59 protein-coding genes (2 of these 59 cut by a window edge) are annotated in these 56,393 nt (G+C 72.5%); 47 read left to right on the top strand and 12 right to left on the bottom strand.

What is annotated here, in order from left to right:
* From O7617_RS00980 to O7617_RS00935, 10 genes are all read left to right on the top strand, one after another.
* Positions 1-336 carry the 3' end of an adenosylmethionine--8-amino-7-oxononanoate transaminase gene (locus O7617_RS00980; RefSeq protein WP_282260849.1) on the top strand. The gene continues 939 nt to the left of window position 1, outside the view, so the window shows 336 of its 1,275 coding nt (coding positions 940-1,275); its start codon lies beyond the left edge, outside the window; the stop codon is at positions 334-336.
* 60 nt (positions 337-396) lie between these two features.
* Complete coding sequence (gene pyrF, locus O7617_RS00975; RefSeq protein WP_282260848.1) at positions 397-1,233, top strand: orotidine-5'-phosphate decarboxylase; 837 nt, start codon at positions 397-399, stop codon at positions 1,231-1,233.
* Between the two features lie 178 nt (positions 1,234-1,411).
* A complete protein-coding gene (gene mihF / locus O7617_RS00970; RefSeq protein ID WP_030335662.1) occupies positions 1,412-1,729 on the top strand; it encodes an integration host factor, actinobacterial type in 318 nt (105 codons plus the stop codon).
* A gap of 25 nt (positions 1,730-1,754) precedes the next feature.
* A complete protein-coding gene (locus O7617_RS00965) occupies positions 1,755-2,288 on the top strand; it encodes a guanylate kinase (protein WP_282260847.1) in 534 nt (177 codons plus the stop codon).
* Positions 2,289-2,352: 64 nt separating this feature from the next.
* Positions 2,353-2,616, top strand: a complete 264-nt coding sequence (gene rpoZ, locus O7617_RS00960; protein WP_030335666.1) for a DNA-directed RNA polymerase subunit omega — start codon at positions 2,353-2,355, stop codon at positions 2,614-2,616.
* Between the two features lie 14 nt (positions 2,617-2,630).
* On the top strand, positions 2,631-3,839 hold the full coding sequence (coaBC, locus tag O7617_RS00955) for a bifunctional phosphopantothenoylcysteine decarboxylase/phosphopantothenate--cysteine ligase CoaBC (RefSeq protein WP_282260846.1): 1,209 nt from the start codon (positions 2,631-2,633) through the stop codon (positions 3,837-3,839).
* A gap of 87 nt (positions 3,840-3,926) precedes the next feature.
* Positions 3,927-5,120, top strand: a complete 1,194-nt coding sequence (gene metK, locus O7617_RS00950; RefSeq protein WP_204944578.1) for a methionine adenosyltransferase — start codon at positions 3,927-3,929, stop codon at positions 5,118-5,120.
* A gap of 59 nt (positions 5,121-5,179) precedes the next feature.
* Positions 5,180-7,096: a primosomal protein N' gene (locus O7617_RS00945; RefSeq protein WP_348774163.1), complete on the top strand. Its 1,917-nt coding sequence runs from the start codon at positions 5,180-5,182 to the stop codon at positions 7,094-7,096.
* A gap of 253 nt (positions 7,097-7,349) precedes the next feature.
* The gene (locus tag O7617_RS00940; protein WP_282260845.1) at positions 7,350-8,333 is read left to right on the top strand and encodes an AAA family ATPase; all 984 of its coding nucleotides are present in this window, start codon (positions 7,350-7,352) and stop codon (positions 8,331-8,333) included.
* A gap of 205 nt (positions 8,334-8,538) precedes the next feature.
* Positions 8,539-9,816 carry a cytochrome P450 gene (locus tag O7617_RS00935; RefSeq protein ID WP_282260844.1) on the top strand — a complete coding sequence of 426 codons (1,278 nt, stop codon included), beginning with the start codon at positions 8,539-8,541 and terminating at the stop codon, positions 9,814-9,816.
* Positions 9,817-9,902: 86 nt separating this feature from the next.
* Here O7617_RS00935 and O7617_RS00930 read toward each other — a convergent pair whose 3' ends face one another.
* Positions 9,903-11,210: a hypothetical protein gene (locus tag O7617_RS00930; protein WP_282260843.1), complete on the bottom strand. Its 1,308-nt coding sequence runs from the start codon at positions 11,208-11,210 to the stop codon at positions 9,903-9,905.
* Between the two features lie 241 nt (positions 11,211-11,451).
* Between O7617_RS00930 and O7617_RS00925 the strand changes: the two genes are divergently transcribed.
* From O7617_RS00925 to O7617_RS00910, 4 genes are all read left to right on the top strand, one after another.
* A complete protein-coding gene (locus O7617_RS00925; RefSeq protein WP_282260842.1) occupies positions 11,452-13,947 on the top strand; it encodes a helix-turn-helix domain-containing protein in 2,496 nt (831 codons plus the stop codon).
* Positions 13,948-14,057: 110 nt separating this feature from the next.
* On the top strand, positions 14,058-14,618 hold the full coding sequence (gene def, locus O7617_RS00920; protein ID WP_282260841.1) for a peptide deformylase: 561 nt from the start codon (positions 14,058-14,060) through the stop codon (positions 14,616-14,618).
* 5 nt (positions 14,619-14,623) lie between these two features.
* Positions 14,624-15,550, top strand: coding sequence for a methionyl-tRNA formyltransferase (fmt, locus tag O7617_RS00915; RefSeq protein ID WP_282260839.1), 927 nt, complete (start codon positions 14,624-14,626; stop codon positions 15,548-15,550).
* Positions 15,547-16,983: a transcription antitermination factor NusB gene (locus tag O7617_RS00910; RefSeq protein WP_282260838.1), complete on the top strand. Its 1,437-nt coding sequence runs from the start codon at positions 15,547-15,549 to the stop codon at positions 16,981-16,983. The genes fmt and O7617_RS00910 overlap by 4 nt, the downstream gene beginning before the upstream one ends.
* Positions 16,984-17,029: 46 nt before the next feature.
* Here O7617_RS00910 and O7617_RS00905 read toward each other — a convergent pair whose 3' ends face one another.
* On the bottom strand, positions 17,030-17,914 hold the full coding sequence (locus O7617_RS00905) for a septum formation family protein (RefSeq protein ID WP_282260837.1): 885 nt from the start codon (positions 17,912-17,914) through the stop codon (positions 17,030-17,032).
* 84 nt (positions 17,915-17,998) lie between these two features.
* Positions 17,999-18,889: a septum formation family protein gene (locus tag O7617_RS00900; RefSeq protein ID WP_282260835.1), complete on the bottom strand. Its 891-nt coding sequence runs from the start codon at positions 18,887-18,889 to the stop codon at positions 17,999-18,001.
* A gap of 255 nt (positions 18,890-19,144) precedes the next feature.
* Here O7617_RS00900 and rpe point away from each other — a divergent pair, with 255 nt between their 5' ends.
* From rpe to ribH, 7 genes are all read left to right on the top strand, one after another.
* Complete coding sequence (gene rpe, locus O7617_RS00895; RefSeq protein WP_282260834.1) at positions 19,145-19,825, top strand: ribulose-phosphate 3-epimerase; 681 nt, start codon at positions 19,145-19,147, stop codon at positions 19,823-19,825.
* Between the two features lies 1 nt (position 19,826).
* Positions 19,827-20,783 (top strand): response regulator, encoded by a 957-nt coding sequence (locus O7617_RS00890; RefSeq protein WP_282260833.1) that lies wholly within the window; start codon positions 19,827-19,829, stop codon positions 20,781-20,783.
* Positions 20,784-21,198: 415 nt separating this feature from the next.
* Complete coding sequence (gene ribD, locus O7617_RS00885; RefSeq protein WP_282260832.1) at positions 21,199-22,260, top strand: bifunctional diaminohydroxyphosphoribosylaminopyrimidine deaminase/5-amino-6-(5-phosphoribosylamino)uracil reductase RibD; 1,062 nt, start codon at positions 21,199-21,201, stop codon at positions 22,258-22,260.
* A 1-nt stretch (position 22,261) separates the two neighbouring features.
* Entirely contained in the window at positions 22,262-22,906 is a 645-nt protein-coding gene (locus O7617_RS00880; protein WP_282260829.1) for a riboflavin synthase, read from the top strand.
* Positions 22,906-23,592 carry a nicotinamide riboside transporter PnuC gene (pnuC, locus tag O7617_RS00875; protein WP_282260828.1) on the top strand — a complete coding sequence of 229 codons (687 nt, stop codon included), beginning with the start codon at positions 22,906-22,908 and terminating at the stop codon, positions 23,590-23,592. The genes O7617_RS00880 and pnuC overlap by 1 nt, the downstream gene beginning before the upstream one ends.
* Positions 23,589-24,854 (top strand): bifunctional 3,4-dihydroxy-2-butanone-4-phosphate synthase/GTP cyclohydrolase II, encoded by a 1,266-nt coding sequence (locus tag O7617_RS00870; RefSeq protein WP_282260827.1) that lies wholly within the window; start codon positions 23,589-23,591, stop codon positions 24,852-24,854. The genes pnuC and O7617_RS00870 overlap by 4 nt, the downstream gene beginning before the upstream one ends.
* A 2-nt stretch (positions 24,855-24,856) precedes the next feature.
* Positions 24,857-25,357 (top strand): 6,7-dimethyl-8-ribityllumazine synthase, encoded by a 501-nt coding sequence (gene ribH / locus O7617_RS00865; protein WP_282264595.1) that lies wholly within the window; start codon positions 24,857-24,859, stop codon positions 25,355-25,357.
* Positions 25,358-25,376: 19 nt separating this feature from the next.
* On the opposite strand, the gene O7617_RS00860 is transcribed toward ribH, so the two are convergent.
* From O7617_RS00860 to O7617_RS00850, 3 genes are read right to left on the bottom strand one after another with little or no spacing between them, the layout of a single operon-like run.
* Positions 25,377-26,120 carry an amino acid ABC transporter ATP-binding protein gene (locus O7617_RS00860; RefSeq protein WP_282260826.1) on the bottom strand — a complete coding sequence of 248 codons (744 nt, stop codon included), beginning with the start codon at positions 26,118-26,120 and terminating at the stop codon, positions 25,377-25,379.
* A 2-nt stretch (positions 26,121-26,122) separates the two neighbouring features.
* The gene (locus O7617_RS00855; protein ID WP_282260825.1) at positions 26,123-26,968 is read right to left on the bottom strand and encodes an amino acid ABC transporter permease; all 846 of its coding nucleotides are present in this window, start codon (positions 26,966-26,968) and stop codon (positions 26,123-26,125) included.
* Complete coding sequence (locus O7617_RS00850) at positions 26,965-27,828, bottom strand: ABC transporter substrate-binding protein (protein ID WP_282260823.1); 864 nt, start codon at positions 27,826-27,828, stop codon at positions 26,965-26,967. The genes O7617_RS00855 and O7617_RS00850 overlap by 4 nt, the downstream gene beginning before the upstream one ends.
* Positions 27,829-27,962: 134 nt before the next feature.
* Here O7617_RS00850 and O7617_RS00845 point away from each other — a divergent pair, with 134 nt between their 5' ends.
* From O7617_RS00845 to pheT, 9 genes are all read left to right on the top strand, one after another.
* Positions 27,963-28,226, top strand: a complete 264-nt coding sequence (locus tag O7617_RS00845; protein WP_030335709.1) for a phosphoribosyl-ATP diphosphatase — start codon at positions 27,963-27,965, stop codon at positions 28,224-28,226.
* Positions 28,227-28,273: 47 nt separating this feature from the next.
* Positions 28,274-29,119 (top strand): ATP phosphoribosyltransferase, encoded by an 846-nt coding sequence (hisG, locus tag O7617_RS00840; protein ID WP_282260821.1) that lies wholly within the window; start codon positions 28,274-28,276, stop codon positions 29,117-29,119.
* 426 nt (positions 29,120-29,545) lie between these two features.
* The gene (locus O7617_RS00835) at positions 29,546-30,019 is read left to right on the top strand and encodes a PH domain-containing protein (RefSeq protein WP_282260820.1); all 474 of its coding nucleotides are present in this window, start codon (positions 29,546-29,548) and stop codon (positions 30,017-30,019) included.
* Between the two features lie 593 nt (positions 30,020-30,612).
* On the top strand, positions 30,613-31,263 hold the full coding sequence (gene infC, locus O7617_RS00830; RefSeq protein ID WP_282260818.1) for a translation initiation factor IF-3: 651 nt from the start codon (positions 30,613-30,615) through the stop codon (positions 31,261-31,263).
* Between the two features lie 20 nt (positions 31,264-31,283).
* Entirely contained in the window at positions 31,284-31,478 is a 195-nt protein-coding gene (rpmI, locus tag O7617_RS00825; RefSeq protein ID WP_030488428.1) for a 50S ribosomal protein L35, read from the top strand.
* Between the two features lie 32 nt (positions 31,479-31,510).
* Positions 31,511-31,903: a 50S ribosomal protein L20 gene (rplT, locus tag O7617_RS00820; RefSeq protein ID WP_088990288.1), complete on the top strand. Its 393-nt coding sequence runs from the start codon at positions 31,511-31,513 to the stop codon at positions 31,901-31,903.
* An 83-nt stretch (positions 31,904-31,986) separates the two neighbouring features.
* Positions 31,987-32,784, top strand: coding sequence for an RNA methyltransferase (locus O7617_RS00815; protein WP_282260816.1), 798 nt, complete (start codon positions 31,987-31,989; stop codon positions 32,782-32,784).
* A gap of 221 nt (positions 32,785-33,005) precedes the next feature.
* The gene (gene pheS / locus O7617_RS00810; protein WP_282260814.1) at positions 33,006-34,073 is read left to right on the top strand and encodes a phenylalanine--tRNA ligase subunit alpha; all 1,068 of its coding nucleotides are present in this window, start codon (positions 33,006-33,008) and stop codon (positions 34,071-34,073) included.
* Positions 34,074-34,113: 40 nt separating this feature from the next.
* Positions 34,114-36,696 carry a phenylalanine--tRNA ligase subunit beta gene (gene pheT / locus O7617_RS00805; RefSeq protein ID WP_282260812.1) on the top strand — a complete coding sequence of 861 codons (2,583 nt, stop codon included), beginning with the start codon at positions 34,114-34,116 and terminating at the stop codon, positions 36,694-36,696.
* Positions 36,697-36,874: 178 nt separating this feature from the next.
* Here the strand turns inward: pheT and O7617_RS00800 are convergent, their stop codons facing one another.
* Both O7617_RS00800 and O7617_RS00795 read right to left on the bottom strand, forming a co-directional pair.
* Positions 36,875-37,816: a helix-turn-helix domain-containing protein gene (locus tag O7617_RS00800; RefSeq protein WP_282260811.1), complete on the bottom strand. Its 942-nt coding sequence runs from the start codon at positions 37,814-37,816 to the stop codon at positions 36,875-36,877.
* 16 nt (positions 37,817-37,832) lie between these two features.
* A complete protein-coding gene (locus O7617_RS00795) occupies positions 37,833-38,267 on the bottom strand; it encodes a DUF6010 family protein (RefSeq protein ID WP_282260809.1) in 435 nt (144 codons plus the stop codon).
* Between the two features lie 638 nt (positions 38,268-38,905).
* Here O7617_RS00795 and argC point away from each other — a divergent pair.
* Genes argC through argH form a run of 7 tightly spaced genes read left to right on the top strand, consistent with a single transcriptional unit; the run spans position 38,906 to position 46,232 of the window.
* Entirely contained in the window at positions 38,906-39,907 is a 1,002-nt protein-coding gene (gene argC, locus O7617_RS00790; RefSeq protein WP_282260808.1) for an N-acetyl-gamma-glutamyl-phosphate reductase, read from the top strand.
* A 55-nt stretch (positions 39,908-39,962) separates the two neighbouring features.
* Positions 39,963-41,135, top strand: a complete 1,173-nt coding sequence (gene argJ / locus O7617_RS00785) for a bifunctional glutamate N-acetyltransferase/amino-acid acetyltransferase ArgJ (protein WP_282260807.1) — start codon at positions 39,963-39,965, stop codon at positions 41,133-41,135.
* Positions 41,132-42,037 carry an acetylglutamate kinase gene (gene argB / locus O7617_RS00780; RefSeq protein WP_282260806.1) on the top strand — a complete coding sequence of 302 codons (906 nt, stop codon included), beginning with the start codon at positions 41,132-41,134 and terminating at the stop codon, positions 42,035-42,037. The genes argJ and argB overlap by 4 nt, the downstream gene beginning before the upstream one ends.
* Entirely contained in the window at positions 42,034-43,263 is a 1,230-nt protein-coding gene (locus O7617_RS00775; protein ID WP_282260805.1) for an acetylornithine transaminase, read from the top strand. Before argB ends, O7617_RS00775 begins: the two co-directional genes overlap by 4 nt.
* Positions 43,260-44,198: an ornithine carbamoyltransferase gene (argF, locus tag O7617_RS00770; RefSeq protein WP_282260804.1), complete on the top strand. Its 939-nt coding sequence runs from the start codon at positions 43,260-43,262 to the stop codon at positions 44,196-44,198. Before O7617_RS00775 ends, argF begins: the two co-directional genes overlap by 4 nt.
* Entirely contained in the window at positions 44,195-44,710 is a 516-nt protein-coding gene (locus tag O7617_RS00765) for an arginine repressor (protein WP_282260803.1), read from the top strand. Before argF ends, O7617_RS00765 begins: the two co-directional genes overlap by 4 nt.
* A gap of 58 nt (positions 44,711-44,768) precedes the next feature.
* Complete coding sequence (gene argH / locus O7617_RS00760) at positions 44,769-46,232, top strand: argininosuccinate lyase (protein ID WP_282264594.1); 1,464 nt, start codon at positions 44,769-44,771, stop codon at positions 46,230-46,232.
* A gap of 43 nt (positions 46,233-46,275) precedes the next feature.
* On the opposite strand, the gene O7617_RS00755 is transcribed toward argH, so the two are convergent.
* Positions 46,276-46,629 (bottom strand): MmcQ/YjbR family DNA-binding protein, encoded by a 354-nt coding sequence (locus O7617_RS00755; RefSeq protein ID WP_282260802.1) that lies wholly within the window; start codon positions 46,627-46,629, stop codon positions 46,276-46,278.
* A gap of 227 nt (positions 46,630-46,856) precedes the next feature.
* Positions 46,857-47,291, bottom strand: coding sequence for a DNA-binding protein (locus tag O7617_RS00750; RefSeq protein WP_282260801.1), 435 nt, complete (start codon positions 47,289-47,291; stop codon positions 46,857-46,859).
* 131 nt (positions 47,292-47,422) lie between these two features.
* Here O7617_RS00750 and O7617_RS00745 point away from each other — a divergent pair, with 131 nt between their 5' ends.
* From O7617_RS00745 to O7617_RS00720, 6 genes are all read left to right on the top strand, one after another.
* Positions 47,423-48,049 (top strand): DNA-3-methyladenine glycosylase, encoded by a 627-nt coding sequence (locus O7617_RS00745; RefSeq protein WP_282260800.1) that lies wholly within the window; start codon positions 47,423-47,425, stop codon positions 48,047-48,049.
* A gap of 69 nt (positions 48,050-48,118) precedes the next feature.
* Entirely contained in the window at positions 48,119-48,586 is a 468-nt protein-coding gene (locus O7617_RS00740; protein ID WP_282260799.1) for an NUDIX hydrolase, read from the top strand.
* 134 nt (positions 48,587-48,720) lie between these two features.
* Entirely contained in the window at positions 48,721-49,806 is a 1,086-nt protein-coding gene (locus O7617_RS00735) for an exo-alpha-sialidase (RefSeq protein ID WP_282260798.1), read from the top strand.
* Position 49,807: 1 nt separating this feature from the next.
* Positions 49,808-50,083: a ubiquitin-like small modifier protein 1 gene (locus O7617_RS00730; protein ID WP_282260797.1), complete on the top strand. Its 276-nt coding sequence runs from the start codon at positions 49,808-49,810 to the stop codon at positions 50,081-50,083.
* 150 nt (positions 50,084-50,233) lie between these two features.
* Positions 50,234-51,376: an LLM class flavin-dependent oxidoreductase gene (locus tag O7617_RS00725; RefSeq protein WP_282260796.1), complete on the top strand. Its 1,143-nt coding sequence runs from the start codon at positions 50,234-50,236 to the stop codon at positions 51,374-51,376.
* Complete coding sequence (locus O7617_RS00720; RefSeq protein ID WP_282260795.1) at positions 51,373-52,008, top strand: FMN reductase; 636 nt, start codon at positions 51,373-51,375, stop codon at positions 52,006-52,008. Before O7617_RS00725 ends, O7617_RS00720 begins: the two co-directional genes overlap by 4 nt.
* Here O7617_RS00720 and O7617_RS00715 read toward each other — a convergent pair.
* Positions 52,001-52,879, bottom strand: a complete 879-nt coding sequence (locus tag O7617_RS00715; RefSeq protein ID WP_282260794.1) for a universal stress protein — start codon at positions 52,877-52,879, stop codon at positions 52,001-52,003. The two genes, O7617_RS00720 and O7617_RS00715, sit on opposite strands and share 8 nt — an antisense overlap.
* Before the next feature lie 183 nt (positions 52,880-53,062).
* On the opposite strand from O7617_RS00715, the gene O7617_RS00710 reads away from it, so the two are divergent.
* The 3 genes from O7617_RS00710 (at position 53,063) to O7617_RS00700 (ending at position 55,714) form a co-directional block, all read left to right on the top strand.
* Positions 53,063-53,563: a GNAT family N-acetyltransferase gene (locus O7617_RS00710; protein ID WP_282260792.1), complete on the top strand. Its 501-nt coding sequence runs from the start codon at positions 53,063-53,065 to the stop codon at positions 53,561-53,563.
* A gap of 9 nt (positions 53,564-53,572) precedes the next feature.
* Positions 53,573-54,202, top strand: a complete 630-nt coding sequence (locus O7617_RS00705; protein ID WP_282260790.1) for a hypothetical protein — start codon at positions 53,573-53,575, stop codon at positions 54,200-54,202.
* 168 nt (positions 54,203-54,370) lie between these two features.
* A complete protein-coding gene (locus O7617_RS00700; protein WP_282260789.1) occupies positions 54,371-55,714 on the top strand; it encodes a hemolysin family protein in 1,344 nt (447 codons plus the stop codon).
* Between the two features lie 19 nt (positions 55,715-55,733).
* Here the strand turns inward: O7617_RS00700 and O7617_RS00695 are convergent, their stop codons facing one another.
* Positions 55,734-56,117, bottom strand: coding sequence for a PaaI family thioesterase (locus tag O7617_RS00695; RefSeq protein WP_282264593.1), 384 nt, complete (start codon positions 56,115-56,117; stop codon positions 55,734-55,736).
* Positions 56,118-56,223: 106 nt separating this feature from the next.
* Between O7617_RS00695 and tyrS the strand changes: the two genes are divergently transcribed.
* Positions 56,224-56,393, top strand: partial view of a tyrosine--tRNA ligase gene (tyrS, locus tag O7617_RS00690; RefSeq protein ID WP_282260788.1) — the start only. 1,123 nt of this gene lie beyond the right edge of the window; only the first 170 of its 1,293 coding nucleotides appear in the window; it begins with the start codon at positions 56,224-56,226; its stop codon lies beyond the right edge, outside the window.

The raw sequence follows: 56,393 nt of genomic DNA, 5'->3' as shown, positions 1-56,393 counted from the left end.
CCGCTGGCCTGTGCGGTGGCCAACGCCTCCATCGGCCTGTTGCGGGCCGGGGACTGGAAGGGGCAGGTCGCCAGGGTCGGCGCCGGCCTACGTGCCGGCCTGGAGCCGCTGCGCGGTACGCCGGGCGTCGCCGACGTGCGGGTGCTGGGCGCGATCGGGGTGGTCCAGCTCGACCACGAGGTCGACCTCGGGGCGGCCACCGCCGCCGCGGCCGAGCAGGGGGTGTGGCTGCGCCCGTTCCGCGACCTGGTCTACACGATGCCGCCGTACGTCACCGACGACGCCGACCTGGCCCGGATCGCTGCCGGCGTGGCGGCGGCCGTGGCCGCCGGCTGACCACACGGATACCCCGGGAGGCGAGCCGCCGCCCGGACGACAAGAGAGAGGGAGCACCGGATGGAGAGCTTCGGAACCCGGCTGCACCGGGCGATCACCGAGCGGGGGCCGCTCTGTGTGGGCATCGACCCGCATCCCGGTCTGCTGGCCCGTTGGGGCCTCGCCGACGACGTCCAGGGTCTTGACCGCTTCACCCGGACCGTCGTGGAAGCCCTCGGTGACCGGGTTGCGGTGGTCAAGCCTCAGTCGGCCTTTTTCGAGCGTTTCGGGTCCCAGGGCGTGGCCATTCTTGAGTCAACTATCCGACAGTTACGAGATGCCGGCTCGCTCGTTCTCCTCGACGTCAAACGTGGCGACATCGGTTCGACGGTGAGCGCGTACGCCTCCGCGTACCTTGATCCATCCAGCCCGATGTATGTCGACGCGGTGACCGCGAGCCCCTACCTCGGCGTCGGTTCGCTGGCGCCGATGTTCGAACTGGCTGCCGAGCACGGCGGCGGCGTGTTCGTGCTGGCGCTCACCTCCAACCCCGAGGGCGCGGCCGTGCAGCAGGCCCGTACGGCCGACGGCCGCACCGTGGCGCAAACCGTGATCGACGAGATTTCCCAGCTCAACAGGGGTTCGACCCCGCTCGGGAGCTTCGGTCTGGTGGTCGGGGCGACGATCGGTGACACCGGTCACGACCTCTCCGGTGTCGGGGGTCCACTGCTCGCACCGGGCCTCGGCGCGCAGGGTGCCGGGGCTGCCGATCTGCGGACCGTCTTCGGTTCCAGCCTCGCCTCGGTGCTCCCGTCGTACTCCCGGGAGGTGCTCTCGGCGGGCCCCGACGTCGCTGCCCTGCGGGCCGCCGCGGACCGGGTGTCGGCCGACTGCCGGGCCGTCCTGCCTGCCATCTGACTGACTGACGGGTCGGTCACTTTCCGTTGATCATGGGCCCCCCACGTTGCCGAAAGCTCCGTTGACCGCTAGTTTTCCCCGCGCTGGGAACCACGGACCCCTTGGTTCACAGCGACACCACGTTTCACAGATGCGGTGGTGCGCCCCGCCCGCCGCGATAGGGACCTGAGGAGAACTGGTGCCGCTCCCGTCACTGACCCCCGAACAACGCGCTGCCGCGCTCGAGAAGGCCGCGGAGATCCGCAAGGCCCGTGCTCAGCTGAAGGAGCAGCTCAAGCAGGGCAAGACCACCCTCGGTGCTGTCCTTGAGCGCGCCGAGAGCGACGACGTCGTCGGCAAGCTCAAGGTTTCGGCCGTCCTGCAGGCCATGCCGGGCATCGGCAAGATCCGGGCGACCCAGATCATGGAGAAGCTCAAGATCGCCGACAGCCGTCGCCTGCGTGGCCTCGGCGAGCAGCAGCGCAAGGCACTGCTTGGAGAGTTCGCCGCCAACTGAACCTGGCAGCGTGTAGAAACAAGCAGTGAGCACGGATGACGAGGCGCGCCCGGCGGCTCGGCTCACTGTCCTGGCTGGACCTTCGGGTTCCGGCAGGGAGAGTGTCGTCGAGCTCGTCCGGGCGCGTTCTCCGTCCGTGTGGTTGCCCGTACCGGCGACCACGCGGCCGCGCCGCGAGTCGGAGATCGACGGGGTTGACCGCGTCTTCCTCGCCCCGGCCGAGTTCGAACGCCTGCTCGCCGCCGGCGAGCTGCTGGAGTGGTCCCGGATCGGCTCGTACCGCCGGGGCACCCCGTATCCACCGCTGCGCGCCCGCCTCGACGCCGGGCAGCCGGTGTTGCTCCCGCTCGACCTACCCGGCGCTCCGCTGGTGCGCGCGCGTCTGCCGGACTCCCGGCTGGTGCTGCTGAGCCCACCCGGATACCGCCCCGACGCCCAGGTGGCGGCGGTCTTCGAGCACACGCTGACCCACGACCTCACCGAGCGGGTCGTGGACGAGCTGGTAGGCTTACTCGGTTCTTCTTATCCGGATCCGACCTGGTCGCGCGTGCGTGGCTGACGGTCGGCCGCCGTTGAGACTCAGCACCGCGTCCGCGCGGCTCGAAAGACGCAGAGGTTAATTCGTGGGATCCATCGCCAACCCCGAAGGCATCACCAACCCGCCGATCGACGAGCTCCTCGAGAAGACGACGTCGAAGTACGCGCTGGTCATCTTCGCCGCCAAGCGCGCGCGCCAGGTCAACGCCTACTACAGCCAGCTCGGTGAGGGTCTGCTGGAGTACGTCGGCCCGCTCGTGGAGACCACTCCGCAGGAGAAGCCCCTCTCCATCGCCATGCGCGAGATCAACTCGGGCCTGCTCACCGCCGAGCCGACCGACCAGCCGTAAGCACTCGCCGGCCGATGTCCGCCTCGATCGTCCTCGGGGTCGGCGGCGGCATCGCCGCCTACAAGGCGTGCGAGCTGCTGCGACTCTTCACCGAATCCGGTCACCGGGTTCGGGTCGTGCCGACCGCGTCGGCGCTCCGGTTCGTCGGGGCGCCGACCTGGGCGGCGCTCTCCGGGCAGCCGGTCGCCGACGACGTCTGGACCGACGTCCACGAGGTGCCGCACGTCCGCCTCGGTAAGCAGGCCGATCTGGTGGTGGTCGCACCGACCACCACCGACCTGCTCGCGAAGGCCGCGCACGGGCTGGCCGACGACCTGTTGACCAACACCCTGCTGACCGCCCGCTGCCCGGTGCTGTTGGCCCCGGCCATGCACACCGAGATGTGGGAGCACCCCGCCACCGTGGCCAACGTCGCCACGCTGCGCGCCCGGGGCGTGCGGGTCATCGAGCCCGCCGTCGGTCGGCTCACCGGCGCCGACACCGGCAAGGGGCGGCTGCCCGACCCGGCGGAGATCTTCGCCGTCGCCCGTCGGCTGCTGGCTCGGGGCGACTCCGCCCCCGCGGACCTGGCCGGCCGCCGGGTCGTCGTCACCGCGGGCGGCACCCGGGAGCCGCTGGACCCGGTCCGCTTCCTGGGCAACCGTTCCTCCGGCAAGCAGGGGTACGCGTTCGCCCGCGCCGCCGTCGCCCGGGGCGCCCAGGTGACTCTGATCGCGGCCAACGTGTCCCTTCCCGACCCCGCCGGCGTCGACCTGGTGCGGGTCGGCACCACTGCCGAGTTGCGGGAGGCGACGGTGAAGGCCGCCGTCGAGGCCGACGCGGTGGTGATGGCGGCGGCTCCGGCCGATTTCCGGCCGGCCACGTACGCGCCTGGCAAAATCAAGAAGTCGGACGATGGTGTCGCGCCCACCATCGACCTCGTCACGAACCCCGACATCGCGGCGGAGCTCGGCCAGCGCAAGCGACCGGAGCAACTGCTCGTGGTGTTCGCCGCCGAGACCGGCGACGCCGAGGCCAACGGCCGGGCGAAACTGGCCCGGAAGCGGGCCGACCTGATCGTGATCAACGAGGTCGGTCCGGACCTGGTCTTCGGCACCGACACCAACACGGTGACGGTCATCGGCGCGGACGGCTCGGTCGTCCGTCTGCCCGAGCAGGCCAAGGAGTCCGTCGCCGACGCGGTGTGGGATCTCGTCGTGGCGCGGCTACCCGGCAGTTCCTGACGGGTGGTAATGGGCGCGACCGATCCCGACACCGGCCGCAGTGGTGATTAGACTGCCGCGGAACGACCTCACACGCTTAGGAGTGCCGTGACACGCCGTCTCTTCACGTCCGAATCGGTCACGGAAGGCCACCCGGACAAGATCGCCGACCAGATCAGCGATGGCATCCTCGACGCGCTGCTGGCCGAGGATCCGCACAGCCGGGTGGCGGTGGAGACCATGATCACCACCGGCCAGGTGCACATCGCCGGTGAGGTGACCACCAAGGCGTACGCCGACATCCCGACGATCGTCCGCCGGACCATCCTCGACATCGGGTACGACTCGTCGAAGAAGGGCTTCGACGGCGCCTCCTGCGGCGTCAGCGTCTCCATCGGCGCGCAGTCCGAGGACATCGCGCAGGGCGTGGACAACGCCTTCGAGCTGCGTACCGGGGCGTCGGAGAGCGCGCTGGACGCGCAGGGCGCCGGCGACCAGGGCATGATGTTCGGCTTCGCCTGCTCGGAGACGCCCGAGCTGATGCCGCTGCCGATCGCCCTCGCGCACCGACTGGCCCGCCGGCTCGCCGCGGTCCGCAAGGACGGCACGATCCCCTACCTGCGTCCGGACGGCAAGACCCAGGTCACCATCGAGTACGAGGGGCTGCGCCCGGTTCGGCTGAACACCGTCGTCGTGTCCAGCCAGCACGCCGCGGACATCTCCCTGGACTCGCTGCTCACCCCGGACGTGCGTGACCACGTCATCGCCCCGGAGCTGGAGAGCCTCGGTCTGGACACCGACGGTTACCGGCTGCTGGTCAACCCGACCGGCCGGTTCGAGATCGGCGGCCCGATGGGCGACGCCGGGCTGACCGGCCGCAAGATCATCGTCGACACCTACGGCGGGTACGCCCGCCACGGCGGTGGCGCGTTCTCCGGCAAGGACCCGTCGAAGGTGGACCGGTCGGCGGCGTACGCCATGCGCTGGGTCGCCAAGAACGTGGTCGCCGCCGGCCTGGCCGAGCGGTGCGAGGCGCAGGTCGCCTACGCCATCGGCAAGGCCCACCCGGTCAGCCTGTTCATCGAGACGTTCGGCACCGAGACCGTGCCGGTCTCCTCGATCGAGAAGGCCGTCACCGAGGTGTTCGACCTGCGCCCGGCCGCGATCATCCGGGACCTCAACCTGCTCCGCCCGATCTACCAGCAGACCGCCGCGTACGGCCACTTCGGCCGCGAGTTGCCGGACCTGACCTGGGAGAGCACCGACCGGGCCGCCGACCTCAAGTCGGCCGCGGGAGCCTGACCGCCACCAGGCGTAGCGACCGGCGACCCGCGGACGGGTCGCCGGTCGCGCGCGTCTGCGTGGATGTTCCGCTGGCGCACCTGGACCGGCCGTTCGACTACCTGGTGCCCGCCGAGCTGGACGAGGTGGCGGTGCCCGGCACCCGGGTGAAGGTGCGCTTCGCCGGGCAGCTCGTCGACGGGTGGTTGCTGTCCCGCGCCGACGACTCCGGGCACACCGGCCGCCTCGCGTACCTGGAGAAGGTGGTCTCCCCGGAGCCGGTGCTGGCGCCCGAGGTCGCCCGGCTGGCCCGTGCGGTCGCCGACCGGTACGCGGGCAACCTCGCCGACGTGCTCCGGCTCGCCGTGCCGCCCCGGCACGCGCGGGTGGAGAAGGAACCCCGCGACGACCAGCCCGCGGCGACCGCGGCCGCCGAGGACGCGCCGCTCGACCCGCGCGGATGGCGGGACTACCCGACCGGCCCGGCGCTGCTGCGGGCGCTCACCGACGGGCGGGCTCCCCGTGCGGTCTGGTCGGCGCTGCCGGGGGAGGACTGGGCGGCCCGTTACGCCGACGCGGTGGCCGCCACCGTGGCCGGGGGGCGCGGCGCGGTCGTCGTGGTGCCCGACGCCCGCGACCTCGACCGGCTGGACGCCGCGCTCACCGCCGTCCTCGGGCCGGGACGGCACGTCAGCCTCACGGCCGCGCTCGGGCCGGCGCGCCGCTACCGCGCGTTCCTCGCCGCCCGCCGGGGGCGGGTGCCGGTGGTGATCGGCACCCGGGCGGCGATGTTCGCCCCGGTGGACCGCCTCGGTCTGGTCGCCGTCTGGGACGACGGCGACGACCTGCACTCCGAGCCCCGGGCGCCCTATCCGCACGCCCGCGACGTGCTGCTCACCCGCGCCCAACTCGCCGAGGCCGGTGCGCTGGTCGGCGGTCACGCCCGCAGCGCCGAGGCGCAGCTGCTGCTGGAGACCGGCTGGGCGCGCGAGGTGGTCGCCGACCGGGCGACGGTGCGGGCCCGCATCCCGGCCATCGCGCCGACCGGCGACGACCCCCAACTGGCCCGCGACCCCGGGGCCGCCACCGCCCGGCTGCCCAGCCTGGCCTGGACGGCCGCCCGCGACGCCCTCCGGCAGGACCTGCCGGTGCTGGTGCAGGTGCCCCGGCGCGGCTACCTGCCGTCGATCTCCTGCGCCGACTGCCGCACCCCGGCCCGCTGCGCGCACTGCGCCGGCCCGCTCGCGCTGCCCTCGGCCGGTGGCACCCCGGCCTGCCGGTGGTGCGCCCGGGTGGCCGCCGCGTACGCCTGCCCGCAGTGCGGTGGGCGGCGGCTGCGGGCCGCGGTGACCGGTGCCCGGCGGACCGCCGAGGAGTTGGGCCGGGCGTTCGCCGGTGTGCCGGTACGCACCTCGGGGCGCGAGGAGGTGCTGACCGACGTTCCGGGCGGCGCGGCCCTGGTGGTGGCCACCCCCGGTGCCGAGCCGGTCGCCGAGGGCGGCTACGGAGCGGTGCTGCTGCTCGACTCGTGGGCCCTGCTGACCCGGGCCGACCTGCGGGCCGGTGAGGAGGCGCTGCGTCGCTGGCTGGCTGCGGCGGCGTTGGCCCGACCGGCTCCGGCCGGGCGGGTGGTGGTGGTCGCCGACGGCGCGCTCGCACCGGTGCAGGCGTTGCTGCGCTGGGACGCCGCCTGGTTCGCCGGGCGGGAGCTGGCCGAGCGCCGGGAGTTGGGCTTCCCACCGGCCGTGCGGATGGCGAGCGTCACCGGAGCGGCCGAGGCGGTGGCGGACCTGCTCACCGCCGCCCGGCTGCCGGAGGACGCCGAGGTGCTCGGGCCGGTGCCGGCCGAGGAGGGGCGGGAGCGGATGCTGGTCCGGGTGCCCCGCGCCCGGGCTGCCGCGCTCGCCGAGGCGCTGCACTCGGCGGCAGGTGCTCGCGCCGCCCGTAAGGCCACCGACCCGGTCCGTCTCCAGGTCGACCCGCTGAGCCTGTTCTGAGGAGTTTCGGCTGGTGCCGGCGACAGCCGCCCCCGCCGTCGGGTGGGTCCTCGCACACCGCGTCCGGCGGGACGCTGCCGCCGGAGTGGTAGCATCGCCCGTCATGCCGAGGCGTACGGCGGCTCCAGGTCGCGACGGAGCGTCAGACGCGCTCAGTCGGGCCGCCGCGGGCAGTCACGACGATGGCGGGAACGCGTCGGTCGGACGCGGTGTCGATGATGTCAATGAGCCGGTGATCAGGGGTGGACAAGTCGTGACCGTTGGACAATCGATCGTCTTCAACGGCGACCTCGGCAGCGGCAAGAGCACCGTGTCGGTCGAGATCGCCAAGCGGCTCGGGATGCGCCGGGTCAGCGTGGGGGACCTCTACCGGGAGATGGCGCAGCAGCGGCAGATGACCGCTCTGCAGCTCAATCTGCACGCCGAGCTGGACCAGGCCGTCGACGGCTACGTCGACCAGCTGCAGCGGGACATCGCCGCCTCCGGTGAGCGCCTCATCATGGACTCCCGGCTGGCCTGGCACTTCTTCACCGACGCGCTCAAGGTGCACATGATCACCGAGCCGGGCGAGGCGGCCCGTCGGGTGCTGGCGCGCCCCTCCGGTCCGGCGGAGAGCTACGCCTCACTGGAGGAGGCCAAGGCCAAGCTCCGGGAGCGCAGCGCCAGCGAGCGCAGCCGGTTCATCATCCGGTACGGCGTGGACAAGGCCCGACTGCGCAACTACGACCTGATCTGTGACACCACCCGGGCGACCGCCGCCGAGGTGATCGAGCACATCGTCGCCGCTTACGAGGGGACGCTCGGCGCCGAGGTGCTGCGGGACGCGCCACCGCTGCTGCTGCTGGACCCGGCCCGCGTCTACCCGACCGAGGACCTCGCCACCCTGCGGGGCCTGTGGGACACCGACTTCGTCGGCGACGTGGCCGAGGCCGGCGACGAGGCCCTCGAACCGCTGAAGATCGGGTTCACCGGCGAGTACTTCTTCGTCGTCGACGGTCACCGCCGGCTCAGCGCCGCCCTGCAGAACGGGTTCTCCCTCGTACCGGCCCAGCTGGTCGCCGAGGTCGACGAGCCGGTCGTGGGTGGGATGACGGCGATCGACTACTTCGCCGCCCAGGTCCGTCCCGGCCTGATCTACGACTGGGAGGCGGCCCACAAGATCCAGCTTCCGCTGCCCGAGCCCGCGCTGCTCCGCGGTGACGCGGTGCTCGCCGGGGACCCGAGCGTCGGCGCCTGAGCCCCGGCCGCCGGTGTCGAATCCGGCGGTGCCTGAGCGCTCGGCCGCCGGTGTCGAATCCGGCGGTGCCTGAGCGCGTCGGCGCCGGCCAGTCGCCACACCGGCGGCACCGGCAGCAGCAACCCGACCGCACGACGGCGAGGGCTGCCGGATGTCGGCCGCACCGGGATGATGGAGCCTCCGACGCATCGACGGGGGGCCGGCCATGGAGGCTGCCGAAGCGCTGACACTGCTCATGTCGCCGCAGGGGCGCGTCGACCCGTACCCGACGTACGAGCGGCTGCGCGCCCACGGGCCGGTGGTGCAGGCGATGCCGGGCCTGTACGTGGTGACCGGTTACCCGGAGGCCGACGAGTTGCTGCGCGACCCCCGGCTCGGGGTGCTCGACGACGCGTTGCGTGACCAGGTCTGGCCGAACTGGCGGCAGAGCCCGGCGGTGTCGTCCATCGCCCGGTCCATGCTGCGGACCAACCCACCCGACCACAGCCGGATGCGGCGGCTGGCCGCCGGGGCGTTCAGCCCACGCCGGATCGCCGGGATGCGCGACGTGGTACGCGCGCAGGCCGAGGAGTTGCTCGACGCGATGGTGTCCCGTGCCGCCCGCGGCGCTCCGGTCGACATCCTGGCCGACTTCGCGTACCCGTTGCCGGTCGGGGTGATCTGCGCGCTGCTCGGCGTACCCGCTGCCGACCGGCCGCTGTTCCGCCGCTGGGCCGGTGACCTGACCGGGGTGCTGGAGCCGGAGATGACCCCGGAGGAGTTGACGGTCGCCGACGCGGGGGCCGCCGAGCTGCGCGACTACTTCGTCGAGCTGATCGTCGCCCGGCGGCGGGCACCGGCCGACGACCTGACCACCGCGCTGGTCCAGGTGCACGACGCCGACGGTGACCGGCTCAGCGGCGACGAATTGCTGGCCAACCTGGTGGTGCTGTTGGTGGCCGGGTTCGAGACCACGACCAACCTGCTCGGCAACGGTCTCGTCGTGCTGCTGGGTCACCCGGCCGCCGCCGCCGAGCTGCGCGCCGATCCCGGGCTCGCCGCGGCGTACGTCGAGGAGTTGCTGCGCTACGACTCGCCGGTGCAGTTGACCACCCGGACCAGCACGGCGCCGGTGCGCTGCGGCGGGCTCGACCTTCCGGCCGGCAGCACGGCGCTGCTGCTGCTCGGTGCGGCGAACCGCGACCCGCGCCGGTTTCCCGACCCGCAGCGCTTCGACCCGACGCGGGGCCAGGCGCACCCGCTGTCCTTCGGCGCCGGCCCGCACTACTGCCTCGGCGCCGGCCTGGCCCGGCTGGAGGCGCAGTTGGCCTTCCCGATGCTGCTGCGCCGCCTCCCCGAGCTGGCGCTGGTCGAGCCGCCCCGGCACCGGACCCGGCTGACCCTGCGCGGCTACGAGAGCCTGCTGGTGACGCTGGGCACGCCGGCCGTCGACGAGCGGGATGCGCGGGCCGGCACGCGGCGGGGCAGCGCGGCCGACCGCTGACGTCTGCGCACGGCGAAGGGCCGGGTCGGTACGCGGACTGCGCACCGACCCGGCCACCGGGTCGAACGGCGGGTCGCCGAGCTACCTCAGCCGAGGACGACGCCCGAGGCGCCGACGCCGGCCATGCCCGAGAAGATGTCCTCGTAGTAGAACCGCCAGGCGCAGACCCGCCCGGTGGTGACGTAGCCGGTGCAGGCCGTCGACGTGTTGGTGTCGTCGATGGCGGTGTTGGTGCCGGTCGCCCAGACCTGGAGGGTGTTCGCCGCGTTCACGATCTCCACCGGGCCGCCGCTGTCGCCCTGGCCGACGGCGTTGGTACGGGTGGTGTTCTCCGCCTGGACCTGACCGCAGACCTGGCCGAAGTTGCGAACGTTGATGCACAGGTTGCGGGCCTTCACCTGGATCGAACAGCGGGTGCCGGAGTACGCGCCGGAGGTGCACACCCAGTTGCCGACCTGGCTGGCCGACGCGCCGATCACCTGGTTGCTGAACTCGCTGACCACTCCGCCGGCCGCGTTGGTGCTGTTGTTGAAGACCCGGCCGCCTGAGCTGCCGGACAGCAGCAGGGTGTCGGTGCCGGCGTTGCGGGTGCCGACGATGCCCATCGACTGCCCGGTCGGGTCGGTCGCGGCGTTGTTGATGTTGCCGCAGTGCGCGGCGGAGAGGATCCGCGCGGCCCCGCCCTGGAAGACCCCGAAGCCGGTCGAGCAGCCGCCGCCGGTGGTGGCGTTGCGCCAGGCGGCGCCACCCCACCACGGCGACGTGTCGTCCCACCGGGTGGCGGGCGAGGCGGCGACGCCGGTCTGCACGGTCACCGGTACGCCGGCGAGGGCCGTCGCGCCGAGCAGGCCGTCCTGGGTGCCGACGAGCAGGCCGGCGCCGTCGGCGCGCGGTCCGACAGTGGTGATCTCGTCACCGGCCTTGGCGCGCAGCCGGTCGGCCGCGGCGAGCAGTTCCCGCTGGGAGTACGGCGCGGACAGCACCTGGGTCGCGACGGTGGCCCGGGCGTTGGCCACCAGGTTGGCCGGGGGCTCTCCCTTCCAGTAGACCTGGAGCTGCCGCTTGGTGGGGTCGGCGACGATACCGGCGAAGCCGGAGGTGGCGCTGCGTTCCGCCGCGGTCGTGATCCGGGCGGCGGCGGTGTTCATCCGCTGCTGCAACGTCAGTAGCTCGGCCCAGGAGGCGAATCCACCGGGCACCGGAGTGCTGTCGACGAACGACCCGGCGGTGCGAGCCTTGCCGCCGGGTGCGGCGATGCCGGCCTTGCCGCCGGGCGCGGCGGTGGCCGGTGCGGCGGTCACTCCGGCGACGAGCAGCGTGAGGCCGAACGCGGTGACGGCGACGCGGCGCAGCATCGTCGTGGACCGTCGGACGGTCGGGTGTGGACGGATCATCAGTACCTCTTCCCCCAGGGATCGTGGAGCGGGTCGAACCCGCAGCAGGACGGTGGCACGGGACGTCGGCTCCACGTCGCGCATCCTGGACGGCGCTGGACACCGCCGGACATCATCGGAGGATCAGCGGTCCGAAGTGGAACTGTCAGACATCGGCGGTCGCCTATCGATAGGGGTGGAGGGGGAATTAGCCTGCCCGTGCACATCCGGGGGGCTGGGCGATCGGGGGGTGGGAAGCCGTATGTCCGACCAACGGGTACCTCCCGGCGCGGGGCAGGCGGAGCAGGGGGCGACCGGGGCGTTCGAGGTGGTCCGCCGCGGCGTCGACGTGCAGACGTTGGAGGAACTGGCCGGGCTGTTACGCCAGTTGCGCCGCCGGGAGGCTCGGCAGGAGGGCGAAACCCAACTGACGTACCGGCAGTTGGCGGCGAAGACCGGCTGGTCACGGGGGATCATCGGGGAGTATTTCGCCGGCAACATCCTGCCGCCGCCGGAGCGGTTCGACGTCCTCATCCGGTTGCTCGGGGCGAGCCCCGCCGAGCAGGGGGTGCTGGCCACCGCCCGGGACCGGGTCGAGGAGAGACGTCGACGTCCGCACCGGGACGACGCCACCACCGAGGGATCGAGCGCCGGGCCGGGCCGCGTCCGCAGCGGCGGTCAACGCACCGGTACGACAGTGAACCGGCTGCCCGTCCCCCGCCAACTGCCCCCGGCGCTACCCGGATTCGTCGGACGTGTCGCCCAGCTCGCCCAGCTCGACGCCCAGCTCGTCAGCCCCGCCCCGGCGGAGGACGGCGGCCCGACGCCGGTCACCATCATGACGCTGTCCGGCACGGCCGGCGTCGGCAAGACGACCCTCGCCGTGTACTGGGCGCACCGGGTCGCCGACCGTTTCCCGGACGGCCAGCTCTACGTCGACCTGCGCGGCTTCGACTCCACCGGGACGGAGATGACCGCCGTCGAGGCGGTACGCGGCTTCCTGGAGGCCCTCGAGGTGCCGCCGGAACGCATACCCACCAACCTGAACGCGCAGGTCGGCCTCTACCGCAGCCTGCTCGCCAACCGGCGGATGCTGGTGTTGCTGGACAACGCCCGCGACGTCGACCACGTTCGGCCCCTGCTGGTCGGCAGCCCGAGCTGTCTGGTCCTGGTCACCAGCCGCAGCCGGCTCGCCGGCCTGGTCGCCGCCGAGGGCGCCCGCCCGATCGGCGTCGGCCTGCTCAGCACGGCCGAGGCGTGGCAGCTGTTGGCCCGGCGGCTCGGCGCGCAACGGTTGACCGTCGAGCCGACGGCGGTGGACGAGATCATCGAGCGGTGCGCACGGCTGCCGCTGGCGCTGGCGGTGCTCGCCGCCCGGGGCGCGGCGAATCCGGAGTTCTCCCTGGCCGCCCTCGCCGCCGAGCTGCGCGAGGCGCCGCGTCCGCTGGACTCCTTCGACGGTGGGGACGCCGGCACCGACGTGCAGGCGGTCTTCTCCTGGTCGTACCGGAACCTGACGCCGGCGGCGGCACGTCTGTTCCGGCTGTTCGGTTGCCACCCGGGGCCGGACATCGGGGTGGCCGCGGCGGCCAGCCTGGCCGGGCTGCCCCGGGCCCGGGTGCCCCGACTGTTGGCGGAGTTGGCCCACGCGCACCTGGTCACCGAGCACACCCCCGGCCGGTTCGGCGCGCACGACCTGCTCCGGGCGTACGCGGCCGAGCAGGCCGACCGTCTCGAACCGGCGGAGTCCCGGCGGGCGGCGATCCGACGGGGTCTCGACCACTACCTGCACACCGCGCACGCGGCAGCCCTGCTGTTACAACCCGGCCGGGATCCGGTCGCCCTGGCGGCGGCCGAGCCGGGCGTGGTGCCCGAGGAGATCACCGACCACGGTGCGGCCCTCGCCTGGTTCACCGTCGAGTACCCGGTGCTGCTGGCGGCGGTCGCGTACGCCAGGCGTACCGGCTTCGACGGCCATGCCTGGCAGTTGGCCTGGACGCTGGTGGACTTCCTGCAGCGCCGCGGTCGCTGGCCCGACCTGGTGCTCGCCCAGCGGGCCGCCCTGGCCGGGGCGCGGGAGGTCGGCGACCGGCTCGGGCAGGCGAACGCCCACCGTGACCTCGCCCGGGTGCTGTACCGGCTGGGGCGGGTGGACGAGGCGGCGAGGAACTACCGACAGGCGTTGGTGATCTTCGGGTCGTTGGGGGACCACACCGGGCAGGCGCGGACCCACCGGGCGTTCGGCGCGATGCTCGACGGGTTGGGCCGGTACGCCGAGGCGCTCGACCACGGCGAACGCGCGCTGGCCCTGTACCAGGCCGCCGGCCACCTGGCCGGGGAGGCGAGCGCCCGCAACGCGGTGGGTTGGGCGCACGCCCAGCTCGGTCAGTACGGGCGGGCGCTCACGCACTGCGGGCAGGCGTTGGCGCTGCTGCGCCCGACCGGTGACCGGCACGGCGAGGCGAACACCTGGGACAGCCTGGGCTTCATCCACGCCCGGTTGGGTGACCACCGCGAGGCGATCCGCTGTTACGGGCGGGCCCTACGGCTGTACCGGCGGATCAGCGACCGCTACGACGAGGCGGACACCCTGTGCCGGCTCGGGGTGAGCCGGCAGGCGGCGGGGGACCCGGCGGGTGCGGTGCGTACCTGGCGGCGGGCCCTGGGCATCCTCGACGACCTCGGTCACCCGGACAGCGAGCGGGTGCGCGACCTGCTGGCCGAGGCCGAGGCCCCGGATGGGGGAGCCGACCCGTGACGCTGGGCACACCCGCGGTGGCCGATCGAGGTACGCCGCCCGGCGGGCGGCCGGACACTCCGTAGACTGGTACGGCACCGCTCGTCCGACCCGTGAAGGAGCCACCCCGCGTGACCGTCCAGCCCATCCGTCTGTTTGGGGATCCGGTGCTGCGCACGCCGGCCGATCCGGTGGTCGATTTCGACGTCGAGCTGCGGAGGCTCATCGCCGATCTGACCGACACGATGCGTGAGCAGAGCGGCGCCGGCCTGGCCGCACCGCAGCTCGGTGTGGGCCTGCGGGTGTTCGCCTTCGACGTCGACGACGTGCTCGGGCACCTCGTCAACCCCGTGCTCGAGTTCCCCGACGAGGAGGAGCAGGACGGCCCGGAGGGCTGCCTGTCCATCCCCGGGCTCTACTTCGACACCAAGCGCCGCCAGAACGTCATCGCCAAGGGCTTCAACGGCTACGGCGACCCGCTGCAGATCGTCGGCACCGGCCTGATGGCCCGCTGCGTGCAGCACGAGACCGACCACCTCGACGGTGTGCTCTTCCTGGACCGGCTGGACGTCGCCGGTCGCAAGGAGGCGATGAAGGCGATTCGTCAGGCCGAGTGGTACGACGCGTCCGCCCCGCCCACGGTCAAGGTCAACCCGCACGGCGCGGGCAGCCCCTTCGGCCTGGGGCGGTGACCCGGATGCGCGTGATCTTCGCCGGTACCCCGGCCGTCGCCGTCCCCGCCCTGGCCGCCGTCGCCGCCTCCCGGCACGAGCTGGTCGCGGTCGTGACCCGACCCGACGCGCCCGCGGGACGTGGTCGTGGTCTGTCCCGGTCCCCGGTCGGCGAGTGGGCCGACGAGCACGGCGTGGAGGTGCTCACACCGGCCCGTCCCCGCGAGCCCGAGTTCCTCGACCGGCTCCGCGCGCTCGCACCGGACTGCGTGCCGGTGGTCGCCTACGGCGCGTTGGTGCCACCGGCCGCGCTGGAGATCCCCCGGCACGGTTGGATCAACCTGCACTTCTCGCTGCTGCCCGCGTGGCGTGGGGCCGCGCCTGTGCAGCACGCCGTGCTGCACGGCGACGAGTTCACCGGTGCCAGCGTCTTCCAGTTGGAGGAGGGCCTGGACACCGGCCCGGTCTACGGCACGCTGACCGACGAGATCCGGGCGGCCGACACCTCCGGTGACCTGCTGGGGCGGCTCGCCGACTCCGGCGCCGGGCTGCTGGTGGCGGTGCTCGACGCGATCGCCGACGGCACCGCGCGGGCCGAGCCGCAGCCCGTCGACGGGGTGTCGCTGGCGCCGAAACTGACAGTGGACGACGCCCGGGTGCGCTGGGGCGACCCGGCCTTCGCCGTGGACCGTCGGCTGCGGGCGTGCACCCCGGCCCCGGGCGGCTGGACCACGTTCCGAGGGGAGCGGGTGAAGCTCGGCCCGGTCGTGCCGGTGCCGGACGGCCCGGAGTTGAAGCCGGGCGAGTTGCTGGTGGAGAAGTCCCGGGTGCTCACCGGCACGGCGACCGTGCCGGTGCGTCTCGGTGAGGTCCGTGCCGCGGGTAAGCGGGCGATGGGCGCCACCGACTGGGCGCGTGGCGTCCGGGTGGGCGCCGGCGAGGAGTTCGCGTGACGGCCCCGGAGGGGACGCGCCCCACGCGCTCGGGCCCGCCCTCGGGTCGTGGCGGGGACCGCCGACCGGCCCGTCCGCCACTGGACCGCCCGCGTCGGGCCGCGTACGAGGCGGTGGCCGCGGTGCACCGCGACGACGCGTTCGCCAACCTGGTGCTCCCCACCATCCTGCGGGAGGAGGGGCTGTTCGGCCGGGACGCGGCCTTCGCCACCGAATTGACCTACGGCACCCTGCGCCACCTGGGCACGCTGGACGCGATCCTGACCGACGCGTCCGGTCGGGACGTGGCCCGCATCGACCCACCGGCGCGCGACGCGTTGCGCCTCGGCGCCTACCAGTTGCTGTACACCCGGGTGCCGCCGCACGCCGCGGTCTCGTCGACGGTGGACCTGGTCCGCTCGGTCGCGCCGGGCGCCGCCGGTTTCGCCAACGCGGTGCTGCGCGAGGTGTCCACCCGTGACGTGGACGCCTGGGTGGCGAAGCTCGCCCCGCCGATGGAGACCGACCCGGTCGGGCACCTGGCCCTGGCGTACAGCCATCCGCAGTGGATCGTGCGGGCGTTCTCCGAGGCGCTCGGCGGTGACCTGGGCGAGACGGCCCGCCTGCTGATCGAGGACAACGAGCGGCCGCCGGTGCACCTCTGTGCCCGGCCGGGCCTGATCGACCCGGTCGAGCTGGCCGACCAGGTCGGGGGCGCGCCCGGCGCCTTCTCGCCGTACGCCGTCTATCTGCCCGGTGGCGCCCCCGGCGACGTGCCGGCGGTGGCCGACGGCCGGGCCCACGTGCAGGACGAGGGGTCGCAGTTGGTGGCCGCGGCGCTGGCCGGCGCGCCGCTCGACGGTCCGGACGGGCGCTGGCTGGACCTGTGCGCCGGTCCGGGTGGCAAGGCCGGGCTGCTGGGTGCCCTGGCCGCGCAGCGGGGCGCGCGGGTGACCGCGGTGGAGGTGGCCGAGCACCGGGCCCGGTTGGTGTCCCAGGCGACCCGGGGTCTGCCGGTGGCCGTGCTGGCCACCGACGGCCGGGAGGTCGGCGCGGACCCGAAGCTGCCCGAGGAGCACTTCGACCGGGTGCTCGTGGACGCGCCGTGTACGGGGCTAGGGTCGCTGCGCCGTCGCCCGGAGTCCCGCTGGCGTCGGCAACCGTCGGATCTGCCGCCGCTGACCCGGCTGCAACGGGAGTTGCTCGGTGCGGCGCTGCGGGCGGTCCGCCCGGGTGGCCTGGTCGCCTATGTCACCTGCTCGCCGCACACCGTCGAGACGCACGTGACGGTGACCGAGGCGGCCCGCCGCAGCGGGGTCGCCGTGGACTTCGTGGATGCCCGTCCGCTGTTGCCGGCCGGCATGCCCGGTCTGGGCGACGGGCCGACCGTGCAGCTGTGGCCGCACCGCCACGGCACCGACGCGATGTTCCTCGCCGTCCTGCGGCGAAGCTGATCCGATGTCGCGTCCGGCCGGTCGACCCGGCCGGACGCGGCGGCGCTCAGGTGACCGGGAGGCCCTTGGTGCCCGCGTTCTTCATCGAGCGGGTCAGGTCCCGGTCGGAGATCCAGAGGAAGCACTGCACGCCGCGGTTGCCGTTCTTCCACTCCTCCTCGTACGGCTGGTAGTAGATCGTGCCGGCGCGGAATTCGAGTCGGGAGTCGTCCGGCACCTTCGCGTACTTTGCGATCATCGACTGGCAGGCCCGGTGGGTGCGCTTGGTGGTGCGCGTGAACTCGGCGTAGCTGACGTCCGGCCCCTGCCACACCCCGACGAACTCCGCGTGGTGCTTGGCGGTGCAGGAGACCGGCACCATCTCCTCGATGTCGTCCTTGACCATCTTCGGGTTGAAGCAGCGGTACGCCAGCGGGGCCGCGCCGGACAACGCGCCCCGGAGGCTGCCGGTGCGCAGGTCGACGGTGGTGTCGTCGATGCTGACGATCTCGGTGACGTCGCAGCGGTACCAGCGGGCCCCGCTCGCCCAGGCCTGCGGTGACGGCAGCACGACGGTCAGACCGAGCCGCCCGGAGCGCCAGTCGGCGCCGACCGCCTTGTTGACCTGGGTGTCGCACGCGGCCTGCGCGGCCCGCATGCCCTTCGATCCGGGCAACGGTGTCGTGCCGGGGTCGGCGGCGGGGCCGGTGAGGGTGCCGACGTGCATGGTCTCGACCCGGTGCGCCTCGGTGCACGGCGTCGGGTTGTAGCCGGTCAGGAAGCCGACCTGCTGGGAGGTCTGGTGGCAGACGTCGGCGGCGGGGACGAACTGCTGCGCCGCGACGGGCGCCGGCCAGTCGTCGACGAGGTCACGGTCGAGTCCGGCGGGCGCGTTGCATCCGGCCAGCGCCAGGGCCGCACCTCCGGCGAACGCCGTCAACCACCGTCGCATCCCTGACCTCCCCGCCCCTGGTGGCCGCCGACCGTACCCGGCCGGCCGGTAGGGCCACGGCGCAGCAGCATACGGCACCACTGCTCAGATCGCCGGAAGTCCCTCCGGGCCGACCCCGCGCATCGAACGGGTGAGTTTGCGGTCGTCGCTCCACAGGAAACAGCGCACCCCACGGTCGCCCTCCTCCCACTCCCGTTGCGACGGTGGGTAGTAGATGGACCCGGCCCGGTACGGCAACTCGTCGTTGTCCGGCACGTCCGCGAACGCGGCGATCAGCCCCATGCAACGCTGGTGCGCCTGCGCGGCGGCCTTGCTGAACGCGGCCCAACTCATGTCGCGTTCCTCGTAGACGCCGACGAACTCGGCGCGGTGCGGTTCGGTGCACAGCACCGGTGCCATGTAGTTGAGGTTGTCACCGATCAGCTTCGGGTCGAAGCAGCGGTGGGTGAGCGGGCTGTCGCCGATCAACGCGCCGCGCAGGCTGCCGGTGCGGTTGACCGGGCGGGTGTTGTCGATGCTGCCGGTCTCGCTGAGGTCGCACCGGAACCAGCGCGCGCCGCCGGACCAGGCGGGTGCGGACGGCAACGCGAGGGTCAGCGCGAGGCGGGCGGTGTGCCAGTCGCCGCCGAGCACCTCCCGGGCCCGCTGGTCGCACTCGGCGCGGGCGGTGCGCAGCGCCGACGCGCCGGGCTCGGGCCGGGCCTCGGTCAGCGCGTCGGGCCCGACGAAGGTGCCGACGTGGATGGTCTCGGCCAGGTGGTTACGCGCGCAGTCCACCGTCTCGTACGTGCTGGCCTGCACGACCGGGATGATCCGGGGCAGGCAGGTGTCGGTGGCCGGGCTGAACGGCTTCGGCACCCGCAGCGCCGGCCAGTCGTCGGTGAGGTCACCGTCCGCGCCTCGGGCCGGTGCGCAACCGGCCAGCAGTATCGTCGTGACGCCGGCCAGCACCAGCGCTGGGAGCCACCGTCGCATCGTCCGCCCTTCCCGGGAACTGGCGGCCGGTCGCCGCGCCCCGCGGCGAGACCCCGGCGGGCGTGCAGCCTTTGGCACAGTCCCGGTTGGAGTGTCGTCGCGTTTCCGTCGATCGGCCAGCCATTGCCGTCTGTTCGTCCGGATCCGAGGGTCCGGAGTAACGAATTCTGCACCACTGGTCACTGCTGGGTCACAGCGCGTCCCCGAAGGTGGCGCGATGCGGGTCGCGGGTCGCCACGTTCGTACACTGGCCAGGTGACCGTACCGCCGCCGATCGTCGCGCCGAGCATCCTGGCCGCCGATTTCGCCCGACTCGCCGAAGAGGTCCGTGCCGTCGAGGACGCCGCGGACTGGTTGCACGTCGACGTGATGGACAACCACTTCGTGCCGAACCTGACCATCGGTCTGCCCGTGGTGCAGAGCCTGCGGGCCGTCACCGCGATGCCGTTCGACGTGCACCTGATGATCGAGGATCCGCGGCGGTGGGCCCCCGGCTACGCCGACGCCGGGGCGTACAACGTCACCTTCCACGCCGAGGCCTCCGACGATCCGGTGGCGCTGGCCAAGGACCTGCGGTCGGCTGGAGCGAAGGCCGGGCTGGCCATCGACCGGGACACCCCGATCGAGCCGTACCTGGACCTGCTGCCCAGCTTCGACACCCTCCTGATCATGACGATCAAGGCCGGTTTCGGCGGGCAGCGGTTCATCCCGCAACTGCTCGACAAGGTGCGTACCGCCCGCCGGCACGTCTCCGCCGGGCACCTGGAGCTGCGCATCGAGGTGGACGGGGGGATCGCCGCCGACACCATCGAGCAGGCCGCCGCGGCGGGCGCGGACGCGTTCGTCGCCGGCACCGCCGTGTACGGCGCCGCCGACCCGGCGGAGGCCGTACGGCACCTGCGTTCGCTCGCGGAACGCGCGGCTCCCGGCGCCTGACGTGGAACCCGACGGCGACCGCAAGGACATCATCCTCGTCGTCGACGACGACGAGGACATCGCTCGTTTCGTCGAGTTCAACCTGCGCCTGCACGGCTTCGAGGTGATCCACGCCGTCGACGGCCAGGAGGCCCTCGAGGTCATCGAACGCGAGCGTCCGGACCTCGCGGTGGTCGACCTCATGATGCCCCGGATCGACGGGCTGGAGCTGACCCGCCGGTTGCGCGCCGACCCGATGACCTCCGCCCTGCCGGTGATCATGCTGACCGCCAAGGGGATGACCGTCGACAAGGTGCTCGGGCTCAGCGCCGGCGCCGACGACTACCTGGTCAAGCCCTTCGACACCGCCGAGCTGGTGGCCCGGGTCTCGTCCACGCTGCGCCGCAACAAGGAGTTCCGGGAGGTCTCCCCGCTGACCGGGCTGCCCGGCAACAGCCGGATCCGGCGGGAGATCAGCGACCGGGTGCGGCAGGGCGTGGACTACGCCGTCGGCTACGTCGACATCGACCGGTTCAAGAGCGTCAACGACCGGTACGGCTTCGTCCGGGGCGACGACTTCATCTCCGCGTTGGCCCGCAGCCTGCACCGGGCGGTGGTGGGTGTCGGCCTGCCGCCGGCCTTCCTCGGTCACGTCGGCGGTGACGACTTCGTCATCGTCTGCACCCCGGACCAGGTCCGTCCGCTGACGTCGCAGGCGGTGGTGGACTTCGAGACCGCCGCGGACACGCTCTACGACCCGACCGACCGGGAGCGCGGTTTCGTCGAGCTGAAGGACCGGCGGGGCAACATCCGCCGCGCCGCCCTGGTCACGCTGTCCATCGGGGTGTCCCTCTCCGACGCCGGCAGGCGGTTCACCGACCCCCTCGAGGTGATCGCGGTGGCCTCGGAGATGAAGACGGTCGCCAAGAGCCAACCCGGGTCGTACGTGGCGGTGGATCGGCGTCGTGGCGTCACCTGACGCGTGATCCCGCTGTGAAGTAGCTCGCCTAGGTGGCGGCGAAGGCGAAGAAGCGTGTAAGACTGCCGGTATAACCCACCACGCGCTGGCGGGACTCGGTGAAATTCCGAACCGGCGGTGATCCACGGTGCGACCGTGGTCAGCCCGCGACCCGGACGGCTCTGCCGCCCGGTGGACCTGGTGAGAATCCGGGGCCGACGGTTGGGGGCGGTTCGTCCGCGCCCAGACAGTCCGGATGGGAGACAGCGCGCGGGACGGACGGGTCCGCCCGGCCGCTGGCTTCAGCGTGCCGTGCCCACCCTCCCGGGGCGGCTGTGCCGTTCCCGGATTCCGCCTCCGCCTGCCCGCGGCCCCATGGCCGCAGCCTCCCTGACCGCCAGCGCGCGGACGGCGAGTGAGAGGGCAGGGCAGGGCGATGGCCAGCGTCTCCGTCGACGAGGCGATGCGGCGTGCGATCGAGTTGGCGGCGCGCGGGCTCGGCACGACCAGCCCCAACCCGGTGGTCGGGTGCGTGCTGCTCGACGAGGACGGCCAGGTCGTGGGGGAGGGCTTCCACGCGTACGCCGGCGGGCCGCACGCCGAGATCGTCGCCCTGGCGCAGGCCGGACAGCGGGCCAAGGGCGGCACCGCGGTCGTCACTCTGGAACCGTGCGACCACACCGGTCGCACCGGCCCCTGTAGTTCCGCGCTGGTCCAGGCCGGGGTCGCCCGGGTGGTCATCGCCGTACCCGATCCCAACCCGGTCGCGTCCGGTGGCGCCGCCACCCTGCGCGCCGCCGGGGTCCGCGTCGACCTCGGGGTACGCGGCGAGGAGGCCGAGGCCGGCAACGTCGCGTGGCTGACCTCGATGCGCCGGGGCTGGCCGTACGTCATCTGGAAGTACGCCTCCACGCTCGACGGGCGGGCCGCCGCGTTGGACGGCACCAGCATGTGGATCACCTCGGAGGCGGCCCGGATCGACGTGCACGCGTTGCGGGGCACCGTCGACGCGGTGGTCGCCGGGGTGGGCACCGTGCTCGCCGACGACCCCCGGCTGACCGCTCGCAACCTGCGGGACGGCAGCCTGGCCATCCGGCAGCCGCTGCGGGTGGTGGTGGACAGCTCCGGGCGTACCCCGGCTGACGCCCGGGTCCGCGACGGCGCCGCGCGGACGTGGATCGCGACCGCCGACGAGGTCGGCGCCGGCCCGGACGGCCGGGTCGACCTACCGGCGCTGCTCGCTGCCCTGCACGAGCGGGGGGTCCGCTCGCTGCTGCTGGAAGGCGGCCCCCGGCTGGCCGGGGCGTTCCTGCACGCCGGCCTGGTCGACAAGGTCATCGGGTACGTCGCGCCCCGGCTGCTCGGCGCCGGACCGACCGCTCTGGTCGACGCGGGAGTGAGCACCATCGCCGAGGCAATCGATCTGGAGCTCGTCGACGTTACGCAGATCGGTCCGGATCTGCGGATCACCGCTTTGCCCCGCAAAAGGGAGGGCTGAGATGTTCACCGGCATTATCGAAGAGTTGGGGGAGATCGTCCGGGTCACGGCGACGGCGGGCGATTCCGCGCTGATCGGCGTCCGTGGTCCGTTGGTCACCTCGGACGCCCGGCACGGCGACTCCATCGCGGTCAACGGCGTCTGCCTGACCGTGGTGGACGTGGCCGACGGGGTCTTCACCGCCGACGTGATGGGCGAGACGCTGCGCCGCTCCGCGCTGGGTGCGCTGAGCGTCGGTGACCCGGTCAACCTGGAGCGGGCCGCCGCGCTCGGCAGCCGGCTCGGTGGGCACCTGGTGCAGGGCCACGTGGACGGGGTCGGCGAGGTGATCTCCCGGGAGCCGGCCGAGCACTGGGAGACGGTCCGGTTCCGGCTGCCCGCCGGCCTGTCCCGGTACGTGGTGGAGAAGGGCTCGATCACCATCGACGGTGTTTCGCTGACCGTGGCCGAGGTGGGCGCGGACGAGTTCGCCGTCGGGTTGATCCCGACCACGCTCAAGCTGACCACGCTCGGCGCGAAGGGGGCCGGCGACCCGGTCAACCTGGAGGTCGACGTGCTGGCCAAGTACGTCGAGCGGCTGCTCGGCGACCGGTTGGCCGGCTCCGACGGCGCCGGGGCGGCCCCGATCACGGGCGGGGTGGCCTGATGGGTGCGCTCGGTTGGCTGGTGGACGCCCAGGTGCAGGTGGCCGGCTCGCCGGTGCTGGTCCGGGAGATCGTCGGCAACGCGTTCGGCCTGATCTCCGCGCTGCTCGGGCTGCGCCGGGTGGTCTGGGCCTGGCCGGTCGGCATGATCGGCAACGCGCTGCTCCTGACCGTCTTCCTCGGCGGGGTGTTCGCCACCCCGCAGGCGCACGACCTGTACGGGCAGGCCGGACGACAGGTGTTCTTCTTCGCGGTCAGCGTCTACGGCTGGTGGCGCTGGCAGCGCAACCGTCGCGCCGACGCCGGGCAGGCGGCGGTCGTCCCACGGTGGGCCACCGGGCGGGAGCGGCTGATGCTGTTGCTGGCCGCCGTGGTCGGCACCGCCGCCGCGTACCCGGTGCTCAAGGCACTGGGCTCGTGGGGTCCGCTGCCCGACGCCTGGATCCTCACCGGCAGTCTGCTGGCCACGTACGGCATGGCCCGCGGCTGGGTGGAGTTCTGGCTGCTGTGGATCGCGGTGGACGCGGTCGGCGTGCCGCTGCTGCTGCGCGGCGGGTTCTACCCGTCCGCGGTCATGTACCTGATCTACGGCGCGCTGTGCGTCTGGGGCTTCGCCGCCTGGTGGCGCACCTCGCGCGCCACCCGCCCGGCCACCGCCCGACCCATCTACACGGAGGCTGTCGCGTGACGAGCTTCGGAAGCATCGAGCACGCGATCGCGGAGATCGCGGCCGGTCGGCCGGTCGTCGTGGTCGACGACGCGGACCGGGAGAACGAGGGCGACCTGATCTTCGCGGCCGAGCTGGCCACGCCGGAGCTGATGGCGTTCATGGTGCGCCACACCTCCGGGTACGTCTGCGTGCCGTTGACCGAGAGCGAGGCCGACCGCCTCGACCTGCCGCCGATGCACCACACCAACCAGGACCGGCGCGGCACCGCGTACACGGTGACGGTGGACGCCCGGGAGGGGGTCAGCACCGGCATCTCGGCGGCCGACCGGGCGCACACCATCCGGCTGCTCGCCGCCGCGTCCACCGACCCGACCGACCTGGCCCGCCCCGGGCACGTGGTGCCGCTGCGCGCCCGCGAGGGCGGGGTGCTGCGTCGGCCCGGGCACACCGAGGCCGCGATCGACCTGACCCGGCTGGCCGGGCTGCGCCCGGCCGGCGTGCTCTGCGAGCTGGTCAACGACGACGGCACCATGATGCGGCTGCCCGACCTGGAGAAGTTCGCCGCCGAGCACGGCCTGACGCTGATCACCATCGCCGACCTGATCGCCTACCGGCGGCGCACCGAGAAGCAGGTCGAGCTGGTCGCCGACGCCCGGATGCCCACCCGGCACGGCGTGTTCCGGGCGCTCGGCTACCGCGCCGAGCACGACCCGGCCGAGCACGTCGCGATGGTGCTGGGCGACCTCGGCGACGGCCAGGACGTGCTGGTCCGGGTGCACTCCGAGTGCCTGACCGGGGACGTGTTCGGTTCGCTGCGCTGCGACTGCGGCCCGCAGTTGGACGCCGCGCTGGCCCGGGTCGCGCAGGAGGGGCGGGGCGTCGTGCTCTACGTCCGCGGGCACGAGGGGCGGGGCATCGGGCTGCTGCACAAGCTTCAGGCGTACCAGTTGCAGGATCTCGGCCGGGACACCGTCGACGCCAACCTCGACCTGGGGTTGCCGGCCGACGCCCGGGACTACGGCACCGGCGCACAGATCCTCTACGACCTGGGTGTGCGCTCGATGCGGCTGCTCACCAACAACCCGGCCAAGCGGGCCGGGTTGGAGGGGTACGGGTTGACGATCACCGGCCGCGAGGGGCTGCCGGCCGGGGCGCACCCGGAGAATCTGCGCTACCTGCGCACCAAGCGGGACCGGATGGGTCACCTGCTGGACGAGTTGGACGAGGGGTCCGAGGCGCCGCTGGGGCGTCCGGTCGCCGACGACGAGATCGGAGCATGACGATGGCGGGTTTCGGTGAGCCGGGAGTCGAGGCGGTGGACGCCGCGGGCCTGACCGTCGGGGTCGTCGCCGCCCGCTGGCACGGCGAGCTGACCGACCACATGGTGGAGCGTGCGGTGGCCGCCGCCGAGGCGTGCGGGGCGCGGTCCGTCGTCGCCCGCGTCGCCGGTTCGGTCGAGCTGCCGGTGGTCGCCCAGGCCCTCGCCCGCCGCTGCGACGTGGTGGTCGCCCTCGGCGTGGTGGTGCGCGGCGCCACCGCCCACTTCGACTACGTGTGCCGTTCGGTCACCGACGGTCTGACCCGGGTGGCGTTGGACGAGGGTAAGCCGGTGGCGCACGGGGTGCTCACCGTGGAGACCATCGAGCAGGCCCGGGACCGGGCCGGTCTGCCCGGCTCGGCGGAGGACAAGGGCTGGGCCGCCACCGTCGCCGCCCTCGATGCCGCGTTGGCCGTCCGGACCGTGGCGGCGGGCAACGCCCAGCGGGTCGGCTTCGGCGGCTGACGCCTCCGCTGGCCCTCGCTCAGAGTCGACCGGCCTCGATGATCCGGCGCAGGAACTGCCGGGTCCGAGGCTGGGTCGGCTCGCCCAGCACCTGCTCGGGCGGGCCGCTCTCGACGACCCGACCCGCGTCGAGGAAGCACACCTGGTCGGCGACCTCCCGGGCGAAGCCCATCTCGTGGGTGGCCAGCACCATCGTCATCCCGTCGGCCTTCAGGTCGCGGATCATCGTCAGCACCTCGCCGACGAGTTCCGGGTCCAGCGCGGAGGTGACCTCGTCCAGCAGCATCAGCCGGGGCGAGTTGGCCAGGGCCCGTACGATCGCCACCCGCTGCTGCTGACCACCGGAGAGCCGGTCCGGGTAGGCGTCCGCCTTCGCGCCGAGCCCGACCCGGTCGAGCAGCTCCCGGGCCTGGGCCTCCGCCTCCGCACGAGCCCGCCGGTGTACGCGGCGCGGCGCGAGCGTGATGTTCTCCAACACGCTCAGGTGCGGGAAGAGGTTGTACGCCTGGAAGACCATGCCGATCCGCCGACGGACCCGGTCGGCGTCCACCCGGGGATCGGAGATGTCCTCCCCGTCCAACTCGATGGTGCCGTCGTCGATCTCGTCCAGCAGGTTCACACACCGCAGCAGGGTGGACTTGCCGGACCCGGACGCGCCGATCAGCGCCACCACCTGATGCTCGTCGACGGTCAGGTCGAGCTGGTCGAGCACCACGTGGTCGGCGAACTCCTTGCGCAGACCCCGGCAGCGCAGCAGCGCCATGGTCAGCCTCCCGACTGTCGGCGGGCCGCCCGCAGCGTCACCCAGTCGGTGACCGCGATCAGCGGGATCGCGAGCAGCACGAAGAGCACCCCCGCCACGACGTACGGCGTGTAGTTGAACGTCTGTGCGGTGGCGATCTGCGCGGCGCGGACCGCGTCGATCGGCCCGGCGAGCGAGACCAGCCCGACGTCCTTCTGCAACGCCACCACGTCGTTGAGCAGCGGTGGCGCCACCCGGCGGACGGCCTGCGGCAGGACCACGTGCCGCATCGTCTGCCGGTAGGTCAGGCCCAGCGAGCGGGCCGCGGCGAGCTGGCTGGGGTGCACCGACTCGATGCCGGCCCGGAACACCTCGGCCAGGTACCCGCCGTAGGTCAGGACCAACGCGAGCCCACCCAGCACCAGCACCGGTGGCATCCCCTGCAACCGCAGGCCGGGTACGCCGAGGGTGAGCAGGTACAGCACGATGATCAGCGGCAGGCCGCGGAACGTGTACGTGTAGCCGGCGGCCAGCGCCCGGACCGGGAAGAAGACCGGGCCGCGCACCGTCCGCAGCACCGCGATCACCAACCCGAGCAGCAGCGCACCGGCCGCACAGCAGACCAGCAGCCGGACGTTGAGCCACAGCCCGGTCACCACCGCCGGCAGCGCGTCCCGGGCGATCTCCGGGTCCAGGAACGAGCGCCGGACCCGGTCCCAGCCGGGCGCCCCGGTCACCGCGACGACCAGCAGCGTGCCGAGCGCCGCCGTGGACGAGGCCGCGACCAGCACGCTGAAGACGGTCTGCCGACGCCGGTACGCCGACCGCCTCCGCTGCGCCTCCGAGGGAACGTGATCCAGGAGGGTCACCGCAGCTCGGCCGCGCCCGCCACCTGCGCCAGCCACTTCTGCTCCAACTCCTTCAGCGCGCCCGCCGAGGCGAGCTGACCGACCGCGCCGCTCACGCAGGACGTCAGGGGTGAGTTCTTGTCCAGCAGCAACCCGAACGCCTCCGGCGTACCGACCTGCGGCACCTGCCCGACGATCACCGCGTCGGTGATCTCCGCGCCGGTGATGTAGAAGGCGGTCGGCAGGTCCACCACGAGACCGTCCAACTGCCCGTTCTGCAGGGCCTTCTTGGCGTCGTCGTTGCTGTTGTAGACCCGCGGCTCGACGCTCGGCTTGATCACGTCGGTGATCGCCTGGTAGCTGGTGGTGCCGACCTGGGCGCCGAGCCGCGCGTCGCGCAGATCGGCCAGCGACGCCTTGCCGGCGATCTTCGAGGACTTCAACGCGATGACGGTCTGCCGCACCAGGTAGTACGGCGCGGAGAAGTCGACCGCCTGCTTGCGCTCCTCGGTGATGGAGAACTGGTTGATGTCGAAGTCGAAGTTCTTCGGTCCGGGTGCGATCGCCGCGTCGAACTTGACCCGGGTCCAGGTGACGTCCGCGCGGGCGTAGCCGAGCTTCTCGGCCACCGCGTACGCGACGGCCGACTCGAAGCCCTCGCCGCTGTCCGGCTTGTCCTCCGAGAACCACGGCTCGTACGCGGGCTGGTCGGTGGCGATGGTCAGCTTGCCCGGCGTACGGGTGGGCAGGCTGTCCTTGACGCACGACGGCGCCGCGGTGACGACGGGGGTCGGGGTGTCGTCCTGTGGCGCGCATCCGGCGGCGGCGACCACGGCGGCACCGGCGACGGTGAGCGCGAAAAGACGTGAGCTGCTGGCCATGGCGGACAGCGTAGAGCGTGACGGCCGTCGATCGGCAATTCCCCCACCAGGTCGGTAGGGAATTGTCCCGCTGGCTGGGTGCCGGCCGACCCGGACGTGCGGTGCCGGTCGGCTGGCTGGAAGAATCCTTCCTCGTGAAGACGTTCGAGGAGTTGTTCGCCGAGCTGCAGGCCAAGGCCGCCGCCGGCACCCCGGGCTCGGGCACCGTCGCCGCCCTCGACAAGGGCGTGCACTTCATCGGCAAGAAGGTCGTCGAGGAGGCGGCCGAGTCGTGGATGGCCGCCGAGCACGAGGGGCCGGAGCGCACCGCCGAGGAGATCTCCCAACTGCTCTACCAGGTCCAGGTGCTGATGCTCGCCAGCGGTCTCGAGCTCAAGGACGTCTACCGACATCTGTGAGTGCCCTCACCCGTTGATCGTCATCCGGATCGAAGGAGCACTCCGTCATGCTGCGTGTCGCCATCCCCAACAAGGGCACCCTGGCCGAACCGGCCGCCCAGATGCTGCGCGAGGCGGGCTACCGTCAGCGCACCGACCCCAAGGACCTCGTCTGCCGGGACGAGGCCAACGACGTCGAATTCTTCTACCTGCGTCCCAAGGACATCGCCACCTACGTCGGCTCCGGTGACCTCGACCTCGGCATCACCGGCCGGGACCTGCTGATCGACTCGGCCGCGCCGGCCGAGGAGGTCGTCGACCTCGCCTTCGGGCGGGCCACCTTCCGCTTCGCCGCCCGCCCCGACGACATCGCCTCCGTGCAGGACCTCGGCGGGCACCGGATCGCCACCGCGTACCCGGGGCTGGTCGAGCGGCACCTGCACGAGGCGGGCGTGAAGGCCGACGTCATCCGCCTCGACGGCGCGGTGGAGAACGCCGTACGCCTCGGGGTCGCCGACGTGATCGCGGACGTGGTCGAGACCGGTGCCACCCTGCGCCAGGCGGGCCTGGTCGTCTTCGGCGAACCGCTGCTGCGCTCCTCGGCGGTGCTGGTCCGTCGTGCCGACGCGCCCGCGCACCCCCAAGCCGAGCAGCTCCTGCGTCGCCTGCACGGTGTGCTGGTCGCCCGCCGCTACGTGATGCTCGCCTACGACGTCCCGGCCGGTCTGCTCGACCGGGCCAGCGGGCTCACCCCGGGCATCGAGTCGCCCACCGTCTCGCCACTGCACCGCGAGGGCTGGGTGGCGGTGCAGGCGATGGTGCTCCGCGACGACGTCCACCGGATCATGGACGAGTTGTACGAGTTGGGCGCCCGCGCCATCCTCGTCACCAACATCCACGCCTGTCGCCTCTGACCGGTTCGGGTCGCCTACGCCTCGCGCGTCTGCCCGTCGGGCCGTGCGTCGCGCGCGTCGGTCTCTGGTCCGGCGTCTTGCCCTTGATCAACTCGGTTTCCCTGAAAGTGGGGGTGTCCGGCCCGCCGCGACACCCCCACTTCCCTGAACCGGAGTGGATCTGTCCCGGCGCGTCGGCCTCGCGCGCGGGGAGCGCCGGCAATCGCGCCTGACCGCCTCAAGGTCGCGCTCGAACGTTGAAGTAGTGGCCTCACTCCCCACCCGAGGCCACTATTTCCTGGTTCGAGCGGGATCTTGCGGTTGTCGTCCCCGGATGACGGCCGGCTCGGTCGCGATCTTGGGGCTCGGCGGTTGATAGCGAGGTTTGAGGCGTTGGTCAGTGGGTGGTGCGTTTGAGGGGCCGGGTGCGGATGGCAGACTGGTGGGGTGAGTGAAACCGAGCTGGTCCGCCTGAAGCCCCGCCGCATCCGCGTGGTCTGTTGGTCGGCGGCGGTTGCCTTGGTGGTGGTGTTCGCTCTGGTCGCCACCTCGCTGAGTGGGCCGACCGGCGACGGCTACGGCAGCTTCCAGCGCGGTGACCAGGTGGCCATGATCGGCTTGGGCGTCTTCGGTGCGCTGGGGTTCCTGCTGTTCACCCGTCCGCGGGTGGAGGCGGACGAGCGCGGCATCCGGGTGCGTAACGTGATCAGCTCCTACGAGCTGCCCTGGGAGGTCGTGCGGGGAGTCCGCTTCGACCGGGGTGCGCCGTGGGCCAGTCTGGAACTGCACGACGACGATCTGCTGCCCATGGTCGCCCTGCAGGCTGCCGACAAGGAGTTGGCTGTCGACGGCGTCCGCGCGCTGCGGCGACTGCACCAGGCTCACCAGGCCCGCCTCGCCGAACGCGCCGTCGGCCGCTGAAGGTCGCGCCGTCGGCCAGCCTGGCGTTCGCCGCTGACCCCTGACCCCGCCCCGGACCGCAAGATCCGGACAACTTCGGTGAAACTGCTGCCTCCGGCATCGCTGAGGCAGCAACTTCACCGAAAGTGTGCAGATCATGGCGTGCGGAGCACCCGCGTGGCGTGCTCCGCCCCGCGCGGGAGCGCAGGGGATGCAGGGGCGTCCGCGCACGGCTCGCCGGGGGCGGCCGCCCCGGGTATGACGGTGCTGCGGGGTCGTCCAATTGGTGCCCCGGGTGTCCCGGTTTGGGGGTGGCCGGGACGTCGGTGTAGTGTTGTCGAGTCGACCAGGCTGTCTCCGCGTGCGAGCAGGCAGCCTTGAAAGCGGAGCGCCTGCTCCCACCCGAGTCGCCGCCACGGTGGCCGGGTCCGGTCACCGGTTCCGGGCATGTCCCGGTCCCGGATGCGCGATCCTGTGATCGTGCCGACCGGTCGAGCGGGCCCTGGCATGCGCCGGGGCCTTCTGCTTTTCGGGTCGGTTCCCATCCGGGAGCCGCGGGGGTCGGCACCTGAGCAGAAACGACTCGAGGAGGCCCCATCAGCGTCGAACCACGCGTGAACGAGCAGATCCGGGCACGTGAGGTCCGACTGGTCGGCCCAGAGGGTGAGCAGGTGGGCATCGTCCCGCTGGAGCGCGCTCTTCAGCTGGCCGCGGACGTCGATCTGGACCTGGTCGAGGTTGCGCCGATGGCGCGCCCGCCGGTGTGCAAGCTCATGGACTTCGGCAAGTTCAAGTACGAGAGCGCACTGAAGGCGCGCGAAGCGCGGCGTAATCAGCAGCAGACCGTCATCAAGGAAATGAAGCTTCGGCCGAAGATCGACCCGCACGACTACGAGACCAAGAAGGGTCACGTAGTGCGGTTCCTCAAGGCGGGCGACAAGGTCAAGGTGACGATCATGTTCCGCGGTCGCGAGCAGAGTCGTCCGGAGCTGGGTTACCGGCTTCTGCGTCGGCTCGAATCCGAGATCACGGACCTGGGATACGTCGAGGCCGCTCCCAAGCAGGACGGTCGAAACATGATCATGGTTCTCGCTCCGCACCGGGCCGTCAAGGCTTCCGCGGTCGCCGCCACGGCGTCTCGCGGTGGCCCTCGGGACCGGGCCGCGGACGAGTCCGCCGCTCCGGCAGCCGATGACGCCGCGGCGGTCGGCGAGACCGCAGCAGCCGCCGGTGACACCGGCACCGCCGCCACCAGCGGCGAGTAACAGGGGAGAAGACGTTCCACATGCCGAAGATGAAGAGCCACACGGGTATGGGTAAGCGGGTCCGGGTGACCGGCAAGGGCAAGATCGTTGCCCAGCAGGCCGGCCTGCGCCACAACCTGGAGAAGAAGCCCTCCACCCAGACCCGCCGGCTGACCGGCACGGTCGTGCTGGCCAAGGCCGACGTCAAGCGCATCAAGAAGCTGCTCGGCCGCTGACGCGCGCCACCTTTACGTAAGAAGGAGTTGAGATGGCACGCGTCAAGCGGGCTGTGAACGCCCAGAAGAAGCGTCGTACCCTGCTGGAGACCGCGAGCGGTTACCGCGGTCAGCGCTCCCGGCTGTACCGCAAGGCCAAGGAGCAGGTGCTGCACTCGATGCAGTACTCCTACCGGGACCGTCGCGACCGCAAGGGCGACTTCCGGCAGCTGTGGATTCAGCGGATCAACGCGGGCGCCCGGGCGAACGGGATGACCTACAACCGTCTGATCCAGGGCCTGCGCCTGGCCGGTATCGAGGTCGACCGCAAGATCCTGGCCGACATGGCTGTCAACGACGCCGCTTCCTTCGCGGCGATCGTGGAGCTGGCCCGGGCCGCGGTCACGGCCGAGGGCACCGGCGGCGCGGCGGCTCAGGCCGCCTGATCCCCACGCACCAGAGCGAGGCGTCTCCCGTGTCGGCACCGCCGTCCGGGGGGCGCCTCGATCGTGCCGGAGGAGCGCACATCATGGCCTTCACCCCGCGTACCCCCAGGGTTGTCGCCGCCCGCCGGTTGCAACGCCGCCGGGACCGCGACGCCACCGGCCGGTTCCTGGCCGAGGGCCCGCAGGCGGTCCGCGAGGCCCTCGCGCGGCCGGGGGTGGTGACCGAGCTTTTCGGTACGCCCGCCGCGCTCGACCGGCACCCGGAGTTGGCCGCCACGGCGGCCCGCGCCGACGTGCCGGTCTCCGAGGTGACCGACGAGGCCCTCGCCGCGCTCGCCGAGACCGTCGCCCCGCAGGGCCTCGTCGCCGTCTGCCGGCACCTGGACGTGCCGTTGGAGCAGGCCCTCGCGGGCGGACCCCGACTGGTGGCGGTGCTGGCCGAGATCCGCGACCCGGGCAACGCCGGCACGGTGCTTCGCACCGCCGACGCCGCTGGTGCCGGTGCGGTGATCTTCGCCGGGGACGCCGTCGACCCGTACAACGGTAAGTGTGTGCGGGCCTCGGCCGGAAGCCTGTTCCACGTCGACGTGGTCCGCGCGCCCGACCCGGTCGCGGTGGTCGACGCGCTGCGGGCCGCCGGGTTGTCGATCTTCGCCACCACCGGGTACGGCGACGACGACCTCGACGACCTGACCGACTACGGCCGACTCGTCGGGCCCACCGCCTGGCTGTTCGGCTCGGAGGCGCACGGGCTGCCCGAGGAGTTGACCGCCGCCGCCGACGCCACGGTGCGGGTGCCCCTGTACGGGCGCGCCGAGAGCCTCAACCTGGCTGCCGCGGCGGCCGTGTGCCTGTACGCTTCAGCGAGAGCACAGCGCTGACGGTGTCCACACACCTGGCGCGACCGAGAGCAGGGGAGAGCGTCCGTCCATGAACGCGCCACGGCGTTCGTTTAGCCAGCCCGCCGGTGTCGGCGGGCGGCGGGCCTGACCTGCTCCCTGCACAACTCCTACCGGCGGGCTGCGGCACAGCCGCGCGTCCGTAGACTCGCTTCGCCGCCCCGATGAGGGCTGGCGCCGCCGTGAGGGAGTGCCCGTACGCCATGAGCTACCGCAACGATCCGTACGACCCGAAGCAGGTCGCCCTGCTCGACCCCGCCGCCCTGGCCGAGGCCGTCGCGGACGCCACGAAGGCGTTCGACGCCGCCGCCGACCCGGACGCGTTGACCGCGCTGCGCCCGGTGCACCTCGGTGACCGGTCCCCGGTCTCGTTGGCGCGCCGGGAGATCGGCGCGTTGCCACCGGCCGCGAAGTCCGACGCCGGCAAGCGGGTCAACGAGGCCCGCCGCGCCATCGAGTCCGCGTACGCCGAGCGCGCCCAGGTGGTGGAGCGCGAGCAGGCCGAGCGGGTGTTGGTCGAGGAGCGGGTGGACGTCACACTGCCCTACGACCGGCGTCCGCGCGGTGCCCGGCACCCGCTGAGCACGCTGATGGAGTCGATCAGTGATCTCTTCGTCGGGATGGGCTACGAGGTGGCCGAGGGGCCCGAGGTCGACCTGGAATGGGTCAACTTCGACGCGTTGAACATCCCCGCCGACCACCCGGCGCGCGGGTTGATGGACACGTTCCACATCGCGCCGGAGGGCTCCGGCCTGGTGCTGCGGACGCACACCTCGACGGTGCAGACCCGCACGATGCTCAGCCGCAAGCCACCGATCTACGTGATCGTGCCCGGTCGGGTCTACCGGACCGACGAGATCGACGCCACGCACAGCCCGGTGTTCCACCAGGCCGAGGGGCTGGTCGTCGACAAGGGCATCACGATGGCGCACCTGCGGGGCACGCTCGACCACTTCGCCCGGGCGATGTTCGGGCCGGAGGCGAAGACCCGGTGGCGTCCGCACTACTTCCCGTTCACCGAGCCGTCGGCGGAGTTCGACGTGTGGTTCCCGGAGCACCGCGACGGCCCGCAGTGGGTCGAGTGGGGTGGCTGCGGCATGGTCAACCCGCGGGTGCTGCGCGCCTGCGGCGTCGACCCGGAGGTCTACTCCGGATTCGCGTTCGGCATGGGCATCGACCGGACCCTGATGATCCGGCACGGGGTCAGCGACATCCGCCATCTCTTCGAGGGCGACGTGCGGTTCAGCCGCGCGCTCGGGACCGGGGCGTAGGCGATGCGGGTACGAGACACGGGAACGGTGGTCTGAAGTCATGCGAGTTTCTGTCAGTTGGCTGCGGGAGTACGTCGACCTCCCCGCCGACCTGCCCACCGGTGACCTGGAGCAGGCCCTGGTCGACCTCGGCATCGAGGTCGAGTCCGTCGTGGACCTGCGCGAGAGCGTCACCGGTCGGCTCGTCGTCGGTGAGGTACGCGAGATCGAAGAGCTGACCGGCTTCAAGAAGCCGATCCGGTTCTGCCGGGTGGACGTGGGTGACGCGAACGGCACCGGCGAGCCGCAGGAGATCGTCTGCGGGGCGCGGAACTTCGCCGTCGGTGACCGGGTGGTGGTGATCCTGCCCGGTGGTGTGCTGCCCGGCGGGTTCGCGATCGGCGCCCGGAAGACGTACGGGCACAACTCGGCGGGCATGATCTGCTCGGCGAAGGAGTTGGGCCTGGGCGACGACCACTCCGGCATCATCGTGCTGGGGCCGGACGTGGCGGCCAAGCCGGGCGACGACGCGCGCCCGGTGGTCGGTCTCGACGACGTCGTGCTCGACCTGGAGATCACCCCCGACCGGGGGTACGCGCTGAGCCTGCGCGGCCTGGCCCGGGAGCTGTCGCACGCGTTCGACGTGCCGCTGCGCGACCCGGCTCTGATGCCCGCGCCGCGCGGCACCGAGGAGCCCGCGTACCCGGTGGAGGTCCGCGACACGGTCGGCTGCGACAGATTCACCGCCCGTCTGGTCCGGGGCGTCGACCCAGGCGCGCCGACCCCGTCGTGGATGGCCCAGCGGCTCGTCACCGCCGGCATCCGCAGCATCTCGCTGCCCGTCGACATCACCAACTACGTGATGCTGGAGCTGGGCCAGCCGATGCACGCCTTCGACGCCGATCGGATCGTGGGGTCGCTGGTGGTCCGCCGAGCCGAGGCGGGGGAGAAGCTGACCACCCTGGATGGCGTCAACCGGGTGCTCACCGCCGACGACATGGTCATCTGCGACGCTGGGCTGTCCAACGCCCTCGGGGGCGGGGGCGACGGCGTCCCGATCTCCCTCGCCGCGGTGATGGGTGGTGAGACCAGCGAGGTCGTCACCGGGACCACCACCAACGTGCTCTTCGAGGCGGCGCACTGGGACCCGGCGATGGTCGGGCGCACCGCCCGTCGGCACAAGCTGTTCAGCGAGGCCGCGAAGCGCTGGGAGCGGGGCGTCGACCCGGCCGTGGCGCTCGTCGCGTTGGAGCGTGCCGTGGGCCTGCTGACCGAGCACGGCGGCGGCACGCCGAGCGCGGAGATCCTGGACATCGACCACATCCGGCCGCGTACCCCGATCAGCCTGCCGGCGGACCTGCCGACCCGGCGGGTCGGCGTCGAGTACCCGCCGGCGCGGGTGGTCGCGCTGCTGGAGCGGGTCGGCTGCACCGTCGCGCAGGGCGCGGACCGGTTGTCCGAGGACCCGGGCACGGTCGGTGTGGCCAGCGGCGTGGGGACCGTGCTGAGCGTCACCCCGCCGACCTGGCGGCCCGACCTGACCGACCCGGCGGACCTGGTCGAGGAGGTGGTCCGCCTCGACGGGTACGACAAGGTGCCGTCGGTGCTGCCGAGCGCGCCCCCCGGTCGTGGTCTGACCCCACGGCAGCGTCGCCGCCGGGCGGTCGCCGACTCGCTGGCGGAGCGGGGGTACGTGGCGGTGCTCGCGCAGCCGTTCGTGTCGCCGGAGCTGGCCGACCAGCTCGGCCTGCCGGCCGACGACGCGCGTCGGCCCGCGGTGCGGCTGGCCAACCCGTTGTCCGAGGAGGAGCCGCTGCTGCGCACCACGCTGCTCGGCCCGCTGCTCGGCACCCTCAAGCGCAACCTCGGCCGGGGCCAGCGTGACCTCGCCCTGTACGAGATCGGCGCGGTCTTCCACCCGCGCGTCGGTGCGGGCAGCCCGCCCGCGATGGGCGTGGACCGGCGGCCCACCGACGCGGAGTTCGCCGCCGCCGACGCGGTGGTCCCGGCGCAGCCGGTGCACGTCGCGGCGGTGCTCTCCGGCGACATCGACCCGGCCGGCTGGTGGGGTGCCGGTCGACCGGCCGGCTGGGCGGACGCCATCGAGGCGGCTCGGGACGTGCTGGACGCCGCCGGTGTGCCCGGCGAGCAGGTGGAGGTCCGCGCGGCCGAGTACGCGCCGTGGCACCCGGGCCGCTGCGCCGAGCTGCTGGTCGACGGCACTGTCGTCGGGCACGCCGGTGAGCTGCACCCGGTGGTCGTCGGGGCGTTGGAGCTGCCCCGTCGCACCTGCGCGATGGAGTTGAACCTGGACGCGTTGCCGCCGAGCCCGGTGACGCCCGCGCCGTCGGTCTCCGGCTTCCCACCGGCGCTCATCGACGTGGCGTTGGTGGTGGACGAGTCGGTGCCGGCGGAGCAGGTGCGCCGGGCGCTGGAGGCCGGCGCCGGTGACCTGCTGGAGGACGTGCGGCTGTTCGACGTCTACTCCGGCGCGCAGCTCGGCGAGGGCCGCCGGTCGTTGGCGTACAAGCTGACGTTCCGGGCCCCGGACCGGACGCTCACCGTCGAGGAGGCGGTCGCGGCGCGGGACGCCGCGGTCGCCGTCGCGGCGGAGCGCCTCGGCGCCACCCTGCGCGGCGCCTGACGGGGTCGACGTGCCCCCGCCCCGCGATCTCTTGATCCGCGGGTTCGGGGTTCGAGTCCCTGGCGGCGTACCGATGATCAACGATCAAGGCCCTGACTCGGCAGTCACTTGCCGAGCCGGGGTCTTTTTCGTTCTTGTGGACACACCGTCCGTTCGCGGCGACGGCGTTGCATTGTGGTCACCCGATGCGGAAGCTACGCCGATATGCCTGCGGGCTGGTGCCGGTGATCCGCTTGAAGCGGTCCCGAAAGGCGGTGGTGGAGCCGAAGCCAACCTGCGTCGCCACCCGGTCGACGGGATGGGCCGTGGTCTCCAGGAGGTGCTGCGCCTGGTGGACGCGGACCCGGTGCAGCCATCGCAGCGGCGTTGTGCCGGTCTGGTCGCGGAAGCGCCGGTTCAGCGTCCGGGTGCTCATGCCGGCATGGCGGGCGATGTCGGCGAGGGTCAGCTCACGCCGGGCGTTGTCGCGCATCCAGGCCAGCAGCGGCTCCAGGGTCGCCCCCTCGGGGGCCGGTGGTTCGTGCGTGATGAACTGCGCCTGTCCGCCCGCGCGTTCCAGCGGCATGACGGACAACCTCGCCGCGTCGGCGGCGACGGCGGCGCCGTGGTCGCGGCGGATCAGGTGCAGGCACAGGTCGAGCCCGGCGGCGGCGCCGGCGGAGGTCAGGAACTGGCCGTTGTCCACGTAGAGCACGTTGGGGTCGACCTGGATCCGCGGATGCTGGGCGGCGAGCCGCTCGGTGGCGAGCCAGTGCGTGGTGGCGCGGCGTCCGTCGAGCAGGCCGGTGGCGGCGAGGGTGAACGCGCCGCCGCAGATCGAGGCGATCCGGGCGCCGTTCGCGGCGGCGGCGCGCAACGAGGCGAGGACCGCGGCGGGTGTCGCGGCGGCGGGGTCGGAGACACCCGGAACGACGACGGTGTCGGCGTCGGCGAGGACGTCCAGGCCCCACGGCACCGCGATGCTGAACGCGCCGGCGGTGACCGTCGGTGTGGCAGCGCAGACGAGGACGCGGTAGCCGGCGCGGCCGTCGGGCAGGCGGGTGCGGTGGAAGACCTCCATCGGGGTGGCCAGGTCGAACGGGACGACGCTGTCGAGGGCGAGCACGGCCACTGTGTGCATGGCGGAATTCAACCAGTCAGGATTGGGCGGTGACCGCCGGGCGCGCATCGTCCGCCCGCCGCACGGTCCGGTCGTACAGGGCTCGGACCGACAGACCGCCGGCGAAGCACCACAGCGCGATGACCGGATCGCAGAGCGCGCAGCCGAAGGACGAGTCGTGCAGCGAGGGGATGATCGGGGTGCCGCGCCGGTGGTGCACGACGTCCCAGGCCGTGTGCAGGAGCCATCCGACGCCGATGAAGGTGTACGAGGTGAGCCCGGCGTAGCCCACCACCAGTAGCAGCGCGCAGAAGGCCAGCTCCCACAGCCCGAATCCGCCCCCGCTGATGTAGGCGGCCCCGGCGCCGGTGACGACGAGCGCGTTCAGGTGCCGCCGGTGCGGCTCCGGCACGAAGGAGTTGAGCCCGACGTAACCCAGCCCGATCACCACCGGCATGACATAGCGAAGCACGATCCAGCCCCGTTCACGTTCGCGGAAAGTCTGTCGGGAAGGAGCCTAGAAAGGTGCCCCACCGGGGACGAGAGGCGAAAATGCCATGGTCCGCCGGATTCTCGCCAACCCACCTCTGCCAATGACCGCCGTACGTGTGGCCACCGCCATCTGCTCCTGATCCGCGGGTTGGGTTCGGGTCCCGCGGTCGCCCCTGTCATCGACTTTGAGCTACACGAGCCGGTGTCCTGCCGTCTTTAGGTGCGCAGTACGGGGATACGGCCGAGCTGATCGTGGCGATGGTTTGATCTGATGATGCCGGACGGCCGTCCCCGTTCGGGTCTGCAAACCACTACCTCGTTCGGCGTGATCGCGAAGTCGACGCTGAAGTCATGGTCCGCGTCGGGCAGTTCATCCGCGAGAAGCTGGTCTGGTCTCGGCCGGTCCCACGGTGGAAGCGACCTGCGGCGCGCCGCTACTTGTAACCGCGATCTCGATTGGTGCCGAGGAGGCAGAAGCATGAACGGCTTCCCGCTGGCCGGGATCGGGGACGTATCACGGTGCAGCTGAGTTATTCATTAGCATGCAGTAGGCTGCATGAACTTGCACTCGTGAGTCGTCCTTGTTAATCTTCTCTGCATAGTCATGCGGAGGTGGGTATGGGGATTCGAGTCGCGGTCGCCGGTGCGAGCGGCTACGCCGGGGGTGAGTTGCTGCGTCTGGTCGCCGGGCACCCGGAGTTCGAGCTGGTCGCAGCCACTGCCCACAGTCAGGCCGGGCACCGCGTCGACGCGGTGCACCCCCAGCTCACCGGTCTCGACCTGGTGCTCGGCACGACCGACCCCGCCACGCTGGCCGACGCTGACCTGGTCTTCCTGGCCCTGCCGCACGGCGAGTCGGCGGCCCTCGCCGCGCAGTTGCCGGCCGAGGTGCGCATCGTCGATCTGGGCGCGGATCACCGGCTGGCCGACCCGTACGCCTGGGCGCAGTACTACGGCGGCACGCACGCCGGGCAGTGGACCTACGGCCTGCCCGAGCTGCCCGGTCAGCGGGAGCTGATCGCCGGCTCCACCCGGGTGGCCAACACCGGCTGCTACGCCGCAGCGATCACCCTGGCGCTCGCGCCGCTGATCGCCGACGGCGCGGCCGACCCGGCCGACGTGGTGGTGGTCGCCGCCTCCGGCACCTCCGGCGCGGGCCGGGCGGCCAAGGCGCACCTGCTGGCCAGCGAGGTCATGGGCGACCTGTCGCCGTACCGGGTCGGCACCCACCAGCACGTACCGGAGATCAAGCAGGCGACCGGGGCGACCGGGCTGTCGTTCACCCCGGTCCTGGCGCCGATGCCGCGCGGCATCCTGGCCACCGTCACGGCGGTGCCGGCGCGCGGCGTCGACCCGCAGGAGGTGCTGACGCGGGCGTACGCGGACGCGCCGTTCGTGCACGTGCTGCCGGAGGGTCGCTGGCCGCACACGGCGGCCACGATGGGCTCCAACTCGTGTCACCTGCAGGCCACCGTCGACGTCGACTCGGGGCGGCTGATCGTGCTCAGCGCGCTGGACAACCTGGGCAAGGGCGCCGCCGGTCAGGCAGTGCAGAACGCCAACCTCATGCTCGGCCTGCCGGAGACGACGGGCCTGTCGATCTGGGGAGTCAGCCCGTGAGCGCGAGCAGTGCGGCGCGGCGGAGCCCCGCCGTCGTGGACGAAAGGCAGGCGCCGTGAGCGTCACCACCCCTCGGGGGTTCCGGGCGGCTGGTGTGGCCGCCGGGCTCAAGGCCAGCGGCGGCGCGGACGTCGCGCTGGTGGTCAACGACGGTCCGGACGCCGGTGTCGCCGGTGTCTTCACGACCAACCGGGTCAAGGCCGCGCCGGTGCTGTGGAGCCAGCAGGTCGTGCAGGGCGGTGTGGTCCGCGCGGTGGTGCTCAACTCCGGCGGCGCCAACGCCTGCACCGGCCCGGGCGGTTTCCAGGACACCCATGCCACCGCCGAGCACGCCGCCGCCGAGTTGACCTCGGTGAGCCCGCGGCTGATCCTCGGTGCCGGTGAGGTGGCGGTCTGCTCGACCGGCCTGATCGGTGAGCGGCTGCCGATGCCGAAACTGCTGCCCGGCGTCCGGTCGGCGATCAAGAGCTTGTCCCGCGACGGTGGCGGGGCCGCCGCCGAGGCCATCATGACCACTGACACCCGGCCGAAGACCACAGTGGCCCGGGGCAGCGGTTGGACGGTCGGCGGCATGGCCAAGGGCTCCGGGATGCTCGCTCCCGGGATGGCGACCATGCTCTGCGTGCTCACCACCGACGCGGTGGCCGGGCCGGCGGTGCTGGACGAGGCGCTGCGCGCGGCGACCCGGGTCACCTTCGACCGGGTCGACTCCGACGGCTGCATGTCGACGAACGACACGGTGTTGCTGTTGGCCAGCGGTGCGAGCGGCATCGAGCCGACGGTGGCCGAGTTGACCGCCGTGGTCACCGCGGCCTGTCACGACCTGGCCCAGCAGTTGGTGGGAGACGCCGAGGGCGCCACCAAGGAGGTCGCCATCGAGGTGGTGAACGCCGCCGACGAGGACGACGCGGTCGAGGTGGGCCGTACGGTGGCGCGCAACAACCTGGTCAAGACCGCGCTGTTCGGCAACGACCCGAACTGGGGTCGGATCCTCGCCGCCGTCGGCACCACCCGGGCCGCCTTCGATGCGGACGAGGTGGACGTGGCGGTCAACGGGGTGTGGGTGTGTCGGGGCGGTGCGGGCGCCGAGGACCGTTCGAAGGTGGACCTGACCGGGCGGGGCGTGACCATCCGGATCGACCTGCACGCGGGTACGGCGGCGGCGACGATCTGGACCAACGATCTGTCCCACGCGTACGTGCACGAGAACTCGGCGTACTCGACATGAGCCTCAGCACTGATCTCGCCCGGGTCCAGGCCAAGGCGGAGACGTTGATCGAGGCGTTGCCCTGGCTGGCGCGTTTCTCCGGTTCCACTGTCGTGGTCAAGTACGGCGGCAACGCGATGACCGATCCGGAGTTGCAGCGGGCGTTCGCTGCGGACATGGTCTTCCTGCGGTACGCCGGTCTGAAGCCGGTGGTGGTGCACGGCGGCGGCCCGCAGATCTCCGCGATGTTGGGTCGGCTCGGTATCGCCAGTGAGTTCCGGGGTGGCCTGCGGGTGACGACCGCCGAGGCGATGGACGTGGTCCGGATGGTGCTGGTCGGGCAGGTGGGCCGCGAGCTGGTCGGGTTGATCAACTCGCACGGCCCGTATGCCGTCGGTCTCTCCGGCGAGGACGCCCGGTTGTTCACGGCGGTGCGCCGCCCGGCGTACGTGGACGGGTTGCCGGTCGACGTCGGTCAGGTCGGGGACGTCGAGTCGGTCGACGTGTCGGCGGTGACGGACCTGATCGAGGCCGGTCGGATTTCGGTGATCTCCACGGTGGCGCCGGACGTCGACGGGGTGCTGCACAACCTCAACGCGGACACGGCCGCCGCCGCGCTGGCGATCGCGTTGCGGGCTCGCAAGCTGGTCGTGCTCACCGACGTGGCCGGCCTGTACGCGGACTGGCCGGACACCACCAGCCTGGTCTCCGAGATCACCGCGGACGACCTGGCCAAGCTGCTACCGGATCTGGAGTCGGGGATGGTGCCGAAGATGGAGGCCTGTCTGCGGGCGGTGCGCGGGGGAGTGCCCGCCGCGCACGTCGTCGACGGTCGGGTGGCGCACTCCACGTTGCTGGAGGTGTTCACCTCGGAAGGGTTCGGGACGATGGTGGTGCCGGGAGACGGGATGGTCGTGTCGTGAGCACGTTGGCGCAGCGCTGGAAGCAGTCCATGATGGACAATTACGGCACGCCGCCGCTGGCGCTGGTCTCCGGCGCCGGTGCCGTCGTGGTCGACGACTCCGGCCGGGAATACCTCGACCTGGTCGGCGGCATCGCGGTGAACGCCCTCGGGCACGCCCATCCGGCCGTGGTCGCGGCGGTGTCGAAGCAGGTCGCGACCCTCGGGCACGTCTCCAACCTCTACGTCGCCGAGCCGCCGGTGGCCCTGGCCGAGCTGTTGTTGGCGCTCGCCGGTCGACCCGGCCGGGTCTTCTTCGCCAACTCGGGCGCGGAGGCCAACGAGGCGGCGTTCAAGCTCTCCCGGCGTACCGGTCGCACGCACGTGGTGGCCACCAGGGGCGGCTTCCACGGCCGCACCATGGGTGCGCTCGCGTTGACCGGTCAGCCGGCCAAGGCCGACCCGTTCCGGCCGTTGCCCGGCGAGGTGACCCACGTCGACTACGGCGACGTCGCCGCTCTGGAGGAGGCCGTCTCCGACGCCACCGCGATGCTGATCGTGGAGCCGATCCAGGGTGAGAACGGTGTGGTCGTCCCGCCGGCCGGTTACCTCGCGGCGGCCCGGCGGATCACCGCCCGGCACGGGGCGTTGCTGGTCCTCGACGAGGTGCAGACCGGCATCGGTCGTACCGGGCACTGGTTCGCGCACCAGGCCGAGGGTGTGGAGCCGGACGTCGTCACCCTGGCGAAGGGTCTGGGGGGCGGGTTGCCGATCGGCGCCACGCTGGCCTTCGGTCCGGCCGCCGACCTGCTCACCCCCGGCTCGCACGGCACCACCTTCGGCGGCAACCCGGTCAGCTGCGCGGCGGCGCTCGCCGTGGTGGCGACCATCGCCAACGAGGGGCTGCTCGACAACGTCAAGCGGGTCGGTGAGCGGCTGCGCCGGGGCATCGAGGCGTTGGGCCACCCGCTGATCGCCGACGCACGCGGCGCGGGGCTGCTGCTCGGCGTGGCGCTCACCGCGCCGGTGGCGTCGGTGCTCGCCGACGCCCTGCGGGAGGCCGGTTTCCTGGTGAACCCGGTGCAGTCGGGGGTGCTCCGGCTGGCCCCGCCACTGATCCTCACCGCCGCCCAGGCCGACGCCTTCCTGGCCGCGTTGCCCGCCGCGTTGGACGTGACGGCCCCGGCGGCCGCGGGCGCGGCTCTCGAACCGACCACCTTGACCACCACGACAGGGACGACTCGATGACCCGGCACTTCCTGCGCGACGACGACCTTTCGCCCGCCGAGCAGTCAGCGGTCCTCGACCTGGCAGAGCGGATGAAGGCGGACCGGTTCGGTCACCGGCCGCTGGTCGGCCCCCGTTCGGTGGCGGTGCTCTTCGACAAGCAGAGCCTGCGGACCCGGATCTCGTTCGACGCCGGGATCGCCGAGCTGGGTGGGCACCCGCTCGTCGTGGACACGCAGGTCACCCACTTCGGTCGGGGTGAGTCGCTCGCCGACGCGGGGCGTGTGCTGTCCCGCTACGTCGCCGCCATCGTGCTGCGCACCCACGGCGACGACCGGATCGCCGAGGTGGCGGCGGGGGCGAGCGTGCCGGTGGTGAACGCGCTCACCGACGGCTTCCACCCGTGTCAGCTGCTGGCCGACCTGCTCACCGTCCGGGAGCGGTGCGGCGGCACGGCCGGGCGCACCCTGGCGTACGTGGGGGACGGCGCGAACAACATGGCGCAGTCGTACCTGCTGGCCGGGGCGACGGCCGGGATGCACGTCCGGGTCGCCGGGCCGGAGGGTTTCGCGCCCGATCCGTCCGTGGTGGACGGGGCGGCCCGGATCGCCGCCGAGACCGGCGGGTCGGTGCGGGTGCTGACCGACCCGGCGCAGGCGGCACGCGACGCCGACGTGCTCGCCACCGACACCTGGACCTCGATGGGTCAGGAGTCCGACGGGCTGGATCGGATCACGCCGTTCCTGCCGTACCAGGTCAACAAGGAGTTGCTCGGTCAGGCCGCACCGGACGCGATCGTGCTGCACTGCCTGCCCGCGCACCGCGGCGAGGAGATCACCGACGAGGTGCTCGACGGTCCGCAGAGCGCGGTCTTCGACCAGGCGGAGAACCGGCTGCACGCGCAGAAGGCGTTGCTGACGTTCCTGCTGGACGCCACGTCCGGGGAGTCCCGATGACCGCCCCGTTGACCCGCGCGGCCCGGCACGCCCGGATCGTGGAGCTGATCCGCGACAAGGCCATCCGGTCGCAGACCGAGCTGGCCGACCTGCTCGCCGCCGACGGTGTCGGGGTCACCCAGGCCACCCTCTCGCGGGACCTCGAGGAGTTGGGCGCGGTCAAGGTTCGCGGGGGCGACGGCCCGGCCGTCTACCTGATCCCCGAGGACGGTAAGCGGCCGTTGCGCGACGCCGAGGCCGCGCCGGCCCGGTTGATGCGGCTGCTGCACGAGCTGCTCAACGGGGTCGACTCCAGCGGCAACATCGCCGTGTTGCGGACCCCGCCGGGCGCGGCCCAGTATCTGGCCAGCGCGTTGGACCGGGCGGGCCTGCCGGAGGTCGTCGGCACCATCGCCGGCGACGACACCATCCTCGTCGTGGCCCGTGAGGCCGTCGGTGGGGCCGCGCTCGGCGAGAAGCTCGCCGGCTGGGCCCGGCGCGACGACACCGTCGAGGGGACCACCACGTCATGATCCAGCGAGCGCCGCGAGTGCGCCCCGCAGTCGCGAGCGAAAGGCAAGCCGAGAAATGATGGGCGACGTGGACGACAAGAGCCTGACCGAGAACAGCGCAGCCACCAACCGGACGAGCCTGTGGGGTGGCCGGTTCGCCGGCGGTCCCGCCGAGGCGCTCGCCCGACTGTCGGTGAGCGTGCAGTTCGACTGGCGCCTGGCCCCGTACGACATCGCCGGTTCCCGGGCGCACGCCCGGGTCCTCGCCGGCGCCGGCCTGCTCGACCCGGAGGAGCTGGGTCGGATCCTGGCCGCGTTGGACGACCTGGAGGCCGCGTGCGCCTCCGGGGCGTTCCGGCCGACGATCGACGACGAGGACGTGCACACCGCGTTGGAGCGGGGCCTGCTGGAGCGCCTCGGCAGCCTCGGCGGCAAGCTGCGCGCCGGCCGGTCCCGCAACGACCAGGTCGCCACCGACCTGCGGCTCTACCTGCGCGACCACGCGCGGGGCGTGGCCAGTCGCCTGGTCGAGCTGGCCGAGGCGTTGGTCGAGCAGGCCGAGCGGCACATCGACACCGCCGCGCCCGGCATGACCCACCTGCAGCACGCCCAGCCGGTCACCTTCGGGCACTGGTTGCTCGCCCACGTGCAGCCGCTGTTGCGGGACCTGGAGCGGCTGCGCGACTGGGACCACCGGGCGGCCGTCAGCCCGCTCGGCGCGGGCGCCCTCGCCGGTTCCGGGCTGCCCCTGGACCCGGTGGCGGTGGCCAAGGAGCTGGGCTTCCGCACGTCGTTCGCCAACTCGATGGACGCGGTCGCCGACCGGGACTTCGTCGCCGAGTTCCTCTTCACCACCGCGATGATCGGGGTGCACCTGTCCCGGCTCGGCGAGGAGGTGGTGCTCTGGACGTCGCACGAGTTCGGCTGGGTGGAGCTGGACGACTCGTTCGCCACCGGTTCGTCGATCATGCCGCAGAAGAAGAACGCGGACATCGCGGAGCTGGCTCGGGGCAAGTCCGGGCGGCTGGTCGGTGGCCTGGTGACCGTCCTGACCATGCTCAAGGGCCTGCCGATGACCTACGACCGGGACATGCAGGAGGACAAGGAGCCCGCCTTCGACGCCGTCGACACCCTGGAGCTGCTGCTGCCCGCCCTGGCGGGGATGATCTCCACGATGTCGGTCCGGGTGGACCGCCTCGTCGCCGCCGCCCCGGTCGGGTTCTCCCTGGCCACCGAGGTCGCCGACTGGCTGGTCCGGCGCAACGTGCCGTTCCGTGACGCGCACGAGATCACCGGCCGCTTGGTGGCGCTCTGCGCGGCCCGCGAGTGCGAGCTGGAGGACGTCTCCGACGAGGACCTGGCCGCGATCAGCGGGCACCTCGACCCGTCGGTGCGCGACGTGCTCTCGGTCCGTTCGGCCCTGGCGGCCCGCACCACCCCGGGCTCGACCGGCCCCGGCCCGGTCGCCGACCAGCTCGCCGCCGCCGCCGACCGGCTGGCCGGCTGGCGGGAGTGGGCCACCGAGTCGGTCGTACCGCGCTGACCTCGCCGCGGCGTCGGCGGGTTCCGCCGGCGCCGCGGTCGGTTCAGGCCGTCGGCCGCTCCCGCTTCGGGAGCTTGGCGACCACCATGTCGTACGACCCGTCGACCGCCTCGGTCAGCTCGTCGGCGTCGATCCCGCCGGTCAGGCGCAGCGTGTTCCACCCGGACCGGCCGATGTAGGCCATCACCGTGGCGTCGTCCGGGTGCCGGTGCAACCACTCGTCGGCGACCTCCCGGGTCGGCCCGCACTTGACGCCGACCGTCGGCTCACCCGCACCGTTGCCGAGGAACGCGAAGATCCGGCTGCCGACCTTCACCACCTCGTCGCCCTCCCACGGCCGGTCCAGCCATGCTCCCGGCTTCGCCAGGCAGTACGCCAGCATGTCCGCGCGCTCCATGGGTGCCTCCTCGTCGTCCGCACAGTCTGCCCGCCGGGCCGCCGGTCGGCACGCGACGTGCCGCCGCCACACCGCCGCAGCCCGCTTGATCGACTCCACATCGCCGACGTGGCGCGGTCTCGCCGTCCCGACACCCCCCACGTCGCCGATGTGGCGCGGTCTCGCCGTCCCGACACCCCCACGTCGCCGATGTGGCGCGCTCGATCCGCCAGGGCTGTGCCGTGCGGTCAGTGGGTGGGTTCGGCCGGCTCGGCCGAGCGGGCGGCGACCCGTTCGTAGCGCTGCCGGGCCGCCTGCGCGCTGCCCAGCCCCAGCCCGTACGCGATCGCCTGCCAGGTCAGCCCACGGTCGCGGGCCAGGGTCATCAGCCCGGCCTCCAGGGCGTCCAGCTCGGCGCGGACGTGTGGCAGCAGGGTCAGCGCGGCGGTGAGGTCAGCGGTGTCGACCGGTTCCTCGGCCGGTTCGCGCTCGGCTCCGCCCGCCGCGAGGGCGGTGATCAGGGCCACCGCCTCCCAGGGGTCCAGCACGTAGGGGTGGGCCCAGCGTCCGCGCCGGCTGTCGGTGTCGGCGTGCCGTTCGCTGATCCGCTGGAGTGCCTCGTGGGTGCGGTGGGCGCGGGCGCGGGCCGGGTGGGGCGCGCTGAACGGATCGTCCGTCGTCATATCCCGAGCACACACCACCAACAAAGTGTTGTCAACATAATGTTGAAAGATGGTGCTGGCCGACGGGGATGGCCGCACCGTCAGTCATCCTCGGCTTGCAGGTCGAGGTGGAGGCGGGGTTTCCTGCAAGGATGGATTACCCCTGGCTGACCGCCCCTGCCAGCGACGTCGCCGAGACAGCGCGGACCCTGCTCGGCTGGGAGATCACGGCAGGTGGTGTCCGGATCAGGCTGACCGAGGTGGAGGCGTACGCGGGCACGGGGGAGGATCCTGCCTCGCACGCCCATCGAGGCCCCACGCCCCGCACCCAGGTGATGTTCGGTCCGGCTGGGTACGCCTACACCTACTTCGTGTTCGGCGTGCACTGGTGTCTGAACGTCGTGTGCGGTCGCGAGGGCGAGGCGTCCGCCGTCCTGCTACGGGCCGGCGAGGTCGTCGACGGCCTGGACATCGCCCGAAAGCGTCGGGGGGACCAGGTACCCGATCGCGACCTCGCCCGTGGGCCCGCGCGGCTGGTGGTCGCGCTCGGGATCAGCGCGTCGGCCAACGGCACCTCCGTGCTCGACGGCGAGGGGCCGCTGCTGTTGACGCCGCCGACCAGGCCGGTCGAGAGATCGGCCGTCTCAGCCGGGCCGCGAGTCGGCGTGGCCGCCGCGCACGACGTGCCGTGGCGTTTCTGGATCACCGGCGAGGCCACCGTGAGCAGCTACCGGCGGCACACGCCCCGCCGTCGGACCGCGAGACCGGCCGGGGGGTAGCCCCGATCGAGCCGAAACTCGGACCCGGTCTCCACGGTCACCGGGATAGGGTCCGCCGGGAGGTGCCTGGTGAGTTTCCGGCTGGCGGCGTACGCCGTATGCATCAAGGACGATCGGGTGCTGCTCGTGCACTACGTGACACCGGCGGGCGAGAGGCACTGGACCCTGCCCGGCGGCAAGGTCGAGCACGCGGAGGATCCGTTCGACGCGGTGATCCGGGAGGTCGCCGAGGAGACCGGTTACGAGGCGGTGGTCGAGCGACTGCTGGGTGTGGATTCGCGGGTGATTCCGGCTGCGGAGGCATGGTTGCGGATCGAGCACCAGAATGTCGGCGTCTTCTACCGTGTCCGCGTCGTCGGCGGCACGCTCCGGCCGGAGCCCAACGGCGAGACCGCCGAGTCGGTCTGGACTCCGCTGCCGGACGTGGCGTCCCTGCACCGATCGGCGGTGGTCGACATCGGTCTCGCCCTGGAGCGGACGCTTCCGTCGACGGGCCACGTCGGCCCCGTTCCGGTCGGCGGGCTCATCCACCACTGAGAACCCGTGCCGCCGCGGCCAGCCGGCGACTTCGTGCCCAGTGGTCGGGCCGGGCGCGGCGTGTGTCCGGGTCAATGTGTCGGGGGGTGTGGCCATAATCACCGCACCTGCTCACCGACGGTTCGGAGGACGTGATGGCAACACTGCTCGCGATCGGCACGGCCAAGGGGTTGTTCCTCGCCACCAGCGACGACGACCGGCGCAGTTGGGAGATCACCGGCCCGCACTTCCCGATGACCGGTGTCTACTCGGTCGCTGTCGACACCCGTCGCCCCACCCCCCGGCTGCTCGCCGGAGTGACCAGCTCACACTTCGGGCCCAGCGTCGCCACCAGCGACGACCTCGGCGCGTCCTGGGACGAGCCGGACGAGGCGCCGGTCGCGTTCCCGAGCGACACGGGCGTCTCCCTGGGGCGGGTCTGGCAGCTGATGCCGGCCGGTCCCGACGAGCCGGACGTGGTCTGGGCCGGCACCGAGCCGTCCGCCCTGTTCAAGTCCACCGACGGTGGTCGCAGCTTCGAGCTGGTCCGGTCCCTGTGGGACCACCCGCACCGTCCGCAGTGGGAGGCCGGCTTCGGCGGTCAGGCCGTGCACACCGTGCTGCCGCACCCGCGTGACCCGGCCCGGCTGCTGGTCGCCATGTCCACCGGCGGGGTCTACCGCTCGACGGACGCGGGGGCCAGCTGGGCGCCGGGCAACACCGGCATCCGCGCGTACTTCATGCCCGACGAGTGGCCGGAGTTCGGCCAGTGCGTGCACAAGGTCGCCCGGGACGCCGTCGACCCCGAGCGGTTGTACGCGCAGAACCACCACGGGGTCTACCGTTCCGACGACGACGGCCGCACGTGGTCCTCGATCGCCGACGGGCTGCCCAGCGACTTCGGCTTCCCGATGGTGGCCCACCCCGGGCGCGCCGGCGTGGTGTGGACGTTCCCGTTGGTGGCCGACAGCGAGCGGTTCCCCACCGACCACCGCTGCCGGGTGTTCCGATCCGCCGACGCGGGCGGCAAGTGGGAGCCGCTGTCGGTGGGGCTGCCGGAGGGCCCGTTCTACCCGGCGGTGCTGCGCGACGCGATGTGCGCCGACGACTCCACCCCGGGCGGGGTCTACTTCGGCACTCGTTCCGGCTCGGTGTTCGCCAGCCGCGACGAGGGTGACTCCTGGTCGACGGTGGCCGCGCACCTGCCCGACGTGCTCTGCGTCCGCGCTGCGACGGTGTGACGTGGTCACCGTGCTGCTGCCCGGGCCACTGCGGGGCGAGGCCGGCGGTGCCAGTCGGCTGAGCATCGCCGCCACCGGGACGCTCCGGGCGGTCCTCGACGAGTTGGCCACCCATCATCCGAGGCTGTCCCGGCGGATCCGCGACGAGCGCGGCGAGCTGCGGCGTTACGTCAACGTCTTCGTCGACGGGGAGGACTGCCGGCACTCCGGTGGTCTCGCCACGCCCGTGGCCGACGACGCGGAGGTGCAGGTGTTGCCGTCGGTGGCGGGCGGCTGATCGACGCCCCATATCGACCGAGATCCGCTCCTGGGGGTGACCGACGCCACATCGGTGCGGCCCGCCGACGGAATACTTGACTCGTCAAATAAGTTGACAGCTGCGTCCGGGCACCACGAATGACCCGGTTCAACACGCAAGGAGCTGGTCATGCAGTTCGGAGTCTTCACCGTCGGCGACGTCACGGTCGACCCGACCACCGGTCGGGAGCCGACCGAGCATGAGCGGATCAAGGCGATGGTCGCCATCGCGCTCAAGGCCGAAGAGGTCGGTCTGGACGTCTTCGCCGCCGGCGAGCACCACAACCCGCCGTTCGTGCCGTCGTCACCGACCACCATGCTGGGGCACATCGCGGCGCGCACCGAGCGTCTGCTGCTGTCCACCTCGACCACGCTGATCACCACGAACGACCCGGTGAAGATCGCCGAGGACTACGCGATGCTCCAGCACCTGTCCGACGGTCGGGTCGACCTGATGATGGGCCGCGGCAACACCGGCCCGGTCTACCCGTGGTTCGGTAAGGACATCCGCGCCGGAATCCCGCTCGCCATCGAGAACTACGACCTGCTGCACCGGCTGTGGCGCGAGGACGTGGTCGACTGGAAGGGCAAGTACCGCACGCCGCTGCAGTCCTTCACCTCGACGCCGCGTCCGCTCGACGGCGTGCCGCCGTTCGTCTGGCACGGCTCGATCCGCAGCCCCGAGATCGCCGAGCAGGCCGCGTACTACGGCGACGGCTTCTTCGCCAACCACATCTTCTGGCCCAAGGAGCACACCCAGCGGATGGTGCAGCTCTACCGCCAGCGGTATGCGCACTACGGCCACGGCACCGCCGACCAGGCCATCGTCGGCCTGGGCGGGCAGGTGTTCATGCGCCGCAACTCGCAGGACGCCGTGCGGGAGTTCCGCCCGTACTTCGACAACGCCCCGGTCTACGGGCACGGGCCGTCGCTGGAGGAGTTCACCCGGGAGACCCCGCTGACCGTGGGCAGCCCGCAGCAGGTCATCGACCGCACCCTGGGCTTCCGGGAGTACGTCGGCGACTACCAGCGGCAGCTGTTCCTCATCGACCACGCGGGCCTGCCCCTGAAGACCGTGCTGGAGCAGCTCGACCTGCTCGGCGAGGAGGTCGTGCCGGTGCTGCGCAAGGAGTTCGCCGCGCTGCGCCCGGCGCACGTGCCGGAGGCGCCCACCCACGCCTCGCTGGTCGCCGCCGCCGGCGGCGCGAAGGACAGCACCGTGCACGCCGTCGACGACGTGACCGGCAAGGCACCGGAGGGGGCGGCGCGATGACCCGCCGCACCCTGGCCGTGGTCTCGGCGGGGCTGAGTCAGCCCTCGTCGACCCGGCTGCTCGCCGACCAGCTCGCCGCGGCCACCCGCGACGAGTTGGTCCGGCGCGGCTCCGAGGTGGAGCTGCACGTCGTCGACCTGCGGGAGTACGCCCACGACGTGGTCAACAACATGCTCACCGGGTTCCCGCCGGCAGCGTTGCGCGAGGTCGTCGACACGGTGACCGGCGCGGACGGCCTCATCGCCGTCACCCCGATCTTCAGCGCCTCCTACAACGGGCTCTTCAAGTCCTTCTTCGACGTGTTGGAGAAGGAGTCGCTCGTCGACCGGCCGGTGCTGATCGGGGCCACCGGCGGCACCGCCCGGCACTCGCTGGCCCTGGAGCACGCCGTCCGCCCGATGTTCGCGTACCTGCGGTCGGTGGTGGTCCCGACGGCGGTCTTCGCCGCACCGGAGGACTGGTCGGACGGCACCGCCGACGGCGCGTTGCGCGGTCGGATCCGGCGTGCCGCCGGGGAGTTGGCCGACCAGGTCGAGCGTCGGCCACCGACCGGCGGCCCGGCCGACCCGTTCGCCCTCACCACCGACTTCCTGCAGATGCTCGGTCGGGGAGGCGACGCGCCGGTCAGCTGACCGGGTACGGATGGGCGACCAGCACCGGGCAGTGCGCGTGCTGGATCGCCGCCTGGCTGACCGAGCCGAGCAGCATGCCGGTGAACCCGGCGCGGCCCCGGGTGCCCACGACCAGCAGCGACGCGGTGCCGCTGGCCTCGATGAGCCCCTGGGCCGCCCCGGCCGCCCGGACCGGATGCTCCCGCACCACCAGGTCGGGATGCTCGGCGCGCACCGCGGCCGAAGCGTCGGCGAGCAGCCGCACGGCGTCGACCCGGTACGCGGCCTGCGACTCCTCGATCTCCTCCGGCACCGTGCGGCCCTCCGTCGGCGGGCCGACGTGCACCAGCACCAGCGGTACGTCGCGCCGTGCCGCCTCGTCGGCGGCGTAGCCCACGGCGAGCCGCGACGACTCGGACCCGTCGACGCCGACGAGCACCGGGCCGTCCACCGGGATCGGCTGCTCGTCCGGGCGGACCACCAGCACCGGGCAGTGCGCGTGCGCGGCCACCTGCGTGCCGACCGACCCGAGCAGCAGCCCGGCGAACCCGCCCAACCCGCGGCTGCCCACTACGACGAGGTCGGCGCGGCGGGACTCCTCGATCATGGTGATGCCGGGCCCGCCGGCGACCTGACGCACCTCGACGGCCAGGCCGGGCCACCGGTCGGTCAGCTCGGTCGCCGTACGCTCCAACATCTTCTGCGCCTCCTCGGAGGGGGCCGGCACCCCGAGGTCGTACGGGTTGAGCGGCACGCCGTAGCCGAGCGGGTGCAGGAAGCCGTGCACCAGGTGCAGCGGTCGGGACCGGAGCAGCGCGGCGCGGGCCGCGTGCTCGGCGGCGACGAGGCTGGACGGCGATCCGTCCACGCCCACCACGACGGGTCGGTTCATCGGCGCTCCCTGGGTCGGTCAGGTCATTGTCGACCGTACGACCGCGGTGGCGGGTCCGGACGCGCCGCCTGCGGCACTCCCGCGGCGTGTCTTCGAGCGCCCACGGCCGTCGCCGCCGGAGCCGGCCGCGCTGGTCCTCATCCGCCGACCGTTTCTGACGCACCCGTTGCGTACCCTCGCCTGATGACCTCCGACGTGGTGCTGCGACCGGTCCGCGAGGACGACCTCGTCGAGTTCTTCCTGCACCAGCAGGACCCGGAGGCCAACCGGATGGCCGCGTTCGGTCCCAAGGACCCGACCGACCGTCGTGAGTTCGCCCAGCACTGGGCCCGGGTGCTGACCGACCCGGCGAACCTGGTCCGCACCGTCGAGGTCGACGGCGAGGTGGTCGGCTACGTGAGCGCCTGGCCGGCCGGCGAGCAGACCGAGGTCAGCTACTGGATCGATCCGGCGCGCTGGGGCCGGGGTCACGCCACGGCGGCCCTGACCGCCCTGCTGCGGGAGCTGCCCCGACCGGTGCACGCCCGCGCCGCCAAGGACAACGCCGCGTCCCTCGCGGTGCTCCGCAAGTGCGGGTTCGTGGTGGTCGGTGAGGATTCGGGGTACGCGAACGGTCGCGGCGAAGACGTCGAGGAGTGGCTGCTGGAGCTGCCCGCCGAGGGCGCTGACCTGGGCGGGCACTAGTCTCGCGGGGTGAACTGGTTGGATCTGGTCGGCTGGGCCGGCTCCGCGGTGCTGGTCTGGTCGCTGTTGCAGTCGCGCGTCCTGCGGCTGCGCGCGCTCAACCTCGTCGGTTGCGTCGTGTTGATCGGCTACAACGCCGCGATCGGGGTCTGGCCCATGGTCGGGCTCAACATCGTGCTCGCGGTGATCAACATCTGGTACCTGCGCGGGATGCTCGCCACCCGCCACGACGAGAAGACCTACCAGGTGGTGGAGGTCGGCGTCGGCGACCAGTTCCTCGCCCACACGCTGCGGGTGCACGCCGCCGACATCGCCCGCTTCAACCCCGGCTTCCACTGGGACCCGGACGCCTCGGGGCGATCCGCGTTCCTGGTGGTCACCGCCGACGAGGTGGTCGGGGTGGTGCTCTCGCACGCCGAGGCGCGGGGCGTGGCCCAGATCGACCTGGACTACGTGACCCCGAAGTTCCGCGACTTCACCCCGGGTGAGTTCGTCTACCGGCGCAGTCACCTGTTCACCGAACGGGGCTTCCACCGGGTGGTCAGCCCGCCCCGGATGGTCGCCCCCTACTACCACCGGCTCGGCTTCCGCCCGGAGGGCGACTCGTACGTCCTCGACCTGCCCGGGTCACCCACCTGACCGACGCCCGGTCCGGCGGCAGCGGCACCCGTTCGCGTACCCTCGCTCGGGCAGGATTCGGCCGGCGCGGGACGGGGCAACTAGACGCCTACGCCGGGCGGGCTCGCCGACCGGCGGGGCGCCGCGCGTACCGGCCGGTGCCACCACCGGAGAGGGAGCGAACCGGGCGTGCAGAGCTACGGGAGCCAACTGGCCCTGGTCGGAATCCTGATCGTGATCAACGCGCTCTTCGCCGGTAGCGAGATGGCGTTGGTGTCCCTGCGGGACAGCCAGATCCAGCGGTTGGAGCGCACCAGCCGGGCGGGGCGGGTGCTGGCCCGGCTCGCCAAGGATCCGAACCGCTTCCTGGCCACCATCCAGATCGGCATCACCCTCGCCGGGTTCCTGGCCTCCGCCGCCGCCGCGGTCTCGCTGGCCAAGCCCCTCGTACCGCTGCTCGGGGTGTTCGGCGGCGCCGCCGAGACGGTGGCGATCGTGGCGGTCACCCTCGTGCTGACGTTCGTCACCCTGGTCTTCGGCGAGCTGGCCCCCAAGCGGATCGCCATGCAGTCCGCCGAGCGGTGGGCGCTGCTGGTGGCCCGTCCCCTCGATCTGCTGGCCGCGTTCACCCGCCCGGCCGTCTGGGCCCTCGGCGCCACCAGTGACCTGGTGGTCCGGCTGGTCGGGCTCAACCCCAAGCACGAGCCGGAGGAGATCGGCCCGGACGAGCTGCGCGACATCGTCGCGGGCAACCACGGCTTCACCAAGGAACAGCGCACCATCATCGCCGGGGCGGTGGAGATCGCCGACCGGCGGTTGCGGGCCGTCCTCGTACCCCGGTTGCAGGTCTTCACTCTCGACAGCGGGACCACCGCGGAGGCCGCACGGCTCGTGCTGGCCGCCACCGGGCACTCCCGGGCGCCGGTGGTGCGGCACGGCGGCCTGGACGACACGGCGGGCGTGATCCACCTGCGCGACCTGGTGGGAGTGCCCGACGACCGTCCGGTCGACGAGATCGCCCGGCCCCCGATGCTGCTGCCCGACTCGCTGCCCGTGGTGGACGCGTTGCGTCAGTTCAAGGCCGAGCGCCAGCACATCGCGCTGGTCGTGGACGAGCGCGGCGCCGTCGACGGCATCGTGACGCTGGAGGACATCCTGGAGGAGATCGTCGGAGAGATCTACGACGAGACCGACCGGGATGTCAGCTCGGTGCGCCGCGACGCCGACGGCGCGCTGCTGCTGCCCGGCACGTTCCCGGTGCACGACCTTCCGGACATCGGCGTCGAGCTGCCGTCGCGCCCCGCCGGGGACTACACCACCGTCGCCGGGCTGGTGTTGGCCCGACTCGGGCACATCCCGACCGTGGCCGGGGAGGACGTCACCCTGGACGGCTGGGTGCTGATGGTGGCGGGCATCGACCACCGGGCGATCACCGAGGTACGGGTCAGCCGCGTACCCGATGAGGTCGAGGCCGACACCGACGGCGACGCCGAGCAGAGCGCGGAGCCGGTGCTGGACGAGGCCCGGAGCTGAGTCGGCCCGGTGCCGCCGCTCAGTCGCGCGAGAGGTTCTGCAGCCGCACCTGGCCGCGGGCGACCAGCCGGTCGTCGGCGTCGGTGATCTCCACCTGCCACAGCTGCTGGCTGCGGCCCCGGTGTACGGGAGTGCCGACGGCGGTCAGCTCCCCGTCGCGGACGGCCCGCAGGAAGTCGGTCTGGTTCGACACCCCGACCACGGTGCCCCGGTCGGCCAGCCAGAGGCCGCCACCCACGCTCGCCGCGGTCTCCACGACCGAGCAGTACACGCCGCCGTGCAGGATGCCGTACGGCTGGTGCAGCTCCGGTCGGACCTGCCAGCTGATGACCACCCGGTCGGGGGACGCTTCCTTGAACGTCAGGCCGAGCAGGGCGACGAGACCACCCGTCACGTCCGGCATCTCCACGGCGAAACCCTCCTCGATCAACTCGGCGTAAGCCTAACCGCGGCGGGTTGCGCCAAACCCGGTACGGGTCGGTGCCGGCGATGGGGGAGAATCGGTGACCGTGACCGACAGTAGCCTCCCGCCGCCCGGGCGGGACTCCCTGACCGACGACCTGCTCTGGCGTGGCCTGATTCAGGACTCGACCGGCCTCGACGAGCTGCGCGAGCTGCTCGACGGTGGGAAGTCCGCCACGTACTACGTGGGCTTCGACCCCACCGCGGCGAGCCTGCA

Source organism: Micromonospora sp. WMMD1155 (assembly GCF_029581275.1).
In the GTDB taxonomy this organism is placed as follows: domain Bacteria; phylum Actinomycetota; class Actinomycetes; order Mycobacteriales; family Micromonosporaceae; genus Micromonospora.
This window is presented reverse-complemented; position numbering and strand designations above follow the sequence as displayed.

Coding starts and splice junctions, on each gene's coding strand:
- pyrF (WP_282260848.1), top strand. CDS start 397: ATGGAGAGCTTCGGAACCCGGCTGCACCGGGCGATCACCGAGCGGGGG.
- coaBC (WP_282260846.1), top strand. CDS start 2,631: ATGTCCGCCTCGATCGTCCTCGGGGTCGGCGGCGGCATCGCCGCCTAC.
- O7617_RS00935 (WP_282260844.1), top strand. CDS start 8,539: ATGGAGGCTGCCGAAGCGCTGACACTGCTCATGTCGCCGCAGGGGCGC.
- O7617_RS00930 (WP_282260843.1), bottom strand. CDS start 11,210: ATGATCCGTCCACACCCGACCGTCCGACGGTCCACGACGATGCTGCGC.
- O7617_RS00925 (WP_282260842.1), top strand. CDS start 11,452: ATGTCCGACCAACGGGTACCTCCCGGCGCGGGGCAGGCGGAGCAGGGG.
- fmt (WP_282260839.1), top strand. CDS start 14,624: ATGCGCGTGATCTTCGCCGGTACCCCGGCCGTCGCCGTCCCCGCCCTG.
- O7617_RS00905 (WP_282260837.1), bottom strand. CDS start 17,914: ATGCGACGGTGGTTGACGGCGTTCGCCGGAGGTGCGGCCCTGGCGCTG.
- O7617_RS00900 (WP_282260835.1), bottom strand. CDS start 18,889: ATGCGACGGTGGCTCCCAGCGCTGGTGCTGGCCGGCGTCACGACGATA.
- ribD (WP_282260832.1), top strand. CDS start 21,199: ATGGCCAGCGTCTCCGTCGACGAGGCGATGCGGCGTGCGATCGAGTTG.
- O7617_RS00880 (WP_282260829.1), top strand. CDS start 22,262: ATGTTCACCGGCATTATCGAAGAGTTGGGGGAGATCGTCCGGGTCACG.
- pnuC (WP_282260828.1), top strand. CDS start 22,906: ATGGGTGCGCTCGGTTGGCTGGTGGACGCCCAGGTGCAGGTGGCCGGC.
- ribH (WP_282264595.1), top strand. CDS start 24,857: ATGGCGGGTTTCGGTGAGCCGGGAGTCGAGGCGGTGGACGCCGCGGGC.
- O7617_RS00860 (WP_282260826.1), bottom strand. CDS start 26,120: ATGGCGCTGCTGCGCTGCCGGGGTCTGCGCAAGGAGTTCGCCGACCAC.
- O7617_RS00850 (WP_282260823.1), bottom strand. CDS start 27,828: ATGGCCAGCAGCTCACGTCTTTTCGCGCTCACCGTCGCCGGTGCCGCC.
- hisG (WP_282260821.1), top strand. CDS start 28,274: ATGCTGCGTGTCGCCATCCCCAACAAGGGCACCCTGGCCGAACCGGCC.
- rpmI (WP_030488428.1), top strand. CDS start 31,284: ATGCCGAAGATGAAGAGCCACACGGGTATGGGTAAGCGGGTCCGGGTG.
- rplT (WP_088990288.1), top strand. CDS start 31,511: ATGGCACGCGTCAAGCGGGCTGTGAACGCCCAGAAGAAGCGTCGTACC.
- O7617_RS00815 (WP_282260816.1), top strand. CDS start 31,987: ATGGCCTTCACCCCGCGTACCCCCAGGGTTGTCGCCGCCCGCCGGTTG.
- pheS (WP_282260814.1), top strand. CDS start 33,006: ATGAGCTACCGCAACGATCCGTACGACCCGAAGCAGGTCGCCCTGCTC.
- pheT (WP_282260812.1), top strand. CDS start 34,114: ATGCGAGTTTCTGTCAGTTGGCTGCGGGAGTACGTCGACCTCCCCGCC.
- O7617_RS00800 (WP_282260811.1), bottom strand. CDS start 37,816: ATGCACACAGTGGCCGTGCTCGCCCTCGACAGCGTCGTCCCGTTCGAC.
- argC (WP_282260808.1), top strand. CDS start 38,906: ATGGGGATTCGAGTCGCGGTCGCCGGTGCGAGCGGCTACGCCGGGGGT.
- argB (WP_282260806.1), top strand. CDS start 41,132: ATGAGCCTCAGCACTGATCTCGCCCGGGTCCAGGCCAAGGCGGAGACG.
- argF (WP_282260804.1), top strand. CDS start 43,260: ATGACCCGGCACTTCCTGCGCGACGACGACCTTTCGCCCGCCGAGCAG.
- O7617_RS00765 (WP_282260803.1), top strand. CDS start 44,195: ATGACCGCCCCGTTGACCCGCGCGGCCCGGCACGCCCGGATCGTGGAG.
- argH (WP_282264594.1), top strand. CDS start 44,769: ATGGGCGACGTGGACGACAAGAGCCTGACCGAGAACAGCGCAGCCACC.
- O7617_RS00755 (WP_282260802.1), bottom strand. CDS start 46,629: ATGGAGCGCGCGGACATGCTGGCGTACTGCCTGGCGAAGCCGGGAGCA.
- O7617_RS00750 (WP_282260801.1), bottom strand. CDS start 47,291: ATGACGACGGACGATCCGTTCAGCGCGCCCCACCCGGCCCGCGCCCGC.
- O7617_RS00745 (WP_282260800.1), top strand. CDS start 47,423: ATGGATTACCCCTGGCTGACCGCCCCTGCCAGCGACGTCGCCGAGACA.
- O7617_RS00735 (WP_282260798.1), top strand. CDS start 48,721: ATGGCAACACTGCTCGCGATCGGCACGGCCAAGGGGTTGTTCCTCGCC.
- O7617_RS00725 (WP_282260796.1), top strand. CDS start 50,234: ATGCAGTTCGGAGTCTTCACCGTCGGCGACGTCACGGTCGACCCGACC.
- O7617_RS00720 (WP_282260795.1), top strand. CDS start 51,373: ATGACCCGCCGCACCCTGGCCGTGGTCTCGGCGGGGCTGAGTCAGCCC.
- O7617_RS00715 (WP_282260794.1), bottom strand. CDS start 52,879: ATGAACCGACCCGTCGTGGTGGGCGTGGACGGATCGCCGTCCAGCCTC.
- O7617_RS00710 (WP_282260792.1), top strand. CDS start 53,063: ATGACCTCCGACGTGGTGCTGCGACCGGTCCGCGAGGACGACCTCGTC.
- O7617_RS00695 (WP_282264593.1), bottom strand. CDS start 56,117: ATGCCGGACGTGACGGGTGGTCTCGTCGCCCTGCTCGGCCTGACGTTC.